The organism is Kocuria palustris (genome assembly GCF_016907795.1).
Taxonomy (GTDB): domain Bacteria; phylum Actinomycetota; class Actinomycetes; order Actinomycetales; family Micrococcaceae; genus Kocuria; species Kocuria palustris.
Genome location: NZ_JAFBCR010000001.1, coordinates 805,609 through 862,512, shown reverse-complemented (window position 1 = coordinate 862,512; position 56,904 = coordinate 805,609). Strand labels below are relative to the sequence as shown.

47 protein-coding genes and 2 pseudogenes (1 of these 49 only partly in view) are annotated in these 56,904 nt (G+C 71.1%); 22 read left to right on the top strand and 27 right to left on the bottom strand.

The window, feature by feature from the left end; genetic code table 11:
• The 7 genes from JOE55_RS03730 to JOE55_RS03700 all read left to right on the top strand — a co-directional run.
• On the top strand, nt 1-1,747 hold the 3' portion of the coding sequence (locus JOE55_RS03730; RefSeq protein ID WP_204782070.1) for a beta-ketoacyl synthase N-terminal-like domain-containing protein. It extends 575 nt beyond the left edge of the window; the window shows 1,747 of its 2,322 coding nt (coding positions 576-2,322); its start codon lies beyond the left edge, outside the window; the stop codon is at nt 1,745-1,747.
• A complete protein-coding gene (locus JOE55_RS03725) occupies nt 1,737-2,621 on the top strand; it encodes an alpha/beta fold hydrolase (RefSeq protein WP_204782069.1) in 885 nt (294 codons plus the stop codon). Before JOE55_RS03730 ends, JOE55_RS03725 begins: the two co-directional genes overlap by 11 nt.
• Nucleotides 2,618-3,778 carry an FAD-dependent monooxygenase gene (locus JOE55_RS03720; RefSeq protein WP_204782068.1) on the top strand — a complete coding sequence of 387 codons (1,161 nt, stop codon included), beginning with the start codon at nt 2,618-2,620 and terminating at the stop codon, nt 3,776-3,778. Before JOE55_RS03725 ends, JOE55_RS03720 begins: the two co-directional genes overlap by 4 nt.
• 184 nt (nt 3,779-3,962) lie before the next feature.
• A complete protein-coding gene (locus tag JOE55_RS03715) occupies nt 3,963-4,400 on the top strand; it encodes a hypothetical protein (protein WP_235044728.1) in 438 nt (145 codons plus the stop codon).
• Between the two features lie 5 nt (nt 4,401-4,405).
• Entirely contained in the window at nt 4,406-5,605 is a 1,200-nt protein-coding gene (locus JOE55_RS03710) for an FAD-dependent monooxygenase (RefSeq protein ID WP_204782067.1), read from the top strand.
• Between the two features lie 145 nt (nt 5,606-5,750).
• On the top strand, nt 5,751-6,299 hold the full coding sequence (locus JOE55_RS03705; RefSeq protein WP_024290059.1) for an ester cyclase: 549 nt from the start codon (nt 5,751-5,753) through the stop codon (nt 6,297-6,299).
• Nucleotides 6,296-6,742 (top strand): anthrone oxygenase family protein, encoded by a 447-nt coding sequence (locus JOE55_RS03700; RefSeq protein ID WP_024290060.1) that lies wholly within the window; start codon nt 6,296-6,298, stop codon nt 6,740-6,742. The genes JOE55_RS03705 and JOE55_RS03700 overlap by 4 nt, the downstream gene beginning before the upstream one ends.
• Nucleotides 6,743-6,852: 110 nt before the next feature.
• On the opposite strand, the gene JOE55_RS03695 is transcribed toward JOE55_RS03700, so the two are convergent.
• From JOE55_RS03695 to JOE55_RS03685, 3 genes are all read right to left on the bottom strand, one after another.
• The gene (locus JOE55_RS03695) at nt 6,853-8,721 is read right to left on the bottom strand and encodes a phospho-sugar mutase (RefSeq protein ID WP_204782066.1); all 1,869 of its coding nucleotides are present in this window, start codon (nt 8,719-8,721) and stop codon (nt 6,853-6,855) included.
• Nucleotides 8,718-9,554 (bottom strand): purine-nucleoside phosphorylase, encoded by an 837-nt coding sequence (locus JOE55_RS03690; protein ID WP_006214261.1) that lies wholly within the window; start codon nt 9,552-9,554, stop codon nt 8,718-8,720. The genes JOE55_RS03695 and JOE55_RS03690 overlap by 4 nt, the downstream gene beginning before the upstream one ends.
• A gap of 262 nt (nt 9,555-9,816) precedes the next feature.
• Nucleotides 9,817-12,885, bottom strand: a complete 3,069-nt coding sequence (locus JOE55_RS03685; protein ID WP_204782065.1) for an ATP-binding cassette domain-containing protein — start codon at nt 12,883-12,885, stop codon at nt 9,817-9,819.
• Between the two features lie 172 nt (nt 12,886-13,057).
• On the opposite strand from JOE55_RS03685, the gene JOE55_RS03680 reads away from it, so the two are divergent.
• Entirely contained in the window at nt 13,058-14,491 is a 1,434-nt protein-coding gene (locus tag JOE55_RS03680; RefSeq protein WP_235044729.1) for an NAD(P)H-quinone dehydrogenase, read from the top strand.
• Nucleotides 14,492-14,561: 70 nt separating this feature from the next.
• Here JOE55_RS03680 and JOE55_RS03675 read toward each other — a convergent pair whose 3' ends face one another.
• The 4 genes from JOE55_RS03675 to cmtR all read right to left on the bottom strand — a co-directional run bounded on the left by JOE55_RS03675 (nt 14,562) and on the right by cmtR (nt 17,557).
• Nucleotides 14,562-15,962, bottom strand: coding sequence for an MFS transporter (locus JOE55_RS03675; RefSeq protein WP_024290065.1), 1,401 nt, complete (start codon nt 15,960-15,962; stop codon nt 14,562-14,564).
• A gap of 325 nt (nt 15,963-16,287) precedes the next feature.
• Entirely contained in the window at nt 16,288-16,524 is a 237-nt protein-coding gene (locus JOE55_RS03670) for a hypothetical protein (protein WP_155930983.1), read from the bottom strand.
• An 83-nt stretch (nt 16,525-16,607) separates the two neighbouring features.
• Nucleotides 16,608-17,201: a cadmium resistance transporter gene (locus tag JOE55_RS03665; protein WP_204782063.1), complete on the bottom strand. Its 594-nt coding sequence runs from the start codon at nt 17,199-17,201 to the stop codon at nt 16,608-16,610.
• Nucleotides 17,198-17,557, bottom strand: a complete 360-nt coding sequence (cmtR, locus tag JOE55_RS03660) for a Cd(II)/Pb(II)-sensing metalloregulatory transcriptional regulator CmtR (RefSeq protein ID WP_006590980.1) — start codon at nt 17,555-17,557, stop codon at nt 17,198-17,200. The genes JOE55_RS03665 and cmtR overlap by 4 nt, the downstream gene beginning before the upstream one ends.
• 193 nt (nt 17,558-17,750) lie before the next feature.
• Between cmtR and JOE55_RS03655 the strand changes: the two are divergent.
• From JOE55_RS03655 to JOE55_RS03645, 3 genes and pseudogenes are all read left to right on the top strand, one after another.
• Nucleotides 17,751-18,339 (top strand): annotated as a pseudogene (locus JOE55_RS03655) (recombinase family protein).
• A pseudogene (locus JOE55_RS03650) lies at nt 18,224-19,525 on the top strand (transposase); the annotation flags it as partial. The pseudogenes JOE55_RS03655 and JOE55_RS03650, both read left to right, overlap by 116 nt.
• 45 nt (nt 19,526-19,570) lie before the next feature.
• Nucleotides 19,571-20,329 carry an AAA family ATPase gene (locus JOE55_RS03645; RefSeq protein ID WP_197017399.1) on the top strand — a complete coding sequence of 253 codons (759 nt, stop codon included), beginning with the start codon at nt 19,571-19,573 and terminating at the stop codon, nt 20,327-20,329.
• Nucleotides 20,330-20,362: 33 nt separating this feature from the next.
• On the opposite strand, the gene JOE55_RS03640 is transcribed toward JOE55_RS03645, so the two are convergent.
• From JOE55_RS03640 to JOE55_RS03620, 5 genes are all read right to left on the bottom strand, one after another.
• Nucleotides 20,363-20,551 (bottom strand): hypothetical protein, encoded by a 189-nt coding sequence (locus tag JOE55_RS03640; protein ID WP_053447721.1) that lies wholly within the window; start codon nt 20,549-20,551, stop codon nt 20,363-20,365.
• A 119-nt stretch (nt 20,552-20,670) separates the two neighbouring features.
• Nucleotides 20,671-20,982, bottom strand: coding sequence for a hypothetical protein (locus JOE55_RS03635; protein WP_204782062.1), 312 nt, complete (start codon nt 20,980-20,982; stop codon nt 20,671-20,673).
• A 178-nt stretch (nt 20,983-21,160) separates the two neighbouring features.
• On the bottom strand, nt 21,161-22,963 hold the full coding sequence (locus JOE55_RS03630) for an acetyl/propionyl/methylcrotonyl-CoA carboxylase subunit alpha (RefSeq protein WP_204782061.1): 1,803 nt from the start codon (nt 22,961-22,963) through the stop codon (nt 21,161-21,163).
• A gap of 381 nt (nt 22,964-23,344) precedes the next feature.
• A complete protein-coding gene (locus JOE55_RS03625) occupies nt 23,345-24,112 on the bottom strand; it encodes a response regulator (RefSeq protein ID WP_204782060.1) in 768 nt (255 codons plus the stop codon).
• Nucleotides 24,109-25,458 (bottom strand): sensor histidine kinase, encoded by a 1,350-nt coding sequence (locus JOE55_RS03620; RefSeq protein WP_204782059.1) that lies wholly within the window; start codon nt 25,456-25,458, stop codon nt 24,109-24,111. The genes JOE55_RS03625 and JOE55_RS03620 overlap by 4 nt, the downstream gene beginning before the upstream one ends.
• 146 nt (nt 25,459-25,604) lie before the next feature.
• Between JOE55_RS03620 and JOE55_RS03615 the strand changes: the two genes are divergently transcribed.
• Nucleotides 25,605-26,345: a GAP family protein gene (locus tag JOE55_RS03615; protein WP_204782058.1), complete on the top strand. Its 741-nt coding sequence runs from the start codon at nt 25,605-25,607 to the stop codon at nt 26,343-26,345.
• Nucleotides 26,346-26,357: 12 nt separating this feature from the next.
• Here JOE55_RS03615 and JOE55_RS03610 read toward each other — a convergent pair whose 3' ends face one another.
• The 3 genes from JOE55_RS03610 to JOE55_RS03600 all read right to left on the bottom strand — a co-directional run bounded on the left by JOE55_RS03610 (nt 26,358) and on the right by JOE55_RS03600 (nt 28,272).
• Nucleotides 26,358-26,687 carry a branched-chain amino acid transporter permease gene (locus JOE55_RS03610; protein WP_053447716.1) on the bottom strand — a complete coding sequence of 110 codons (330 nt, stop codon included), beginning with the start codon at nt 26,685-26,687 and terminating at the stop codon, nt 26,358-26,360.
• Nucleotides 26,680-27,501 (bottom strand): AzlC family ABC transporter permease, encoded by an 822-nt coding sequence (locus JOE55_RS03605; RefSeq protein WP_053447715.1) that lies wholly within the window; start codon nt 27,499-27,501, stop codon nt 26,680-26,682. The genes JOE55_RS03610 and JOE55_RS03605 overlap by 8 nt, the downstream gene beginning before the upstream one ends.
• Nucleotides 27,502-27,633: 132 nt before the next feature.
• Nucleotides 27,634-28,272, bottom strand: coding sequence for a Maf family protein (locus tag JOE55_RS03600; protein WP_024290075.1), 639 nt, complete (start codon nt 28,270-28,272; stop codon nt 27,634-27,636).
• A 303-nt stretch (nt 28,273-28,575) separates the two neighbouring features.
• Between JOE55_RS03600 and JOE55_RS03595 the strand changes: the two genes are divergently transcribed.
• Nucleotides 28,576-29,646: a lipoate-protein ligase LplAB gene (locus JOE55_RS03595; RefSeq protein ID WP_204782057.1), complete on the top strand. Its 1,071-nt coding sequence runs from the start codon at nt 28,576-28,578 to the stop codon at nt 29,644-29,646.
• 23 nt (nt 29,647-29,669) lie between these two features.
• On the opposite strand, the gene JOE55_RS03590 is transcribed toward JOE55_RS03595, so the two are convergent.
• From JOE55_RS03590 to JOE55_RS03550, 9 genes are all read right to left on the bottom strand, one after another.
• Nucleotides 29,670-30,095, bottom strand: a complete 426-nt coding sequence (locus JOE55_RS03590) for a ChaB family protein (RefSeq protein ID WP_204782056.1) — start codon at nt 30,093-30,095, stop codon at nt 29,670-29,672.
• Nucleotides 30,096-30,260: 165 nt separating this feature from the next.
• Nucleotides 30,261-31,295 carry an alcohol dehydrogenase AdhP gene (gene adhP / locus JOE55_RS03585; protein WP_204782055.1) on the bottom strand — a complete coding sequence of 345 codons (1,035 nt, stop codon included), beginning with the start codon at nt 31,293-31,295 and terminating at the stop codon, nt 30,261-30,263.
• A gap of 167 nt (nt 31,296-31,462) precedes the next feature.
• Nucleotides 31,463-31,882 carry a DUF779 domain-containing protein gene (locus JOE55_RS03580; RefSeq protein WP_053447711.1) on the bottom strand — a complete coding sequence of 140 codons (420 nt, stop codon included), beginning with the start codon at nt 31,880-31,882 and terminating at the stop codon, nt 31,463-31,465.
• Complete coding sequence (exaC, locus tag JOE55_RS03575) at nt 31,882-33,405, bottom strand: acetaldehyde dehydrogenase ExaC (protein ID WP_204782054.1); 1,524 nt, start codon at nt 33,403-33,405, stop codon at nt 31,882-31,884. Before exaC ends, JOE55_RS03580 begins: the two co-directional genes overlap by 1 nt.
• 463 nt (nt 33,406-33,868) lie before the next feature.
• Entirely contained in the window at nt 33,869-35,404 is a 1,536-nt protein-coding gene (locus JOE55_RS03570) for a dicarboxylate/amino acid:cation symporter (RefSeq protein ID WP_204782053.1), read from the bottom strand.
• A gap of 204 nt (nt 35,405-35,608) precedes the next feature.
• Nucleotides 35,609-37,366 carry a DUF885 domain-containing protein gene (locus JOE55_RS03565; RefSeq protein ID WP_204782052.1) on the bottom strand — a complete coding sequence of 586 codons (1,758 nt, stop codon included), beginning with the start codon at nt 37,364-37,366 and terminating at the stop codon, nt 35,609-35,611.
• Between the two features lie 38 nt (nt 37,367-37,404).
• Entirely contained in the window at nt 37,405-37,659 is a 255-nt protein-coding gene (locus JOE55_RS03560) for an acyl-CoA carboxylase subunit epsilon (RefSeq protein ID WP_053447707.1), read from the bottom strand.
• Nucleotides 37,656-39,239 (bottom strand): acyl-CoA carboxylase subunit beta, encoded by a 1,584-nt coding sequence (locus JOE55_RS03555; RefSeq protein WP_061711392.1) that lies wholly within the window; start codon nt 39,237-39,239, stop codon nt 37,656-37,658. The genes JOE55_RS03560 and JOE55_RS03555 overlap by 4 nt, the downstream gene beginning before the upstream one ends.
• A 187-nt stretch (nt 39,240-39,426) precedes the next feature.
• Nucleotides 39,427-39,711 carry a YciI family protein gene (locus JOE55_RS03550; protein ID WP_137802216.1) on the bottom strand — a complete coding sequence of 95 codons (285 nt, stop codon included), beginning with the start codon at nt 39,709-39,711 and terminating at the stop codon, nt 39,427-39,429.
• A 258-nt stretch (nt 39,712-39,969) separates the two neighbouring features.
• Between JOE55_RS03550 and JOE55_RS03545 the strand changes: the two genes are divergently transcribed.
• The 4 genes from JOE55_RS03545 (at nt 39,970) to JOE55_RS03530 (ending at nt 44,084) form a co-directional block, all read left to right on the top strand.
• Nucleotides 39,970-40,854: a biotin--[acetyl-CoA-carboxylase] ligase gene (locus tag JOE55_RS03545; protein WP_204782051.1), complete on the top strand. Its 885-nt coding sequence runs from the start codon at nt 39,970-39,972 to the stop codon at nt 40,852-40,854.
• Complete coding sequence (locus JOE55_RS03540; protein ID WP_006215018.1) at nt 40,851-41,462, top strand: hypothetical protein; 612 nt, start codon at nt 40,851-40,853, stop codon at nt 41,460-41,462. The genes JOE55_RS03545 and JOE55_RS03540 overlap by 4 nt, the downstream gene beginning before the upstream one ends.
• A 91-nt stretch (nt 41,463-41,553) precedes the next feature.
• Nucleotides 41,554-42,966 carry an adenylate/guanylate cyclase domain-containing protein gene (locus JOE55_RS03535; protein ID WP_053447704.1) on the top strand — a complete coding sequence of 471 codons (1,413 nt, stop codon included), beginning with the start codon at nt 41,554-41,556 and terminating at the stop codon, nt 42,964-42,966.
• Complete coding sequence (locus JOE55_RS03530; RefSeq protein ID WP_024290088.1) at nt 42,963-44,084, top strand: PP2C family protein-serine/threonine phosphatase; 1,122 nt, start codon at nt 42,963-42,965, stop codon at nt 44,082-44,084. The genes JOE55_RS03535 and JOE55_RS03530 overlap by 4 nt, the downstream gene beginning before the upstream one ends.
• A gap of 631 nt (nt 44,085-44,715) precedes the next feature.
• Here the strand turns inward: JOE55_RS03530 and JOE55_RS03525 are convergent.
• Both JOE55_RS03525 and JOE55_RS03520 read right to left on the bottom strand, forming a co-directional pair.
• Entirely contained in the window at nt 44,716-46,881 is a 2,166-nt protein-coding gene (locus JOE55_RS03525; protein WP_204782050.1) for an acyl-CoA dehydrogenase family protein, read from the bottom strand.
• 93 nt (nt 46,882-46,974) lie between these two features.
• The gene (locus JOE55_RS03520) at nt 46,975-47,697 is read right to left on the bottom strand and encodes a TetR/AcrR family transcriptional regulator (RefSeq protein WP_153005712.1); all 723 of its coding nucleotides are present in this window, start codon (nt 47,695-47,697) and stop codon (nt 46,975-46,977) included.
• 92 nt (nt 47,698-47,789) lie between these two features.
• Here JOE55_RS03520 and JOE55_RS03515 point away from each other — a divergent pair, with 92 nt between their 5' ends.
• The 5 genes from JOE55_RS03515 to JOE55_RS13285 all read left to right on the top strand — a co-directional run bounded on the left by JOE55_RS03515 (nt 47,790) and on the right by JOE55_RS13285 (nt 55,415).
• A complete protein-coding gene (locus JOE55_RS03515; RefSeq protein ID WP_204782049.1) occupies nt 47,790-49,172 on the top strand; it encodes an acetyl-CoA C-acetyltransferase in 1,383 nt (460 codons plus the stop codon).
• A 57-nt stretch (nt 49,173-49,229) separates the two neighbouring features.
• On the top strand, nt 49,230-50,699 hold the full coding sequence (locus JOE55_RS03510) for a 3-oxoacyl-ACP reductase (protein ID WP_204782048.1): 1,470 nt from the start codon (nt 49,230-49,232) through the stop codon (nt 50,697-50,699).
• Between the two features lie 2 nt (nt 50,700-50,701).
• Entirely contained in the window at nt 50,702-51,748 is a 1,047-nt protein-coding gene (locus JOE55_RS03505) for a MaoC family dehydratase (protein WP_204782047.1), read from the top strand.
• A gap of 175 nt (nt 51,749-51,923) precedes the next feature.
• On the top strand, nt 51,924-54,128 hold the full coding sequence (gene ligA, locus JOE55_RS03500) for an NAD-dependent DNA ligase LigA (protein WP_239546988.1): 2,205 nt from the start codon (nt 51,924-51,926) through the stop codon (nt 54,126-54,128).
• 516 nt (nt 54,129-54,644) lie between these two features.
• Nucleotides 54,645-55,415, top strand: coding sequence for a LysM peptidoglycan-binding domain-containing protein (locus JOE55_RS13285; protein ID WP_204782045.1), 771 nt, complete (start codon nt 54,645-54,647; stop codon nt 55,413-55,415).
• 502 nt (nt 55,416-55,917) lie between these two features.
• Here JOE55_RS13285 and JOE55_RS03490 read toward each other — a convergent pair.
• Nucleotides 55,918-56,691: a hypothetical protein gene (locus JOE55_RS03490; RefSeq protein WP_204782044.1), complete on the bottom strand. Its 774-nt coding sequence runs from the start codon at nt 56,689-56,691 to the stop codon at nt 55,918-55,920.
• Between the last annotated feature and the right edge of the window lie 213 nt (nt 56,692-56,904).

Genomic DNA, 56,904 nt, shown 5'->3' with positions numbered 1-56,904 from the left:
CACCGATGCCCTGTCCGATGTGCTGTTCGCCGGGTTCAACTCGCTCGAGTCGCTGTCGCCGGAGCCGGCCAAGCCGTACTCCGCCGACCGTCAAGGACTTTCGCTGGGCGAGGGCGCGGCCATGATGGTGCTCGTGCGCGAGGACCTGGCCGAGCAGCTGGGCCTGGAGGTCCTGGCGCAGTTCGCCGGGCTGGGCCTGTCCGCCGACGGCTACCACCCGACCGCCCCCGAGCCCGAGGGCCGCGGCGCGGCCCGGGCCATCCAGGAGGCGCTGCGCCAGGCCGGGGTCTCGGCCTCCGAGGTCGGCTACCTGAACTCCCACGGCACGGGCACCGCCAAGAACGACCCCGCCGAGACCGCCGCCATGCGACGGGCTCTGGGGGAGGACCTGGACCAGATCCGGGTGTCGTCGACGAAGTCCATGATCGGGCACCTGCTGGGTGCGGCCGGGGCCTCCGAGGCCATGGTCACGGTCAAGGCGCTGCAGACCCAGACCGCGCCGCCCACCGCCGGGCTCGTGACCCCCGACCCGGTCTGCGACCTGCGCCATGTGCCGATCGAGGCGCAGCCGATGGAGACGAACGCGGCGATCTGCAACAACTTCGCCTTCGGCGGGGCGAACGCCTCGCTCGTGCTCACCCGCGATCACGAGGACACGCGCCTGCCGGTCAGCGATCGCCGGATCGTCCTCACGGGTCTGGGTGCGGTGACCTCCGCCGGGGAGACGGTGTCGGCGCTCGAGGAGGCGGTGGCCGCTGGCGAACAGGCCTTCACCGAGGTCGAGGGCCAGCAGGTCGGGCTGTTCACGGCGACCGGCAAGGAGCAGCTGGCCCCCCGCGTGCGCCGGCGCATGGATCGCCTGGCGATCGGCTCGGTCGTGGCCGCGCAGTCCGCGCTCGAGCACGCCGACCACACCGCAGGCGAGCGCACCGGCATCATCCTGGGCACCGAGATCGGGCCCATGGACGTCATGGAGCGCTTCGCCCAGCCCCTGTTCGACGAGGACCCCTCCGCGGCCAATCCGGCGCTGTTCCCGAACACCGTCTACAACGCCGCCGCCGGCCAGGTGGCCATGAACCTGGGCTGCGTGGGCCCCACCACCACGCTGACCGCAGGACGCGCCGCCGGGGCGCTCACGCTGAGCATGGGCGCCCAGGAGATCCGGCGCGGTCGCGCCGACGCGATCCTGGGCACCTCCGCCGAGGCGCTGACCCCGTCGGTCGTGCGCGGGCTGCGGGACCTGGGCCTGTTCGACGGCGGCGACTGGCACGCCGCCGAGGGCGCTGCCAGCGTGCTGATCGAGGACCGGGACTCCGCCCTGGAGCGCGGTGCCCAGCCGCTGGCCGAGCTGCTCGGCACGGGCATGGCCTCCGACGGACTGGGCATCGGCTCGGTCTCGGCCGAGGGCGAGGGCCTGGAGCGCGCCGTGCGCGACGGCCTGCAGCGCGCCGGCGTCTCGGCGCAGGACGTGCACCACGTGTGGGTCGACCTCAAGGGCTCGGCAGGCTCCGATGCCGCCGCCGAGTCGGCCCTGGGCCGTGTTCTGCCGCAGGCGCAGCGCCACGCCAGCCGCCCGGTGCTGGGCGACTCCTTCGCCGTGGGCGGTCTGCTGGACGTGGTCCTGGCCGCCGGGGCGATCTCGCGCGGCGAGACCGAAGGCCCCGTCGTCGTGACGACCTCCAGCTCGAACGGCTTTCACCTGGCCCTGGTGCTGGGCGTGGCCGAGGCGGATCACGGTGCCTCCTAAGGCTCGCCCGCTGCCGCAGCTGTGGAGCGCGCACGAACCGGTCCTGGCCTACGGGAGCCTGGGCCGGGGCGTGCCGCGGATCGTGCACGTCCACGGTCTCGGCGCTCGCTGGCAGATCTTCAAGCCGGTCATGGCCGGTCTGCAGGAGCACACGCAGCTGGCCCCCGACCTGCGCGGACACGGGCTCTCCGGGAGAGCGGCAGGGGATTACTCGGTGGAGGCCATGGCGGGGGACCTGATCGACCTCCTCGAGGCGCACTGCCCCGAGCCGGTCGTGCTCAGCGGCCACTCGCTGGGCGGCTGGGTCGCGATGGCGGCCGCCTCCCGCAGACCCGAGCTGATCGACGGGCTCGTGGTGATCGACTCGCCGCTGCACTCGCGGCGACCGGATCCCTCGATCACGCGGTCCTACCTCGCGGACGCGCCCCTGGTCCTGCGAGCGGTGTCGCGCTCGCCGGAGCAGCTGGACCCGGCGGTGCTGGAGGCCTACCACGACGGAGAGTTCGCCGCCCCGTGCCCGGCCGAGGATCTGCTCGTGCGCTTCGACGGACCGGTGGCGCTGCTGCAGGCCGATGAGGCCCGCGGCGGGCTCATGTCCGCCGAGGACGTGCAGAGGGCACGACAGGCGCACCCGCGCCTGCACCACGTGGCCTTCGACGGCATCGGCCACGCCGTGCAGGTCGAGGACTCCACGGGACTGATCGAGCAGCTGCGCGGCTTCCTCAAGATCCTCGACGAGGGCCGCGGCTCGCACGCCGTCGGCACCGTTCCGGCGAGGGAGCCGGAGGCCGTCGGCAGCAGGGTTCAGGACGCGGGCTCCGGGGCTGCGGCCTCGGGTGCCGCACGGGACGAGGACAGGATCGAGCAGCCATGAGAAGAGCAGAGATCGTGATCGTCGGCGGCGGCATCGCCGGACTGACGGCGGCCAACGCGCTGCAGCAGGCGGGCTTCGGCGTGCGCGTGCTCGAAGCGCGCGAGACCGCCTCGACGGCCGAGCTGGGCGCCGGCATCCACCTATGGCCCAACGTGATCGACTGCCTGGACCGGCTGGGGCTGGCCGAGCCGGTGATCGAGCGCGGCACCGTGGTGCGCCGCCACCGCTATCTCACCTGGCGCGAGCGCCAGATCGGGACCCTGGACGTGGAGAAGCTGGCCGCCGGCGCGGGCTGCCCGGCCGTGGGCGTGACGCGCACGCACCTCTACCAGACCCTGCTGCAGGCCCTGGAGCCGGGCACCGTGCGCTTCGGCATCTCGGTGACCGGCTTCGACCGCACGGATTCCGGTGTCATCGTGCGCACTGGCGACGACCAGAGCCTGCGCGCTGATGCCGTGATCGGCGCCGACGGCATCGGTTCCGTGATCCGCCGCCAGCTGCACGGCCCCGCCGAGCCGCGCTACTGCGGGCTGACCGCCTGGCACGGCACGACCGACTACCAGCACCCCGAGCTGGTCCCCGGCGACATGGCCATCTACTGGGGCCCCACCGGGCGGATCCTGCACTACCACGTCAGCGACGGCGAGCTGTACTGGCTGGCGCTGCTGCAGGCGCCGCCGCGGTATCCGGACGTGCCGGGGGAACGTCAGGCCGAGGCGATCCGCCGCTTCCGGGGCTGGCCCGCGCACGTCCAGTCGATGGTCCGCTCGACCCCGGAGGAGCGCATCCTGCGCAACCACATCCTGGACCGCGACCCGCTCCAGCACTGGGGCCGCGGCCGCGCCACGATCATCGGCGACGCCGCACACCCCATGACGCCGGACATGGCCCAGGGGGCCGGTCAGGGCATCGAGGACGGGCTCAGCGTGGCCCTGGCCTTCCAGCGCGAGGCCTCCGTGGCCGAGGCGCTGCGCAGCTTCGAGGAGCGGCGCAGGGACCGGGCCAACGGCTTCGTGAAGTCCTCCCGCCAGGTCTCCTCCGTCTCCACCTTCACGGCCAAGCCCATGATCGCCGTCCGCAACGAGATCGTCCTGCGCGCCATCTACCGCACGCATCCCTGGGGCACCGCGCAGAAGGAGATCATCCCCGTGCTGTGACCCGCCCGCCCACCCGTGACATCTGTCGGGGGTGCGGGCGGGCAGGACAGCGCACGGGGAATCGACGGAATCCCCATAGACCCAGCTGACCAGGGCTGATGTGATGAGACCGGATGCCTGTGCCTCCGCCTCGCACGTCGTCGCCGATACCGGCTCGACGAGCCGACCGACAGTCAACGACCCCATGAAGGAGACCACCATGAAGCCGCTGCGCCGAGGAGCCCGCGCCGCTGAAGGGCTGCTGCTGCTGGCCACGATCGGAATCGAGGCCGGGGGCAACTACGTCCTGGCCCTGACCCGGGGCGAGGCCGAGGGCACCGAGTTCCAGCGCACCTTCGCGCGCTCGGGCCACGGCCACGCCGGATCCCTGGCCACGCTGGGAGCCGTCACCGTCATCCTGGCCGAGCAGACCGAGCTGAAGGGCCCCGCGCTTCAGGTGGCGCGCTGGGCCGTGCCGGCCTCGGCCGTGCTCATGCCGGCCGGATTCTTCCTCTCCTCGAACGGTGAGAACCGCGAGGAGCCCAATGAGCTCTACGTCCTCGTCCAGGCGGGCGCCGTCACCCTGGCGGCCGGGCTCGTGACCCTGGGCGGAGCGCTCGTCGCATCAGCCGTCAAGAGGTGAGGACAGTGCTGGAACGTCGTCGACTGGCCATCATCGGAGCAGGCCCAGCGGGTCTGGCCACCGCGCGCACCCTGCAGGGCAGGGGCTGGGACGTGCACGTCTTCGACGCCCGCCCCACCCTGGAGTCCAGGGACGGCGGCTGCTATGTGCTGTGGTACGCCGGGGTCATGGCCCTGCAGCGCATGGGGCTCATGGACCGGGCGCGGGAGGTGAGCTCGCCGATCACCGGCTTCGAGATGTCCGGAGCCCGCGGCGAGCAGTTCACCACGATCGACACGGTGGCCGAGGGCCGGCAGTTCGACGACTCCGTGCCGATCGCGATCAAGCGCGCCGATCTGGTCAATGTGATCGCCGACAGCTCGCCCGAGATGACTTTCCATCGCGGCACGAACGTGCGCGAGGTCCTCGACGCCGCAGGCGGGCCGCGGGTCGTGCTGACCGAAGGCACCGAGGACCGCTTCGACGCCGTGGTGGGCGCCGACGGCATCAACTCCGCGGTGCGGGCGACCCTGCACCACGCGGATCCGCCGCGCCATCCCGGCTACGCCCACTTCTGGGGCATGGCCCAGGCCCCGGTGACCGGTGCGATGCCCGGGACGTTCCGCATCATGCACGGCTCGGCGGTGCGCTTCGCGCACTTCTGGCTCGACGACGAGACCATCGTGTGGTGGTGCGTTCGCCCCTCCGGGCCCTCCCCGGAGGGCGACAGCCTGGGCTCGCAGCTGTCCATGGCCACGCTGCTGGCCGAGTGGGATCCCGTGGCCGCCGAGCTGGTCTCGCGCACCGAGGTCATCACCCGCCGTGACACGATGGATCAGTCGCCGCTGCGGCGCTGGAGCAGCGCCCGCATCACCCTGGCCGGCGACGCCGCCCACGCCATGACCTTCGACCTCGGCCAGGGAGCGGGCACCGCGCTCAGCGACGGCGTGGTCCTGGGTTCCCTGCTGGCTCAGGACCGCGGCATCACCGAGGCGCTGCGCGCCTACGAGTCCGCCCGCCGGCCCACGGCCAACATGATCGCCCGGGCCTCGCGCGGAGTCGGCGCCTCGGCGCACCGCCCCGGTATCGGCTCGGCACTGAACGCGCAGTTCCTCAAGCGCTTCGGCCCGGCCGTCACGCCCCGGATCTTCGCCGCCGATGCCAAGGCCCAGCTCAAGGCGCTGGGCCCCGTCCAGCCGCTGAGCGCGGCGCACCAGGAGCACTGATGGGCCGCCACCGAGCAGCAGGACCGGCCGTCGGGGTCCGTCGTCGAGACGACGGACCCCGACGGGCCGCCCGACCCGACCTCGATGAGGCAGCCAAGCCCATCCACCCCACCGAGACCACCCCGACCCCGAGGAGCGCGAGACCATGACCGACGCCCAGCCCGCCCCGACCCCCGCCGAGCCGTCGCGGCCCGGACTCGACATCGAGCGCAACCGCATGCTGATGGTCGATTACCTCGAGAACGCCTGGAACCGCCAGGACTGGGACTATGCCAAGCGCGCCGTCCACCCCGATGTCGTCTTCCACGACCAGATCCGCGAGGGGCTGCCGCCCGGGCACGAGGGCATGTTCCAGGCCATGCACCGCGTGTTCGAGGCCGTCCCGGACTTCCACGTGGAGATCACCGAGATGATCTGCGAGCGCGACCTCGTCACGGTCGTCTTCCACGGCTCCGGCACCCACACCGGCACCTTCATGGGCTACCCGGCCACGGGCCGCCCGGTCGTGTTCGACTCGATCAGCATCGTGCGCTGGTCCGATGAGGGCCAGATCATCGAGGGCTGGCAGGAGGCCGATCAGATGGGCATGGCCCAGTCGATCGGCATGATGCCCTCGGGCTCCATGCCCAAGCCGATGGCCTACGCCATGTCCTTCGGCACGCGGTTGTCCGACCGCCTGAAGAAGCGCCGATGACGGCCTGGCTGGCCTTCCTCTGGCTGTTCGTCCCGGGCTTCACCGCCTGCGCCGAGTTCGGCTCCTACGCGTTCGTGCACCCGGTGCTGCGCCAGCTCGACCGGCAGAACCACGTGATCGCCGAGAAGGGGCTCGTGAAGACCTTCGGGCGGATCATGCCCGTGCTCATGACGGCCTCGCTCGTGCTGCTGATCTCCGGGGCCGTCGACCTGGGCGGAGCCACCCTGCCCGTGTTGGCGGCTGTGCTCTGGGGCATCGCGCTGGTCACCACGATCATCGTGAACGTGCCGATCAACTTCCGGACGCACTTCTGGCAGGACGACGAGTCCACGGCAGGAGCCTGGTCCGGCATGCGACGGCTCTGGGAGGTCTTCCAGGGCGTGCGCTCGTGGCTGTTCCTGATCAGCTTCGCGCTGGTCTGCGCGCATGTGGCCGTGAGCTGATCCGGCATTGCCCGACCCCAACCCGCGCCTGCGTGCCTCGATGCGGCTTCGCAGCTTGCAAGGGCATCCGGGCACGCAGGCGCGGGAGGGTGACGTGCTGGGTCGAGCCGTCAGGCGGTGAAGAGGGCCCGCAGCTGCTCCGTGAGCGCTTCCAGACGATCCTGTGCGCGGCGTCGGGCGGCGGGAAGCTCGTCTCGGTGCTCGAGCTGCATGACCGTCTCGAGATAGCACTTGAGCTTGGGCTCCGTGCCCGAGGGCCGCACGATGACTCGGGTTCCGTCCTCGCTCAGCAGGCGCATGCCCTCGGTGGGCAGCAGGTCCGAGTCCGGCTCCGGGTGCGCCAGGTCCTCGACGGAAGCCACAGCGGAGCCCGCGAGCTCGAGGGGCGGGTCCTCGCGCAGCCTCGTCATCATCCGCGGGATCAGCTCCAGATCGGACACTCGGATCGACAGCTGCGACGTGGCGTGCAGGCCGTGGCGCAGGGCAAGGTCGTCGAGCTCGTCGACCAGCGTGCGCCCCTGGGCGGCAGCCGCCCGGGCCAGCTCGGCGATCGCGACGGCGGCGGTGATCCCGTCCTTGTCGCGCACGATCTCCGGAGCGGTGCAGTAGCCCAGCGCTTCCTCGTAGCCGTAGACCAGCCCCGGCACGCGGGCGATCCACTTGAAGCCGGTCAGCGTCTCGCGGTGGGCCACCCCGGCGGCCTCGGCCATGCGCCCGAGCAGGCGCGAGGAGACGATCGAGTTCGCCAGGACCGGCTCGGACGGCTGTGCCTGCGCTGTCTCGGAGGGCGGCGCGGGGGCAGCCGGATCTGCGGCCTGCGCAGGGCCCGCGACAGAGGCGGAGCCGGCGGTCCCGGCCAGGCGACGCAGGGCGGTCACCCCGAGAAGGGCACCGACCTCGTCTCCGCTCAGTGCCCTCCAGCCTCCCTCGGCACGGGGGTCCTCCGTGTCGGGGACGGCTGCAGCGCAGCGATCGGCGTCGGGGTCGTTGGCCAGCACCAGATCGGCGTCGAGCCTGCGGGCCAGAGCCAGCGCCAGCGACAGCGCCCCGGGCTCCTCGGGGTTCGGGAACGGCGCGGTGGGGAACCCGGGATCTGGCTCGAACTGCTCCGCCACGGGATGGACGTCATCGAAGCCGGCACGCTCCAGCGCGGCGAGGGCGGTGGGGCCGCCGACGCCGTGCATGGCGGTGAGCACGATCCGCGGGGAGTTGCTGCGCTCAGCCTCCGGATCGGCGACGGCCTCGAGGTATTGCCGGTCGATGTCCTCGGACAGGATCTGCCAGCCGGATTCGGCCAGCTCCAGCTCGCGCAGATCGCCCACGGCCTCGATCCGCTCGGCGATCTGGGCGTCGTGCGGCGGGACGATCTGGCAGCCGCGGGCGGTCGGCTCGACGCAGCGCCCGCCCAGGTAGACCTTGTAGCCGTTGTCCGTGGCCGGATTGTGGGAGGCGGTGACCATGATCCCGGTCTCCGCGCCGCGATCGCGCACCGCCCAGGCGAGCAGGGGAGTGGGCAGCGGGCGCGGCATGAGCTCGACGCTCAGCCCGGCGGCGGTGAGCACCGCGGCGGTGTCGCGGGCGAAGTCCGCCGAGCGGTGGCGGGCGTCGAAGCCGATCACGGCCTTCGGCGCCGGCTCGGCTCCAGCCACGGCCAGCACGTGGGCGGCCACACCGGCCGCCGCGCGCTGGACGACGGCGCGGTTCATCCCCATGGGTCCGGCGCCGATCGCGGCCCGCAGACCGGCCGTGCCGAACTGCAGGGTCCCGCTGAAGCGCTCGGCGAGCGTGGCCACGGCCTCCCGCGCCTGATCCTCCGGGGCCGACGGGTCCTGGGCCTGCTCAAGCAGCCCGCGCAGCTCGTCGCGATCATGCTGGTCCGGATCCTGCTCGATCCACTCGCGCACGGCCAGCAGGAGCTTGGCGCCCTCGGTGGCGGCCTGGACCTCGGCGGTGCCGTCGGGATTGTGCTCGGCGCTCATCGGATCTCACCCGCGATGCGCGCGAGCAGCTCGGCGATGCGCGGTCCGGCGGCCTGTCCTGCCTCCACGACCTCCTGGTGCGACAGCGGCGTCTGCTGGATGCCGGCGGCCAGATTGGTGACCAGGGACAGCCCCAGGACCTCCAGGCCGGCGTGGCGGGCGGCAATGGCCTCCAGCGCGGTGGACATGCCCACCAGGTCCGCTCCGAGCACCCCGGCCATCCGCACTTCGGCGGGGGTCTCGTAGTGCGGGCCGGGGAACTGCGCGTAGACGCCCTCCGGCAGCGAGGGATCCACGGTGCGGGCCAGATCGCGCAGGCGCGAGGAGTACAGATCGGTCAGGTCCTGGAAGGTGGCGCCCTCCAGCGGAGAGCGCCCGGTGAGATTCAGGTGATCCGAGATCAGCACCGGGGTCCCGGGAGCCCAGTCCGGGTTGAGGCCTCCGCAGCCGTTGGTGAGCACCATGGTGGAGGCTCCGGCAGCGGCTGCGGTGCGCACGCCGTGGACGACGGCGCGCACGCCGCGGCCCTCGTAGTAGTGGGTGCGGGCCCCGATGACCAGCGCGTGGCGGCCGTCGGCAAGGCGGATCGAGCGCAGCGTCCCCACGTGGCCCTCCAGCGCGGGCTTGGAGAAGCCGGGGATCTCCGGGGCGGGGATCTCCGCGACAGTCTCGCCGAGCAGATCGGCGGCTCCGCCCCAGCCGGAGCCCAGGGTCAGCGCGATCTCGTGGGTCTCGACCCCGGTGCGCTCGCGCAGGGCCTGGGCGGCGCGCTGGGCGAGCTCGAACGGGTCGGTCTGGGCGAAGGGATCGGCGGATGCGGGCTGCTGCGTCACGGTGCGGGCCTCCAGAGGCGGGATCGGTGCTCGTCCTGGCGTCGACCGGCCTGCGGCGCACCGCGTCCCGGTGCGTGCGCGGACCGGGCTGTCGACGCCCTCGTCGTCACTCATCCTGCCAGCGGCCTCGGACGCCGCAAAGCAGATCCGTACCCGTCGCGACGACAGCTCGCAGCGACAGCGCGATGACCTCGCGGGGTCCTTCCGAGAAGCGCAGCGCCCGCCCCGCCGCGAGGCGGGACGGGCGCGACGGCCAGTCGTGTCAGCGCTTGCGCTGCTTGGTCCTGCGGATCAGGAAGACGGACAGCAGCAGGAAGGCGATCCCGAAGCCGGCGGTGATGCCCGTGGAGCCCCACCAGTTCAGCGTGCTGCGCTTCCACAGCGGGTCGAGCACGGCGCTGGAGTCATCGACCTCGGGGATCTGCGGAGCGGGCGGCTCGGGGGTCCCGGCATCGCGCGCCTTCTGGGCGGCCTCGTCGTGCTCCTCCTGCAGATCGGCGTTGGCCTCCTCCTGCGGCAGGGTCACCGCGGCCACGCGCACGATCTCGTTCAGATCGCCCGTCTGACCCATGGCCGCGTACGCCCATCGGGTGGGCACGGCGCGCGAGATGCCGTCCGTGGCACCGTCCATTGCGAAGAGCCCGCCGCAGAAGATCAGCTGCACGACCACCAGCAGCGAGGCCACGTTCATGGCCACATCCGAGCGCGAGACCATGGCCGAGACCAGGAAGCCCAGCAGCCACGAGGTCATGGTCAGCAGGAACGTCACGATCCACAGCTCGAGCCACATGGGCCCCCAGGCACCCATGGGCTCATTCGGGATCAGCGCGAGCACGGCCAGCACCAGGATCAGCGACTGCACCAGTGACGTGGAGATCGTGACGAGCGTCTTGGCGCCCACGTAGGGCCACACGCCCAGGCCCGTGCGGGCCTCGCGCAGGAAGATCCGCTTCTCGTCCAGGAACGTGCGACAGGCGGGGAACAGGCCCAGGGCGACCGCCGCCAGCAGGATGACGATCAGCAGGATCTGCGGCTGGTTGACCTCGGAGTCCGTGGACTCCGGCATGGTCAGGCCGTGATCGCCGGGCACCACCAGCACGAGGAGGGCCAGCAGCGCAGGCGCCAGCACCGTGGTGATCAGCACCGACATGGCGTCCGTGCGCATGAGCTGGATCTGGCGCCGCAGCAGCACCGAGAGCTGGAACAGGCCGCGTCGCGACGACGCATGCGGGGCGGCCGTGGGCGTCTGGGCGCGGACGCGCTCGCGGGGGGCGTCGTCGTCGTTCTCGTGCCGGAACGCGGCCGCAGCGCTTGCGGGGTCGTCCTTGAGGCCCTTGTAGACCTCGCGCACCTGCGGGCCGAGGCCCTGGGAGCGCTCGAAGTACGGCATCATCCCGGCGGGCTCGCCGAAGTAGGCCACCGAGCCGCCCGGGGCCAGGACCAGGACTCGGTCGGCCAGGTCCAGGTTCGCGGTCGAGTGGGTGATCACCACGACGGTCGAGCCGTCCGCGCCGCCGACCTCGCCGTGGGCCATGCGCCGCAGCAGGTCCATGACCTCGAAGTCCATGTCCGGGTCCAGTCCGGAGGTCGGCTCGTCCAGGAACAGGTAGCGCGGGCCCGTGAGCAGCTCCATGGCGGTCGAGACGCGCTTGCGCTGGCCGCCGGAGAGCTGCGAGACGGGGGTGCGCGCGTGCTCGGTGAGGCCCAGGGCATCGAGCACTGAGGCGATGCGCGCCTTGCGGGCCTTGCGATCGACGTCCTCGGGCAGGCGCAGCGCGGCTGTGGACTCGAGGACCTGCTGGGCGGTCAGCTCGCGGTGCAGCACGTCCTCCTGCGGGACCATGCCGATCTGCGAGGACAGCGCCGAGCCGAACTGGGCCATGTCCAGACCGTGGTATTCGATACGGCCCTGATCCGGGTTGACGTCGCCGAGCATGCAGTTCAGGAACGTGGACTTGCCGGCGCCCGACGGGCCGATCACGGCGATCAGCGACCGGTCCGGGATCTCCAGGGTGATGTCGTCGACCAGCGTCTTGCGCTGGCGCGGGTTCTTGCGGTCGGGGACCGTGTAGGTCAGGTCCTGCACCATGATCGAGGTGTTGCCCTCGGTGCGCACGACCTCCGCCAGGCCGACCTCGGTCTGGCGGAAGGGGACGCCGCCGATCACGGCCTGCGCGCCCGGCAGCAGCTCGACGGTCCCGGAGATCCGCTGGCCGTTGACCCACGTGCCGTTCGTGGAGCCGAGGTCGGTGAGCATCGAGCCGCGCTCGGTGCGCTTGACCTGGGCGTGGCGGCGCGAGACCAGCAGGCCGTCGATCAGCACGTCCGCCGACGGATCGCGTCCGACGGTCAGAGTCCCTCCGATCTCACGGGCCCGGAACGCCGGCGACAGGCGCATGCCGGAGCGCAGCTGGGCGTCCTCCTCCGGGGCGCGCAGGATCTCTGCGGCCTCGGGGCGGTTGACCCACGAGCGCTGCTCGATCTGCACGGCCGGATCCGCGCCCGAGGCGTCCTCGGCATCAGGGCCCTGCTCCCTCTGCGGGGCCAGCTCCCGGTTCATCGACACCGCGAAGACCGTGGGCTCGGCCGAGGCCGCGGGGATCTCGGCGGAGTGGATGTCATCCAGCGACGGGCCGGACTGATCCCGGGCCGGGCGCTTCTGCTCAGTGCTGCGCTCGCGGTTCCGTCGGTCCTGGGCGGCCTGTTCGACGGGCAGGGCGAACACGGTCGGCTCGACCGAGGCCAGCTGGATGTCCTCGGAGTGCAGATCGACGGGACGCGCCTGGGCCGGATCGGCCGCCGGCGGCTGGGGTGCGGGCGCCTGGTGCGACGGGGCACGGTTCGCGGGGCCCTGCTGGTCCTGAGCTCGCTGCGCAGAGCCGTGCTGCCCGGTGGCCTGCTGCATGGAGCCCTGCTGACCCGGAGCCTGAGCGGCGCTCGCGGACCGCGCGCCGGGGGCCGTCGTCGACGAGGGGCCCGCGGCACCCGCGCCCGACGGACCCGGCCCGGCCGCCGGTGCGCTCGGGCGCTGCGGCGTCATGGAGATCACGAAGCCGCGCCCGGTGTCCGGGGCCAGGGTGATCTGGGCGGGGGACTCGAGCAGAGCGGCCATGTGGGCGTGGAGGCGGAAGCCGTTGAACGCGGTGCCGGTCTCCGAGCCGCGGTCCTCGATCGTCCAGGAGGCCCCGGACCACCGCAGGATCAGGTGGATGTCCTGAACGCCTGGGTGATCGATGCGGACATCGGCGAACTGGGAGGAGCCCACGGTCCACGGGCGCCGGGGGTCGAGCTGTCGGTTCTGACCTGCGAGGTCCAGGGACAGGGGGTGCATGAGGCCTTCCAGGTCGCGTCATCGACGGGCGCGCCGCACCCGTCTTCACGACCGCGAATATATCGGCACGCGCGCAGGTGCGGGAACTGTGACACCGCTCGGGCCTGTCGCCGGCGGTGAGGGCGCTCACGCGCGAACCCGGCGTCGCCGTCGTCTTTGGCACAATGACCTCGTGATCTCATCCCAGGACTCTCAGCGCAAGCCCACCAGACGACTCGTGATCATCGGCGGAGGCCCGGGAGGCTACGAGGCCGCTCTCCATGCGCGGACCCTGGGTGCGGACGTCACGATCATCGAGGACAAGGGCATGGGCGGCTCCGCCGTGCTCACCGATGTGGTCCCCTCCAAGACCCTCATCGCCTCGGCGGACACCATGAACCGCTTCACCGAGGCGCAGGACCTGGGCGTCCACGTGGCCGGGGCGACCAGCGACGACGACAGCCTCAACGGGCTCGAGGTCGACCTGGAGGTCGTCAACACCCGGCTGCTGCGCCTGGCCGTGACCCAGTCCCGCGACATCCGCCGCGGGCTGGAGCGCGACGGCGTGCACATCGTCGAGGGCCGCGGCTCGATGCTCGATGACCGCACCGTGCACGTGGTCGCCGCCGACGGCATGGAGTACGACCTCGAGGCCGACGCCGTGCTGATCGCCGTGGGCGCCCACCCGCGCGAGCTCGGCTCCGCCCGCCCGGACGGGGAGCGGATCTTCAACTGGACGCAGCTCTACTCGATGACGGACCTGCCCGAGCACCTGGTCGTGGTCGGCTCGGGCGTGACCGGCGCCGAGTTCGCCTCCGCCTACAACGGGCTGGGCGCCAAGGTCACCCTGGTCTCCTCGCGCGATCAGGTGCTGCCCGGCGAGGACGCCGACGCCGCCGAGGTCCTCGAGAACGTCTTCGAGCGCCGCGGGCTCAACGTCATGTCCCGCTCGCGCGCCGCCTCTGTGGAGCGCGTCGACGACGGCGTGGTGGTCACCCTGAACGACGGCCGCAAGATCTCCGCCTCGCACTGCCTCATGGCCGTGGGCGGGGTCCCCAACACGGAGGGGCTCGGGCTGGAGAACACCGGCGTGCACGTCTCGGAGTCCGGGCACATCGAGGTCGACGGCGTCTCGCGGACCACCGTGCCGTCGATCTACGCCGCCGGCGACTGCACCGGCAAGCTGCCGCTGGCCTCCGTGGCGGCCATGCAGGGGCGGATCGCGGTCTCGCACTTCCTGGGCGATGCCGTGCGCCCGCTGCGGCTGTCCACCGTGGCCTCCAACATCTTCACCTCCCCGGAGATCGCCTCCGTGGGCATCACCGAGGGCGATGTCCGCTCCGGGCGCTACGCGGCAGACGTCCACAAGATCCCGCTGCCGAACAACCCGCGGGCCAAGATGATGGCCGTGGACGACGGCTTCGTGAAGGTCATCGCCCGCAAGGGCCCCGGCACGGTGCTCGGCGGCGTGGTCGTGGGTCCGCGCGCCTCGGAGCTGATCTTCGCGCTGTCCGTGGCCGTGTCCAAGGGGCTGACGGTCGATGACCTGGCGGAGACCTTCACCGTGTACCCGTCGCTGTCCGGCACGATCTCGGAGGCCGCCCGTCGCCTGCACCAGCGCCTGTGAGCCCTTCGGCGAGCACGACGGGGGCCCTGGAGCTGACAGCTCCAGGGCCCCCGTCGTGCCGGCGGCGGATTCAGCGGGTCCCGACGGAGCGCATGTCCACGTCCTTGGTCTCCGGGGAGCACCACAGGGCGATGAACGTGATGACCGCGGCGAGCGAGAGGTACATGCCCACCGCCGAGACGCCGAAGCGGGAGGTCAGCCACACCGCCACGAACGGGGTCAGCGCAGCGCCCAGGATCGAGGCCACGTTGTAGGCGATGCCCGAGCCCGTGTAGCGCACGTTCGTGGGGAACAGCTCCGGCAGCACCGCCGACATGGAGCCGAAGGTGAGACCCATCAGCGCCATGCCCAGCGCCAGGAAGCACAGCAGGCGGATGATGTTGATCTCCGTGCCGGTGCCGAGGTTCTCCGGGGCGATGAACCAGCCGAAGATCAGCCCGAAGCCCACGATGGCGGCCGTGATCACCAGCAGCGAGGAGCGGCGCCCGAAGCGGTCCGCCAGCCAGCCGGAGACCGGGACCATGCCGGCGAAGAGCAGGACCGCGATCAGCTGGATCACCAGGAACGAGCGGTAGGGGATGCCGAGCATGCCGGCGTCGGGGGAGCCGATGCCGTAGGAGAGGATCCACGCGGTCATCAGGTAGAAGAGCACGTAGGTGGCCAGCATGATGAAGGTGCCCTGGATCATCTGCAGCCAGGAGGTGCGGAAGACCTCGCCCAGCGGGGACTTCACATCCTGCTTGGCGTCCAGCGCCTGCTGGAAGACCGGGGTCTCCGCGATCGCGAAGCGCACGTACAGGCCGATGGCCACCATGACGATCGAGGCCAGGAACGGGATGCGCCAGCCCCAGGCCAGGAAGCCGTGGTCCAGGCCGTCGACCGCGCCGGAGGTGAAGCCCATGGCCATGGTCAGCAGCAGCATGAAGCCGTTGGCCAGGATGAATCCGAACGGCGCACCGAGCTGGGGCCACATGGCCGCGCGGCCGCGCTTGCCCTCCTCGGCGTACTCCGTGGCCAGCAGGGCAGCGCCCGACCACTCGCCGCCCAGGCCCAGGCCCTGGCAGAAGCGCAGGATCGTCAGCAGCAGCGGCGCCCAGATGCCGATCGCGTAGAACGTGGGCAGCAGGCCGATCAGGAACGTGGCGATGCCCATGGTCAGCAGCGCGCCGATCAGCGTGGCCTTGCGCCCCACGCGGTCGCCGAAGTGGCCGAAGAGCACCGAGCCGATGGGTCGCGCCACGAACGCGGCGCCGAAGGTCGCCATGGAGGCCAGCAGCTTGGCGGTGTCGTTCTCGCCCGTGAAGAACAGGACGGGGAAGACCGCCACGGCGGCGGTGGCGTAGATGTAGAAGTCGTAGAACTCGATGGTCGTGCCGATCAGCGAGGCCAGGACGACCTTGCTGCGGTTGACCGGGGGCGTGCTGTCGACGGCTGCGGCGGAAGGCGCGGCAGGCTCGGCGGAGGAGGACATGGCGGTGCTTTCCACGAGGTGATGGGAACGCCCGACAGGCTACTGAGCCGTGACCGTATCGTGATATTCGGTCTCACTATGTGGTCGTCTGCTGACCGCCACGCCCCCGCACGCCTGCACGCGGGCCGAGCCAACGCTTCTCCGCACCGCGCGCGCCGAAATCCCGTTTCCGTGCAGCAGTCTGGTCCAGATCCCGCTTCCGTGCGCGGATTCGGCGATCTGCCGCATTTGCGCGGGATCTCGGCGGCGCGGATGCACGGAAACGGGATCTCGACCCCCGATGCAGGCGCAGGGCACAGGCTCGCGGGCTTGCGAGGAGGGCTGATCAGGCGAGGTGCGTGCGCAGCCAGTACAGCAAGGCGGCCGTGCGCTGCGGATCCTTGAGGTCGGCGGCGACCACCGTGCGGACGTCCCAGCCGGCATCGGCTAGGAGGTGCAGCCGGTGCTGCTCATCGCCGTAGGTCTTCCGGTCCTCGTCATGGACGCGGGCGTTGTTGTGGCTTCGTTCGCTTGGTGGCGGGGTTTTTGCAGCGCTCCGTGGCGGTCTTGTTGCCGCGATCACGCAGGACTGGCTGCAGGTAGGTGTCGCGGTCTGAACCGAGAGGGGTGCGCCCGGTCGGGGCCGTTCGGATCGCTGCCGCTACGTCAGAGTCCGAAGGCTCCGCCGCTGACGAGGATCACGATGCCGAGGCCGATGAGAACGATGGGGAAGAGGATGTGCTCCCAGCGTTCGAGCACTTCGGCGATCGGGGGGCGGGTGGCGACGAACTTTGCCAGGGCCACCAGGACCGCGACGAGCGCGAGGAAGACGATGCAGTAGGCGACTACTGCGAGAGGTTCCACGCTGAGGAAGACAGGGGTGTAGACGCCGATGTTGTCGCCGCCGTTGGCAAGGGTGACGCCTGCGACTGTCCACACGCCGACCTTCTTGCCGGCAACCTTGGCCTCGTCGTCATCGTCTCTGCGCCAGGTCTGCCATGCGGCCCAGAGGCCGAGGCCCAGAGGGATGAGACCGAAGTACGGGATGGCTGCCGAGGGCAGGAATGCTCCGGCACCGATGGTCACCAGGACCGCGGCACCGAGGATGCCGGCGAATCCGAGGTACTGGCCGGCCAGAATGCGGGCGGTAGTGCCGCGCTGGCCTGCCCCTCGCGCGAAGAAGAGGGAGAGCACGATGATGTCGTCGATGTTGGTCGCTGCGAACAGGCCCATCGCCTGCAAGACCGAGGTGAGGATCATGCGCCCTCCCCAGCTGCGTCGCATCCGGGAAGCGAGCAGGCGGGATCGATGCACGGGGCGTCTTCGTCCACTGCCAGGGTGGCATCGACCAGTGCCGTCAGCGCCTGCGCCAGGTGCGAATCGGCGATCTCATATCGTGTCCGACGACCCTCGGGCTCGGAGACGACGATCCCGCAATCGCGCAGGCATGCCAGGTGGTTGGACACGTTCGGGCGTGTCAGGTCCAGATCTCGGGCCAGTTCCGCCGGGTAAGCGGGATGGTCGAGCAGGGTCAAGATGATCCGGGATCGAGTGGGGTCGGCCAGTGCACGACCCAGGCGGTTCATCACGTCGAGACGCGAAGCAATAGTCAGCATGGACTGAACTATACAGCGCGCACTGAACACTCGGTCACAGGCGTCAGCCCAGATCGCATGCCCGTAAGGGGAACCCTCACCGGACACCACCGCTACTTATCGAGAGGAAAGACGGCACGCCTGGCGGGCTGTCCCGTAAGACCCGTCCGGTGAACTGTCCGGTGAAGGGAGGCTATATGACACACTGGGGAGCATGTCCCCCTTGAAGGTCGGCTATGCCCGAGTCTCCACCGACGAGCAGGACTTGACCGCGCAGCGTAACGGACTCGCGGAGTTCGGCGTCGATCCCAAGCGCATCTACGGCGATCACGGGCCGCAACGCCGACCGTGAGGGCCTGCGGCAGGCGCTGGCTGCCTGTCGGGACGGCGATACGTTCGTGGTCACCAAGCTCGATCGGCTGGCGCGTTCAGTCCGTGATGCCCACCAGATCGCCGACGACCTCGCGGCGCGGGAAGTGAAGCTGAGCATCGCCGGATCGGTGTACGACCCGACCGACCCGATGGGGAAACTGTTGTTCAACGTGCTGGCGATGGTCGCCGAGTTCGAAGCCGACCTCATCCGTGCCCGCACCCGCGAGGGGATGAAGGTCGCCAAGGCCAAGGGCCGGCTGCGCGGGAAGTCACCGAAACTCACCACCCGGCAAGAAGCTCACCTCGTCCAGCTACATGCTGCCGACGAGCACACCGTGGGCGAGCTGGCCGAGCTGTTCAGCGTGGGCCGCTCCACGGTCTACCGCGCCCTTCAGCGCGCCGAGCGCGGGCGCGAGAACGCCTTGCAGTAGGTGCGTCGTGGACGCTCGAGCGCGGTGGCGAATCCTCAGGCTCCACGTCGAGGACCAGGTGCCCCTCGCGCGCTTAGCTCGCGAGACCGATGTAGGGCTGCGGACCCTGGAGCGCTGGCACGCCCGCTACCGCGCCGACGGCTACGCCGGACTGGAGACGGCCTCACGGGCGGACGCCGGCTCCCGCCGCCTTCCGCCCGACCTCGTCGACCTGATCGAGGGCCTGGCACTGGGCAAGCCGCGGCCGGCCATCGCCACGATCCATCGCAAAGTCACGGGCATCTGCGCCGCCCGGAGGTGGCCGGTCCCCTCCTACTCGGTGGTGTGGGACATCGTGCGGACCCTGGATCCCGGCATGGTCACCCTCGCCCTGGAGGGCGCAGCGTCCTACCGCGACAAGCACGAGCTGGTGCTACGCCGGCAAGCAGAGCTGCCCAACGCGATGTGGCAATCCGATCACACCATGCTCGACATCCTGGTGGTGGGCACCGACGGCAAGCCCGCACGGCCATGGCTGACAACGATCATCGACGACTGCTCCCGGGCGGTCTGCGGCTACACAGTCTTCCTGGGCGCACCGTCGGCGATGAACACCGCCCTGGCGCTGCGCCAAGCGATCTGGCACAAGACCGACCCGGCCTGGCCGATGTGCGGCCTGCCCGACGTGCTCTACGTCGACCACGGCAGCGACTTCACCAGTGACCAGCTCGCCCACACCGCCGTCGACCTCCACATCCGACTGATCCACTCCACCGTCGCCCGACCCCAGGGACGGGGCAAGATCGAGCGGTTCTCCGGCACCATCAACACCGAGCTACTCGCCACCCTGCCCGGACACATCACCGAAGGGCACCCCTGGCCGACACCGAAACTGTCCCTGGCCGCCCTCGATAGCGCCCTGGAGGCGTTCGTGGCCACCTACAACGACCGCACGCACAGCGAGCTCGGAACCTCCCCGCGCAGCGCGTGGATCGCCGATGGCTGGCTGCCCCGAATGCCCGAGAGCCTGGAAGACCTCGACAGACTGCTGTTGACCGTCGCCAAGACCCGCGTCGTGCGCCGCGATGGCATCCGCTTCCAGGGCCTGCGCTACGTCTCGCCAACTCTGGCCGGCTACGTCGGACGCTCGGTCGTGATCCGCTACGACCCCCGCGACATCACCGAGATCCGCGTCTTCGATCACGACGAATTCGTCTGCAAGGCCGTCAACCAAGAGCACCACGACCAGGCCGTGCGCCGCGGGCACACCATCGGTTTGTGCTTCGGATCAGCCGGCGTAGGAAAGACACTCTCCGCGCGCCGCTACGCACACTACGAGAAGGCTCATGACCTGCTGACCTACTGGGGGCCGCGCTCCGACAACGACGCCAAGATCTACGCCGCCTTGAACCGGAGCCGCACCGTGCTCTACACCCCCAGCGTGCTGACCACCCCGCGGACCCTGAAGGACGAGCTGACCCAAGCCATCACCCGCACCAACATGTGCATCGAGCAGCACCTCGTACCTCCCGGCACGCCCACTGCCGAGGCCTGGGGATGGCGACACGGCAGGAACTACGTGGAGCTGATCATCGTCGACGAGGCCGAACGACTGCGTCCCGCCGCTCTGGAACTGCTGCGCGATCGCTATGACCGCGACGACATCGCCCTGATCCTGATCGGCATGCCCGGCCTGGAGAAGCAGTTCAGCCACTACCCCCAGTTCTACAGCCGAGTCGGCTTCGCCCACCAGTACCGGCCCCTGGGACAAGACGAACTGCTGTTCGTCCTCGAGCGACACTGGCGATCCCTCGGCAAGACCCTCGACCCCGACGACTTCACCGACGCCCAAGCCATCGCAGCCATCGCACGGATCACCCGCGGCAACTTCCGGCTCCTCGAACGCCTCTTCCCCCAGATCCAGCGGGTCCTGAAGATCAACGAACTCGACACCATCACCAACGACGTCATCGAAGCCGCACAGAGCAACCTGGTCATCGGTGTCACCTGACCCCGCCACGAAGCGACCGAAGAACCCCGCCATTCAGCAGACGAAGTCACAGGCGTTGTACTCGAGCGCCGTGCGCTGCTCGCGCCAGGCCAGGTCCAGCACGAACCGCGGCCCATCCCGCACGATGACCGGCAGGTTCATGGATGGCTCAGCGAATCCAGTGCGCACGACGAGCAGCCTCAGCAGCACCGAACGCAGCCCGAGGCTCTTGTGGAGGAGCATCGCCCCGCTGTGCTCGTGCTGCCGTTGCTCCACGCAGGACAGCTGCGGCCGGGATTCCAGCGCTCGGAAACGGGACTCCTCGCCCAGTGATCCGTGCGTCCAGGGCGCGGGTGAGGGGCTCAGTGGCCGCCCCACAGCTGCGCAGCACTCAGGTGGGAGACGAGAAGGCTGTCCGCGTAGTGCAGCTGCCGCAGCGCGGCTCGCTCCCAGACCCTCAGGATGGGCTGTGGTTCACCTTCGCCCACGGAGACGAGCTGGTCCGCGGCCGTCGTCGTCCGTGAACGCGCAGCGGGTGGCAGCCTGGCCCAGAGGCTGCGGGTGACTCGTTCGAAGCTCGGGTCGCCGGCGAGGCTGCGGGGGCTGCGGCTCCAGGCGGCGGCGGTGCGCAGCACGGGGCGAGAGAAGCGAGCGCGGGCGCGATGATCATGCATGCGCGGCAGGCTAGGGGCGGAACCGGGGCCGGGGCGCCCATCCACAGGGACGACTCAGCGCTGCACCTGCTCGGTCCTGATGCCGTCGACTCGGTCCCGAATCGGGGCCAGGGGCCGGATCGGCGCAGGGAAGCGTCGATCCGGCCCCTTCACGAGGCGGCCCAGGCGGGCCGGCGGCTCAGCGGATGGTGGCCAGGGTCGTGCCGGCGGAGACGGTGTCGCCGGGGGAGACGTCGAGCCCGGAGACCGTGCCGTCCTTGTGCGCCTTGAGCGGCTGCTCCATCTTCATGGCCTCGATGACCACGACCGTGTCGCCCTCGGACACCTTGGCGCCGTTCTTCACCGCGAGCTTGACCACGGTGCCCTGCATGGGCGAGGTCAGGTCGTCGCCGGAGGCCTTGGCGGCACCGCGGCCGCGCTCGCGCCGGTTCTTGGCCGCCGGTGCTGCGGCGGGCTTGCCGGAGCCCAGCACGGTGGCCGGCAGGACGACCTCCAGGCGCTTGCCGGAGACCTCCACGACGACCGTCTGGCGCTCCTCGGCCTCGCTGCCCGAGCCCGGGGCACCGGCGAACGGCTCGAGATCGTTGACGAACTCGGTCTCGATCCAGCGGGTGTGCACGGCGAACGGCTGCCCGTCGGCCGGGGCGAACGCCGGGTCCGAGACGATCGCGCGGTCGAACGGCACGACGGTGGCCATGCCCTCGATCTCCAGCTCGGCCAGCGCGCGGCGGGACCGGGCCAGCGCCTGGTCGCGGTCGGCGCCGGTGACGATGAGCTTGGCGATCATGGAGTCGAAGCTGCCGGAGACCGTCTCGCCCTCGACCACGCCGGAGTCCACGCGCACGCCGGGCCCGGACGGGAAGCGCAGCGTGGACAGCGTGCCCGGAGCCGGCATGAAGCCGCGTCCCGGGTCCTCGCCGTTGAGGCGGAACTCGATGGAGTGGCCGCGCACGACGGGGTCGTCGTAGCCCAGGGCCTCGCCGCGGGCGATCCGGAACTGCTCGCGGACCAGGTCGATCCCGGTGACCTCCTCGGAGACCGGGTGCTCGACCTGCAGGCGGGTGTTGACCTCCAGGAAGGAGATGACGCCGTCCTGGCCGACCAGGAACTCGCAGGTGCCCGCGCCCTGGTAGCCGGCCTCGCGCAGGATCGCCTTGGACGAGGAGTAGAGACGCTCGTTCTGCTCCTCCGTGAGGAAGGGCGCCGGCGCCTCCTCCACGAGCTTCTGGTTGCGCCGCTGCAGCGAGCAGTCGCGGGTGGAGACCACGACCACGTTGCCGTGGGTATCGGCCAGGCACTGGGTCTCGACGTGGCGCGGGGCGTCCAGGAAGCGCTCGACGAAGCACTCGCCGCGACCGAACGCGGCGACGGCCTCGCGCACCGCGGACTCGTAGAGCTCCGGGATCTCCTCGCGGGTGCGGGCGACCTTGATGCCGCGGCCGCCGCCGCCGAAGGCCGCCTTGATCGCCACGGGCAGCCCGTGCTCGTCGGCGAAGGCCACGACCTCCTCGGCGCTGTCGACCGGGTCGGTCGTGCCGGGCACGCGCGGGGCGTCGACGGCCTCGGCGATGCGGCGGGCGGCGACCTTGTCGCCCAGGGACGAGATCGCGTGCGGGGGCGGACCGATCCAGGTCAGCCCGGCATTGATCACGGCCGCGGCGAAGTCCGCGTTCTCGGACAGGAAGCCGTAGCCGGGGTGGACGGCATCGGCGCCGGAGCGCGCGGCGGCGTCGAGGATCTTGTCGATCACCAGGTAGGAGTCCGCGGCGGTGGTGCCGCCCAGGCCATAGGCCTCATCGGCCATGCGCACGTGCAGGGCGTCGCGATCGGGATCGGCGTACACGGCGACCGAGGTCAGCCCCTCGTCCTGGGCGGCACGGATCACGCGCACGGCGATCTCGCCGCGATTGGCGATCAGCACCTTGGTGACGGGTCTGCGCGCGGCGGAGGTGCCGGTCTCGGGGGCCTTCTGTGCGGTCACTGTGGTTGCTCTCCTGTAAAAGACGCGGCTCGCGCGCAGGTACGGCGTTCCCCTGGGCAGGGGGCGGATCAGACGCTCATTCGATCACATCTGCCCGCGGATCGAGATGTAGGGGATCGACAAAGCTGGCGGTGCCGAGGCTGGCTCCTTCAGCCCGTGCGGCATGCGCACATGAGATGGCCTCGAGTGTAGCCAGGGGCGGCTTCCGAGGCAGGACGTCTCCTGTGCGTGCGGGCTCTGACGTGGGCGGTCCGGTGGGAGTGCGGCACGCCGACGACGGGCCGACGGCACCGAGATCGCGCTCTGCACGGCTCGGGCGGGTCATCAGACTGCGTCAGCGGGGCTGTGCCGTTCGCACAACAAGGGACGGTCGCGGGGGCGTCATCCTTCGCCGTGACGGCCCCACCACAGCGCGGCCTGCACCCGCGAGGCGGCCCCCAGCTTGGCGAGCACGTGCGAGACGTGGGTCTTGACGGTCGACTCCGCCACGACGAGCCGCGCGGCGATCTGCTGATTGCTCAGCCCCTGGGCCAGCAGACGCAGGACCTCCCGCTCGCGTCCGGTCAGCGGTTCGGTGAAGCCCGATGCGCCCGACGCCGGCGCGGCAGCCCGCTGCTCAGACGCTGCCGTCCGAACCGACGACGCCTGCGCCGAGATCGGTGCGCTCGTGGCCTGCGTGTGCCCGGGAGGCCCCGCAGGCTGCGGATCTTCCGCCTGCCCTGATCCGTCCGGCTGGGCGATGGCCCTGTCGATCACGGTGCGCATCACCTCCGGCGACAGCGCCGCATCGCCTGCCGCCACGCGCTGCACTGCGGCGACGATCTCGGACGGCTCGGCCGTCTTGACCAGGAAGCCGGCGGCCCCTGCACGCAGGGCGGCCAGCACGTAGTCGTCCAGGGCGAACGACGTCAGCATGACGATCGCAGCGCCCGTGCCGCGCAGGGCCTCGATCACGGTGAGCCCGCTCGCCCCGGGCATGCGGACGTCGAGCAGCACGACATCCGGGCGGGCGCGCGCAGCGAGCTCGAGCGCATCCTGCGCCGTGCTCGCCTCGCCCACCACGCGGATCGGCGGCTGCGCGGTCTCCAGGATCAGGCGGACACCGGCGCGGATGGCGGCGTGGTCATCGGCCAGGACGACGGTGGTCACCGGGCGGGCTCCTCTGCACGTCGGTGAGGCTCCGTCGGTCCGGCCGCCATCTCCGACGATCCCGATGCGAGCGTGTGCGCGTCCCAGCACGCGCGCACGTGCCAGGTCCGCTCGTCGACCGGACCGGCTTCCAGCTTCCCGTCGGTCTCCCGAGCGCGTCGGAGCATCGAGGGCAGGCCGATCCCGGAGCCGTCGTCGGCCACGGCATGGTCGGCCAGGGGCGAGCGGATCTCCAGCACGACGCGGCCGTCGTCGTCCGTCAGCAGGAGCGACGCAGGGCCCGGTCCGGCGTGCTTGAGCACGTTCGTGACCGCCTCCTGGCCGATGCGCAGCGCCTGCCCGCTGAGCCCGGCGGCGTCGAGTCGTGCCGCTGCTGCGGGATGGACGACGATCGTGGCCTCCGGTCGCAGGGCGCGCAGCCGAGCGCTGAGCCCATCCCAGGAAGCGCTGTCGTCATCGGCGGGCTCATCCGTGCGCAGGACGTCGATGAGCCGCCGCATGTCGGCCATGGCCTCCACTGCGCTGGTGCGCACGACCTCGAGGGAGCGCTCCAGCGCCGCGGGGTCCTGGCGCAGGGCCGAGCTCGATCGCAGCGCGCCGGTCTGCAGGGCGACGGCCGATAGGTGCCCGGTCACCCCGTCGTGCAGCTCCTGGGCCAGGTGCGTGCGCTGCTCCTGGAGGCGCAGCGCGGCGCGCGCTTGCTCGAGCTCCAGCTGACGAGCGGCCGTCTCCCGCTCCGCCTCCGCCGCCCGCTCGGCCTGGGCTCGGGCCTCCTGATGACCGCGGACCTCTCCGGCCCACAGCAGCGGCAGGATCAGCACGACGCCGGCCATCACGGCCAGCTGCGTCCACAGCTCACGGTGCTCGGGCAGGGCCAGTGCGGCCAGAAGAGCTGCGGCCGTCGCGCCCAGGCACAGGATGCTCGTGAGTCGATGGAGGCGACGTGAGCCGTAGCGGACAGAGGTGAAGATCGCTTCGAAGAGCAGCAGGGCGGAGACAGGGCCGGCGTCGAGGCCGACCGACGCGGCTGCAGCCGGGGCGGTGACCAGCAGGACGACCCATGCTCTGGTCGTGCGCAGGACCAGAGCGGCGGCCGCCGTGAGCTGGAGTGCGAGCCCCGTCCAGCCGGGCACGGGCATGCCGAGCACGCGGGTGGCGGGTTCGAAAGGCAGCAGAAGCTGCGCCAGGACGGCGAGCAGTGCATACGCGCAGGCGACCGCGACGTCGCGTCGACGCACAGCCAGGCCCGCAGGCCGGGACGTGCTCTTTGCGGCTGTCTGATGCTCGGGCGGCGGCTCAGCTCCTGGCTCGAGCCACTCCGCGGTGCGGGGCTCGGCGGTGGTCATGGCGCTCACGCTATACGAGCGCCGCGCGCCGCAGGGATGTCGTGGTGAGATCTCCCCCGAAAGTCCAGGCGCCCCGCGTGGAAGATGCCCCCGATGGCCGATGCCCGCACACGGCCGTGCTCGCGAGGCTGGTTGTCATGGATGCGATGCGAGAGCTCCCGACGATCAGCAGCGGCGACCAGATGGTGCTCACCGGGCTGGCCCTGCTGGATGCCACCAGCATGGGGACCCTGGCCCTGCCAGCGGTCCTGCTGCTGATGAGCGGCAGATCGCGAGGCGTCAGCGCGCGGGGGATCGCGCTGCGAGTGCTGGCCTATCTGGCGGTCATCGCCGTCTTCTACTGGATGCTGGGACTCGTCCTGCTGGCGGGGCTCCAGGCGGCGCTGGCTCCGCTCGGACAGCTGCTCGAGCAGCGCCCCGGGGCGGTGGTCCTGGTGGTGCTCGGCGCAGGACTGGCGTGGCTGAGCTGGTGGCTGGATCCGGAGCAGGTGCGCAAGCGCGGGGGCGACCCCCAGGCCTCCATGAGGCGGTGGATCGACCGGGCCGATCGCGTGGCCGGAAGCTGGCGCGGAGTGGGCCTGCTGGCCATGGCGGCCGGGCTGGTCGAGGCCGCCACCATGATCCCGTATCTCGCGGCGATGGCTGGGATCGGGCGCTACGACCTGGGGCCGGTGGCCTCGGGGATCGTGCTGGGGCTGTACTGCGCGGTCATGGTGCTGCCGGCGGCACTGCTCGCGCTGGGACGACTGGCCCTGGGGGAGCGGGTGAGCCGTGGGCTGTCGTCGGTGCGGGAGCTGGCGGTGCGCACCGCACCGGATGCCGCGGCCTGGGGGCTGGGGATCGTCGGCGTGATCCTGCTGGTGCGCGGTGTGGGGCAGCTGTGGTGAGCCGGGCTGGCCTCAGGCCTGCCACAGTGACGCCAGCACCACGTGGGTGACCGTGCCGACCAGCAGGGACAGGATCATGTTCCCGCGCCATAGGTGCAGTCCGATGGTCACCGCCAGCGCGATCGCCGCCGGGACGGAGACGCTCGGCGAGACCAGGTCCAGGTCCTCGAGGGTGTAGATCACCAGGATGATCATCACGCCCACGCCCAGCCGGTCGCCGATGTAGGGCAGCAGCCGGGACTCCTGCAGCGGGGCCAGCACGGCGAACGGCAGCGCCCGCAGGGCCCAGGTGATGCCCGCGGCCACGCCCACGGCGGCCAGGATGTAGCTCGGCTCAGACATCTCGCGGCTCCTGCCCGGCAGTCGTGCCGTCGTCGGGATCGACCACGTCCAGCTCGCCCGTGCGCGGCAGCTCCCGCCCGCGAGCACGGCTGATGAGGTAGCCGATGATCAGCACGAGGACGTAGGCGCCCATGGCAGGGGCCAGCATGTTCGCTCCGAACAGCGCGGCGCTGACCAGCCCGATGCCCACCGCGATCACAGGCTGGGGGAGGGACCGGCGGGCCTTGTAGGCGTCGATCGCCAGGACGACGAACAGCGCCGTCATCGCGAAGTCCAGCCCCTTGATCCACGGCGGGATCAGCGAGCCCAGCAGAGCGCCGGCGGTCGAGCTCGCGACCCAGAACAGCTGGAAGGTCCCCTCCAGCGTCAGGATGCGCGTGCCGGACCAGCGCTGCGCCTCGCGACCGGAGGTGAGGGCGAAGGCCTCATCGGTCAGGGCGAAGGTGCCGTAGGTCTTCCCGGGGATGCTGCGGATGCGGTGCAGGGGGAATGTCAGCGCGTAGAACGCGTGGCGGAAGTTGACGATCAGCGCGGTCAGCGCGATCTGGACCAGCGGGGCTCCTGCGGCCAGCAGCCCGGCGAGCAGGAACTCTATCGAGCCGGCGAACACGATTCCAGACAGCAGCGGCGCGACCCACCAGGGCAGGCCGTACTGGATGACCAGCACGCCGAAGGCCAGCCCCACGGGGATCACCGCCGCCCCGGCAGGCAGACCCGTCAGCCAGCCGAGGCGCAGCTGCTCGCGGATGCCGTCGGTCCGGGCACCGGCATGCGCGTCGGGCGGCTGTTCCGAAGCGCCGCGGGAGGAGGTCATCAGGAGAGTCTAGCCGTGGGCAGACCACGACGAACGGCTCCAGGGAGCCGGTCCGATGCAGGTGCTGGAGCGCTCGCGGCCGTGCCCTCGACGCAGCGGTGCGCCTGGTGCGATCGTCGGCCGTGCCGCGGCTCAGGCCTCGCGCCCCCACAGCCGCCGCACCGGGACGCCGGCTCGTCCAGCCAGCTGCCGCAGGGTGTTGATCGACAGCCCGATCACCGCGTGCAGATCCCCGTCGACGCGCTCGATGAAGGCCGCGCCGTACCCGTCCAGGGTGAAGGATCCGGCCACCCACAGGGGCTCCTCGGTGTCCACGTAGGCGGCGATCTCGTCGTCGGTCATCGCCGCGAAGGTCACATCCGCCCCGGCCAGGGCGCCTTCGCTGAGCCCGGTGCCGCCGTCGTCGGGGCTGCGGGTGTCGATCAGCCAGTGACCGGTGTGCAGGTGCCCTGTGCGTCCCCGCATCTGCCCGATGCGCTCGCGGGCGACCGCTGCGGTGTACGGCTTGCCCAGGGGCTGGCCGTCGAGCTCGAAGACCGAGTCGCAGCCGATGACCAGCCGCCCGGCCGCCTGGGGGAGAGCGGCGACGGCCTCGCACTTGGCGCGCGCCAGAGCCAGCGCGATCTCCGACGGCTCGGTGAGTCCGGCCTCGGACACGACGGCGTCCTCGTCCACCTCGGAGCCGAGCTGGTCGAAGGCGATGCCGGAATCGCGCAGCAGCTTGGCGCGCGACGGCGAGGTGGAGGCCAGCAGCAGGATCGGGTCGGTCATGGTCCCCACTGTAGGAGGCTCTGGGAAGGTGCTTTCCCGTGCGTCGGCGTGAGCGGTCGCGGTCGACCCGCATCGCCGATGCCGAACTCACGCTTCCCTGCACGATTCCCGCCGAACTCACGCTTCCCTGCGCCGATTGGCCCGAATGGCGCGGGTGGGCGTCGACTCGGCACGGATCCTGCAGGGAGGCGTCAGTTCGGCGGGTGGCGAAGATCCCTGGCGAGGAAGACCTCCCTGGGCCAGGCTGGCAGCACACGTCGAGGGCCCGGAGACTCGAGCGGGCTCGGAGAGGCAGGTTCAGTCATGCACGGTGAGTACAAGGTCCGCGGCGGGAAGCTCGTCGTGGTCGATCTGGAGGTCGACGGCGACGGAGACGACGCGGTCTTCCGCGACGCCGTGGTCTCGGGCGACTTCTTCCTGGAGCCCGACGACGCCCTCGAGGACCTCACCGATGCGCTGAACGGGCTGACCGCGTCGTCGTCGGTGGCCGAGATCGCCGCGGCGATCCAGGCGGCGCTGGACCGGCGCGACGGCGGCGTCGAGCTGATCGGCTTCACGACCGAGGCCGTGGGGATCGCCGCCCGGCGCGCGGTGGGCGCGGCGGTGTCCTGGGACGATCTCGACATCGAGGTCATCGGCATGAAGACCCTGCCGCCGGCCGAGCACGTGGCGCTGGATCAAGTCCTGTCGGAGGAGGTCGCCGCCGGCCGTCGCGGTCCGGTGCTGCGCTTCTGGGACTGGAACGACGCCCTGGTGGTCATCGGCTCGTATCAGTCGGTGCGCAACGAGATCGATTCCGAGGCGGCTCGTGAGCTGGAGGTGGGCGTCACTCGGCGCATCACCGGAGGCGGCGCCATGTTCATGGAGCCCGGCAACTGCGTCACCTACTCGCTGATCGTGCCCGCCAGCCTGGTCGAGGGCCTGAGCAACGAGCGTGCCTACGCCTTCCTGGACGAGTGGGTGCTCGGGGCGCTGCAGGAGATCGGCGTGGAGGCGCACTACGTCCCGCTCAACGACATCGCCACCCCGCAGGGCAAGATCGGCGGGGCGGCCCAGCGCCGGTTCGCTGACGGCACCCTGCTGCACCACGTGACCATGAGCTACGACATCGACGCCGACAAGATGCTGCAGGTCCTGCGCATCGGACGCGAGAAGCTCTCCGACAAGGGGATCAAGTCCGCCAAGAAGCGCGTGGACCCCATGCGCAGCCAGACCGGCATGGCGCGGGCGGACATCATCGAGTCCTTCCGCTCCTACTTCCTGTCGCACTACCGCTCGCACGAGGGCGACTACACCGACCAGGAGCTCGCCCGTGCGAAGGAGCTCGTGGACGAGAAGTTCGGCACCGACGAGTGGACGCTGCGGGTCCCGTGATGCCCTGACCCGGCGACCGGGATTCAGTCTTCGCGGGCCTGGGCGGTCTTGCGGTCGTTCGCCTTCTGGATGGCCTCGACGAGCTCGTCCTTGGTCATCTCCGACCGGCCCTCGATCTCCAGTCGCTGGGCGACCTCGTAGAGGTGGTCCTTGGTCGCGTTGGCGTCGACGCCGCCTGCGGACTCACCGCCGGTGCGCCCGCCGTTCTCGGAGCGCTCGTCCGACGGGCCGTTCTCGTCCTTGGGCTCCCAGTGGTCGCCGACCTTCTCATGGGTGCGCTTCACCGCCGCCCAGGCCGTCTGGTGCGCGCGGGCTTCGGAGCCGTACTCCTCGCGCGCGTTCTCGAGCGCTGCGGCGTAGGTGTCCTGCGCCTTCTGATCGGAGCGCTCGAGCGTGGAGGGGATCTCCTCGCGCTCGGCGGGCTTGTCGGCATTGCTGGTCGGGCTCATGGCTGCCTCCTTGAGGGTCGTTCATCAGCAAGCATAGGAACTCGGACGCGACAGCACGACGGTTCCGGGCGACGTCGCCCAGGCACGACGACGCCCCCGTGCCGGCCCGGGGAGGATCGAGGCGCGGAGGCGTCGTCGGGGAGTCTGCGGTGAACGGATGCCGACTCAGTACTCGAGCACCACGCGGCCCTCGATCTTCCCGTGGTCCATCTCGTCCAGGACCTCGTTGATCTCGTTCAGCGGGCGCTTGCTGAACGTCGGGTGGATCAGACCGCGGGAGTAGAACTCCAGGGCCTCCTCCATGTCCCTGCGGGTGCCGACGATCGAGCCGCGGATGGTCAGCCCCTTGAGCACGATGTCGAAGATCGGGGCCGGGAAGTCGCCTGGCGGCAGGCCGTTGAACACGATGGTCCCGCCGCGGCGGACCATGCCGATGGCCTGGCCGAAGGCATCCGGGTGCACCGCCGTCACCAGGACTCCGTGAGCTCCTCCGACGGCCTCCTGGATGGCCTCGGCGGGGTCCGGGCCCATGGCGTTGATGGTGATCTCGGCGCCGTGGCGCTCGGCGAGGGCGAGCTTGTCATCGGCGACGTCGACCGCGATCACGCGCATGCCCATGGCCACCGCGTACTGCACGGCGATATGGCCCAGGCCGCCGACTCCGGAGATCACGACCCACTGGCCGGGGCGCACCCCCGTCACCTTGAGCCCTTTGTAGACCGTGACACCGGCGCACAGCACCGGGGCGATCTCGAAGGGATCGGCTCCCTCCGGGATCAGCGGGCAGTAGCGGGCGTCCACGAGCATGTACTGCCCGAAGGAGCCGTTCATGCTGTAGCCGCCGTTGACCTGGTTCTCGCACAGCGTCTCCCAGCCCTCCTGGCAGTGCTGGCATTCCCCGCACGCGCTCCACAGCCAGGCATTGCCCACGAGGTCGCCGACGGACACGCGGGTGACGCCCTCGCCGACGGCGACGACCTCGCCCACGCCCTCGTGGCCCGGGACGAAGGGCGGCTCGGGCTTGACGGGCCAGTCGCCGTGCGCGGCGTGCAGGTCCGTGTGGCAGACGCCGGAGGCGATCAGCCGTACGAGGGCCTGGTCGCGCCCCGGCTCGGGCAGGGGCATGTCCTCGATCTCGAGGTCCTCGCCGAAGGCGGTCACGACCGCAGCGGACATCTTCTCGGTGGTGGAATCCGTCATGATCCTTCAGATCCTCTCGGTGCTGGCCCCAGGCCGCTCGTCGGTCTCGGAGCCCTCTCATGTGCGACGACGGCGCCTTCGCGCCTTTCGCAGGTCTCGATGCCCGCGGTCGTCTTCTCGGTATCGGTCTTGGTGTCGGTGACGGGGGCCCTGGGGCTGCGCAGCCCTCAGACCGCGCAGAGGTCGCTGCGCGTGAGGAAGCGCCGACCCAGCGGCGCCTCGAGCGAGAACCCGGAGCCGCGCCCGGGCACCGCGTCGATGAGCAGCCGAGTGTGCTTCCACGCCCCGAACTGCTCGCGCGAGATCCACAGCTCCAGCTCGCCGAGCTCCTCCCCGGAGGCGTCGTCGAGCGTTGCGGTGCCCAGCAGGACGTCCGCGTCTCCCGTGCGGAACTCGCCGACCGGGAAGCACATGGGCGCGGAGCCGTCGCAGCACCCGCCGGACTGATGGAGCATCAGCGGCCCGTGGACGCCCCACAGCTCCCGCAGCAGCTCGACTGCGGCCTGGGTGTAGCCCACGCGCGCGACGTCGTCCTCCGGTCCGGGTCGTGCCTGCAGGGCGACGTCCGTCTCGTCCTGCGCGCCCATCAGAAGAAGCCCTGCGCCTTCTCGGAGTACGAGACCAGCATGTTCTTGGTCTGCTGATAGTGATCCAGCATCATCAGGTGGTTCTCCCGCCCGATGCCCGAGGACTTGTACCCGCCGAAGGCCGAGTGCGCCGGGTAGTTGTGGTACTGGTTCACCCACACGCGACCGGCCTGGATGGCGCGACCGGCGCGATAGCAGGTATTGGCGCTGCGGGCCCAGACGCCGGCGCCCAGCCCGTAGAGGGTGTCGTTGGCGATGCGGATGGCGTCGTCGTAGTCCTGGAACGACGTCAGCGACAGCACCGGCCCGAAGATCTCCTCCTGGAAGATCCGCATGTCATTGGTGCCGGCGAAGATCGTGGGCTTGACGTAGTAGCCATCGGCCAGATCGCCGGGCAGCTCCAGGCGCTCTCCGCCGGTGAGCACCTCCGCACCCTCCTTCTTGCCGATGTCCAGGTAGGAGACGATCTTCTCGAGCTGATCGGTCGAGGCCTGCGCTCCCACCATGGTATCGGTGTCCAGCGGATCGCCCTGCACCATCTTCTCGACGCGCTCCACGCCGGCGGCCACGAACTCGTCGTAGATGGACTTCTGCACGAGCGCGCGCGACGGGCAGGTGCAGACCTCGCCCTGGTTGAGCCCGAAGAACGCGAAGCCCTCCAGCGCCTTGTCGTAGAAGCCGTCCTTCTCCTGGGCGATGTCCTCGAAGAAGATGTTCGGCGACTTGCCGCCGAGCTCCAGCGTCACCGGGATGATGTTCTCGGAGGCGTACTGCATGATCAGCCGGCCGGTGGTGGTCTCGCCGGTGAACGCGATCTTGCGGATGCGCGGGTTCGACGCCAGCGGCTTGCCGCACTCCACGCCGAAGCCGTTGACGATGTTGATGACGCCGTCCGGCACGAGGTCCTGGATCAGCTCCATCACGACCAGCAGCGAGACCGGGGTCTGCTCGGCGGGCTTGAGGACCACGCAGTTGCCAGCGGCCAGGGCCGGAGCCAGCTTCCACACGCCCATGAGGATGGGGAAGTTCCAGGGGATGATCTGGCCCACGACGCCCAGCGGCTCATGGAAGTGGTAGGCGACCGTGTCCTCGTCGAGCTGGGACAGCGAGCCCTCCTGCGCGCGGATCGCGCCGGCGAAGTAGCGGAAGTGGTCGATGGCCAGCGGGATGTCGGCGTTGAGGCACTCGCGCACCGGCTTGCCGTTGTCCCAGGTCTCCGCCACGGCGATCTTCTCGAGGTTCTCCTCCATGCGGTCCGCGATGCGGTTGAGCATCAGAGCGCGCTGGGTCGGGGTGGAGGCGTTCCAGGACGGGGCGGCGGCCCAGGCGGCGTCGAGCGCGGCCTCGATGTCCTCAGCGGTGCCGCGGCCGACCTCCGCGAAGGCCTTGCCGGTCACCGGGGTGATGTCCTCGAAGTACTGGCCCTTGACCGGCGGGGTCCACTTCCCGCCGATGAAGTGCTCGTAGCGGGACTTGAACTCGACCTTGGCATCGGGCTGTCCGGGGTGGGCGTAGACCGTCATGGGAGGCTCCTTCGACTCTCGCGGTGGGCTGCGCGACGACGAGGCATCGCCGATGTGATCTGCAGCACATTTACACACTGTAGATCCCGAGCCGACGGGTCGCCATGGCATGACGCAGGTTCGGAGTCAGTTGCCTGGCTGTGACGGGAGCGGGCCTGGTCACGAGGCGGAGCCGGCGTCAGATCTGCGGTGCACGGCGCTCGGCGGACTGACCTGCCCAGCTGCCTGCGCCGAGATCGCGCCGAAATGCACCGACCTCTCCGAGATCCCGCTTCCGTGCGCAGATTCCGCGATTCAGCGCATGGAAGCGAGATCTCGGCGCCACGCGTGCACGGAAGCGGGATCTCGACGCGCGTGGACATGCGACGACGGCGGGCACCTCCTGCAGAAGGAGATGCCCGCCGTCGTCGTCCGGCCGGGGGTTCCCGGAAGCGGTGAGCCCCGGCGAGTCCCGGAAGGGGAGTCAGGCCCGCGAGGCCCGACCGGAGGCGTGTGCCGCGGCCGAATCGGGGGCGGTGGCCCGGTGTGCGGAGGCGTCCTCGTCGGGGACGCGGGCCTCGGCGTCGCCGGGCTGGTCCGAGGCTGCGACGGCCTGCTGCGAGGAGGTCGTCTCCTCGACGAACGGGTCGCCGCCGCTGCGGGGGGCGTCGTAGAGCCCGCGGTCCAGGATGCCCTCGCGCTTGGCGACGATCGCGGCCACGACCGTCTGACCTGCCACGTTCGTGGCAGTGCGGCCCATGTCGATGATCGGCTCGATCGCCAGCAGCAGACCCACGCCGGCCAGTGGAAGGCCCAGGGTGGACAGCGTCAGGGTCAGCATGACCGTCGCGCCCGTGGTCCCGGCGGTGGCCGCCGAGCCCAGCACGGAGACCAGCGCGATCAGCACGAAGTGGATGGGCTCCAGGGGGACGTCGTAGAACTGCGCCACGAAGATCGCCGCCAGTGCGGGGTAGACCGCCGCGCAGCCGTCCATCTTGGTGGTGGCGCCCAGCGGGATCGCGAACGACGCGTAGCTGGAGGGCACTCCCAGGTTGCGCTCGCTCACGCGCTGCGTCAGCGGCATGGTGCCCAGCGATGAGCGCGAGACGAAGCCCATCTGGATCGCGGGCCAGGCGCCGGAGAGCCACTGCCGGATGCTCAGCCCGTTCAGGCGCATGAGCAGCGGGTAGACGCCGAACAGCACGAGGGCCAGGCCCACGTAGAGGGTCACGACGAACACGGCCAGCGAGCCCATGGAGGTCCAGCCGTACTCGAAGACGGCGCGTCCGATCAGGCCCAGCGTGCCGATCGGAGCCAGGCGGATGATCCACCACAGCACCTTCTGCACGATCGCCAGCAGCGACCGGATGACGTCCAGGAAGGGCTTGGCCGGCTCGCCGACCTTCAGCGCGGCGATGCCCACGACCATGGAGATCACCAGGATCTGCAGGATGTTGAAGCTGGCGGCGGCGTCGATCGCTCCGGAGTCGGTGAGCTCGGCGTCCACGCCCAGGCCCAGGAAGTTCACCGGCACGATCGACTGCAGGAAGCCCAGCCAGGAGCCCTCGGTGCCGGAGTAGGGCTCGGTGGGAGCCTCGATCGACTGGTTCGACCCGGGCTGGACGACGACGCCCAGGACCATGCCGATCACCACGGAGATCAGCGCGGTGATGCAGAACCACAGCAGGGTCTTCCACGCCAGGCGGGCGGCGTTGGTGACCTGATCCAGGTTGGCGATCGAAGCGATCACGGCCGTGACCACCAGCGGCACCACGGCCGCCTTGAGGATCGTGACATAGGTGCTGCCGATGATGTCGAGCACCGACATCAGGGCGTTAGGCGAGGTCTCGGGATCGCCGCCGATGGCTCGGGCGATCAGGCCCAGGATCAGACCCAGAACCAGGGCCGCGATGACCTGGAAGGAGAAGTTGGACAGGAGGGCGGGGAGACGACGACGGGATCCGTCGTGCTCGGGCGCGCTGGCGGTGCGGGACTCTGCCGCGGAGGACGAGGTGGACATGCATGAAAGGCTAGGACGCTCGATGCAAGTCGCGCGAGGGAATATGACAGTCTGTTACCCGAAATCCCGGTGATGTTCCCCACCGACTCCCAGGGGAACACCAGCTCCGCGCGGTGCGTTGACCTCGCGCCTCATCTGCCGTGCCTGCGTGCGCGACGTCGCGCTATCCGTGCACGGAGGCACGTCGGCGCGACGGGGTACGGCCTACAGGCTCAGCGCGTAGTCCAGGGTGTCCAGACCCACGGAGCCGATGCCCAGGGCGCGGGAGTGGAAGCGGGCGAGATCGAAGTCCGCACCGGCCTGGGCGGCCGCATGGTGGCGCGAGCGCTCCCAGGCCTCCATCCCCAGCGAGTACGACGGCGCCTGACCCGGCCAGCCCATGTAGCGCATCCACTCGAAGCGCAGGCTGTCCGGGTCCATCACGATGTTGCGGCGCAGGAACGCCCAGCCGTCTTCCGGCGTCCAGGCCCGGCCCGGCTCGGCTCCGCCCAGGATGTCGCCGAGGCGCCCCGGGATCCTGAACCCGCAGTGGAAGCCGATGTCGAAGACGACGCGGGCCGCGCGCATCCGCTGCGCATTGAGCATGCCCATGCGGTCGCCGTCGTCCTCGAAGAACCCCAGCTCGGACATCAGGCGCTCCGCGTACAGCGCCCAGCCCTCGCCGTGCCCGGAGACCCACAGTCCGAGCCGGCGCCACAGGTTGAGCTCCTGCGCGTGGGCGACCACGTGCGAGAACTGCAGATGATGCCCGGGGACGCCCTCGTGGTAGACGGTCGTGCGCTCGCCCCAGGTGCGGAACACCTCCTTGCCCTCCGGCACCGACCACCACATCCGCCCGGGACGGCGGAAGTCGGCCGAGGGCGGCGTGTAGTAGATGCCGCCGTCGGAGGTGGGTGCGATCCGGCACTCGAGACGGCGCATCTCGTCGCTGATCTCGAAGTGGCTTCCGGACAGGGCGTCCATGGCGTGGGTGCTCACGCCCTGCATCCAGGTCAGCAGCTGGTGGCGGCCGTGCAGCTGGCGGTGGGGATCCTCGTCCAGGGCGTCCATGGCCGCCTGGATCCGGTCGTCGCCGGCGTGGTCCGGGAGGATCCGCTCGGCGGTCGCGCTCATCTCGGCCACGATGCGCTGCAGCAGGTCGATGCCCCACTCGTAGGTCTGGGCCAGATCGGGGCTCAGTCCCGTGAACTGCCGCAGGCGCAGCCGGTACTCCTCGGGTCCGACTGCCATCTCCTCGGGCGCCTCGCGGCTCAGCTCGCGCAGCTCGTCGGCGAAGCGCACGTAGGCCTGACGGGCCCGATCGACGCCCGAGTAGACGCTGCGTCGAAGCTCGGGCGGCAGCTGGGTCACCCGGGAGGAGCGGGACAGGTTCATGAAGGACCCGTTCGCGGAGGCATAGCCGTCGGCCAGCGAAGCGGCGTTGGCCAGCTGTGCCGCGGCGGTGACCGGCCCGTGGGCCTGCTGATGGCGTGCTGCGACGATCGCGGAGTCCACGGCCTCGGGCACGCAGCGCAGCTGATGCTCGATGACCTCCCAGTCCTGCTCCGTGTACTTGGGCAGGTTGTCGAAGGCCTCGCGGATCTTCTGCACGGGGGAGGAGATGTTGTTGATGCGCGATCCGTCCAGCCCGGCCTCGTGCAGGCGGGTCTCCAGGCTCAGATGCGAGTCCAAGGCGTGGGCGGTCACGCGGTCGATGTCGTCGACGGGCTCGGTGCGCGCCAGTGCGGCGGCCGCCGCGCGGGTGACGTCGAACTCCGCCGACAGGCCCTCGGGGCTCACATCGCGGTAGCCCCAGCCGTGGTCGGGGGCGCCCAGCTCGATGGCCCACGCGGGATTCAGCCGCAGCTTGGAGCGGAAGTACTCCTCGGCCACGGCGTCCAGCGGCGTGGGGCGGCGACGCGGCTGCTGCGCTGCCTCCTGCTCGTGGTGCGAGGACGCGGAGTCGGAGGATGCGGAAGCCATGGGCCGAGTCTAGGCCGCGGTGCGCAACGGCCCCGACGTCACCGGAACGGCAGGGTGCGCCGCCAGGCCCCGCGGCCGGGGCGCAGCCGCAGGCCGAGGCGGGCCCGGCGGTTCTGGGCGCGTCGTCCAGCGGTGCCGCCGGCGGCCGTCTCCGTCTCCGCGGTGGCGGAGAGCACCACGGCGGTGACCGCCGCGACCTCCTCCGGGGTGGGGTTCCCGCCCACGAACTTCAGCATGGGAGCCTGCTGCTCGTCCTGCCCGGTGCCCAGGGCGTCCGTCTGCTCGGCGCTCACAGCGGGATGTTCCCGTGCTTCTTCGCGGGCGTGGAGGCGCGCTTGTCGCGCAGGCCGCGCAGGCCGCGCACGATGTTCTCGCGAGTCTCGGACGGGGCGATCACCGCGTCCACGTAGCCGAGCTGCGTGGCCTGGTACGGGTTGAGCAGGTGCTCCTCGTACTGGGTGATCAGCTCCTGGCGCTTGGCCTCGACGTCCTCGCCGGCCTCTGCGGCGGCCTTGAGGTCGCGGCGGTAGAGGATCTCCACGGCTCCGGAAGCGCCCATGACCCCGATCTGGGCCGTGGGCCACGCCAGGTTGATGTCCGCACCGAGCTTCTTGGAGCCCATCACGATGTACGCGCCGCCGTAGGCCTTGCGCGTGATCACGGTGATCAGCGGGACCGTGGCCTCGGCGTAGGCGTAGAGAAGCTTGGCCCCGCGGCGGATGATGCCGTTGAACTCCTGGTCCGTGCCGGGCAGGAAGCCGGGGACGTCCACGAGCGTGAGGATCGGGATGTTGAAGGCATCGCAGTGGCGCACGAACCGCGCGGCCTTCTCCGAGGCGGCGATGTCCAGGGTGCCGGCGAACTGCATAGGCTGATTCGCCACGATGCCGATCGTGTGGCCCTCCACGCGGGCGTAGCCGATCATCACCGACGGCGCGTAGAGCTCCTGCATCTCCAGGAAGTGCCCGTCGTCGACGACGGCGGCGATGACGTCGCGCATGTCGTACGGCTGGTTCGCGGAGTCTGGGATCAGCTCGTCGAGTGCGAGGTCGTCCTCGGTCGGATCGGGGCCCTGGTCGTGCTCGAGCAGCGGCGCCTCGGCGAGGTTGTTCGAGGGCAGGAACTCGAGCAGCTCCCGGAGGAAGTCCAGGGCGTCGGACTCGTCCTCGGCCAGATAGGTGGCGGTGCCGGTGACCTCGTTGTGCTGGCGGGCCCCGCCCAGGGTCTCCATGTCCACCTCCTCGCCGGTGACCGTCTTGATGACGTCCGGGCCGGTGATGAACATGTGGGAGGTCTGGTCGACCATGATGATGTAGTCGGTCAGGGCGGGGGAGTAGGCCGCACCGCCGGCGCACGGACCCATGATCAGCGAGATCTGGGGGATGACCCCCGAGGCCCGCACGTTCATGTTGAAGATGTCGGCGAACATGGCCAGCGACGCCACGCCCTCCTGGATGCGGGCGCCGCCGCCGTCGTTGATGCCGATCAGCGGGCAGCCGTTCTTCAGCGCGAACTTCTGCGCCTTGACGATCTTCTCGCCGTTGGCCTCCGACAGGGACCCGCCCAGCACCGTGAAGTCCTGCGAGTAGACGACCACCTGTCGGCCGTCGACGGTGCCGTAGCCGGTCACCACGCCGTCGCCGGCGAACTTCTTGGACTCCATGCCGAACGCGGTGCTCCGGTGCTCCCGCAGGGCGTCGAACTCCACGAACGAGCCCGGATCCAGCAGCTGGTCCACGCGCTCGCGCGCAGTGCCCTTGCCGCGGGAGCGCTGTCGCTCGAGGGCGGCCTCTCCGGCCGGGGCGTACGAGCGCTCTCGGCGCTCGCGGAAGTCGGCGATCTTGCCCGCCGTCGTGGACAGGTCGTGGGTCATGGCACCTCAGAGCTCATACGGGGCGCTCGGGCGCCGTGCCGGCCGATGGGCCAGTGCGGCGGGAGCATGCGGGCGGTGGGATGCAGGCCAGTCTAGGGAGAGCCTGCGAGCAGACCCGTTGTGGGGGATCTACAACATCAGGGGCTCCGGCAGGGCCGTGCGGGATCTTCCCGTCGGCCGGGTCGGATCAGTCGAGCTGGCCGATCGAGATCTTCCACGGCCGGGCGGTGCGCTCGGTGATCACGCCGACCTCCAGGAGGGGATCGGGCGCCAGCAGCTCGAGCGCGGCCTCCGGGGTCTCGGCGCGCATGAGCAGCAGGGCACCGGCGGGAAGGTCGTCGTCGTAGGGGCCGGCGAGCACCAGGGAGCCGTCGGCGAGCAGCTCGCGCAGGAAGTCGCGGTGGCGCGGGCGGTGCTCGGTCAGGGCCTGCGGGTCCCCGCCGTAGACGTAGGTGACGGCGATGATCGCCATGGCGCTCTCCTGTCATGGTCGACGGCGAGCAGTCAGTGGATTCCCCGGAAGTCACCTGCAGGCGCTCCGGGAGCCCGACTACTACTGTGTATGGAACGAACATAGCGGGCCGCTCGGACGCCACGAGCAACCCGCTGCGGATGTCGGCCCAAGGGTGGTCGGCACCGGGCGGTTCGTGGACCGAGGCACTGACAGCACGGGCCTCGCCCGGCGGTGGAAGAAGCGGCGGACGAGGCAAGGACCGAGACAGGAGCGACGATGACCCCCACGGACCCCCGGGCCCAGGCCGCCCCTCTGCTCGACGACGCCCAGACCGACCGGCTGGCGGAGGTCCTGCGCTCGCCGTTCGAGGTCCTGCCGCAGATCCCCTCGACCAACGACGAGCTGGTGGAGCGGGCCCAGCGTGCAGCCCGTCGCGGACAGCCGCTGCCCGATCTGAGCCTGCTGGCCGCCGAGCACCAGTCCGCGGGCCGCGGGCGCCTGGACAGGAAGTGGGTCACCGGACCCGGCGACGCCCTGACCTTCTCCCTCCTGCTGCGTCCCGCGCACGGCTCCGGTCCCACGGCTGCGCCGCTGCCGACGCAGAGCTTCCCCTGGCTGACCGTGCTGCTGGCCGCGGCGATCGCCCAGACCCTGCGCGCTCAGGGCATCGAGGCCTCCCTGAAGTGGCCCAACGACGTCCTCGTGGAGACCGGGAGCGGCTTCCGGAAGATCTGCGGCGTGCTGGCCTCGCTCGTGGTCCACGACGGCTCCGCCCCGGCCCTCGTGCTGGGCGCCGGGCTCAACGTGGCCGTCGCCCCGGAGGGCGCTGCCAGCGTGCGCGGCGAGGGATCGGAGGCCTCGCGCGGCGACCTGCTCGTGGAGATCGCCGAGCGCTTCACCGCCCTCTACCGCCTCTTCGCCGAATCCCCCGAATCGCTGACCGGGCCCGGAGAGCTGCGCGCAGCCGTCGAGCAGCTGCTGTCCACGCTCGGGCGGCGCGTGCGCGCCGAGCTGCCCGGCGGGCAGGCCCCGATCGAGGGAGTGGCCGTGGGCCTGGATGAGAGGGGCGCGCTGCTGATCGACCACGACGGCGGACGCACCGCCGTCTCGGCCGCCGACGTGGTGCATCTGCGCCCGATCGAGGAAGGAGACCGAGCATGAGCTCACGGCTCGAGCTCGGCCCCGGCGAGCAGGTGGTGGTCTCCACGCGGGCCCACGCCAGCAAACTGTGGCGCCCCCTTGCGGTGCTCGTGATCGCCGTGTTCCTGCACTCGCTGCTCCAGCGTGCGCTCGAGGTCCGCTGGCGCCCCATGGACCAGCCGTGGACGACCGTCCACACCGCCCTGGGCTGGGTCGTGACTCTGCTGCTGCTCCTGGTGATCCTGCTGGCCGTGCTGCGCCCGGTGATCCGCTGGGCCAGGACCCGCTTCGTGCTCACGGACCAGCGGCTGATGCTGCTGGGCCCGTCGGCGCCGTCCGGGGGAGTGCGCATCCCGCTGGCCTGGCTCGTGTCCGTGCACGGCAGCCGCGCCCGCGGCCCCATGGGCGGTGCCGGGATCGGCACGCTGAGTGCGGACTTCGGGCAGGCGGGGATCCTGCGGCTGGGCCACTCGCCGAGCGTCCAGGAGTTCGCCGGCCTGATCGAGGAGAAATCCGCCCGCTTCCGTCGTCAGCAGGGCCCCGGAACCCCCGGACCCGCCTACGGGTGGAGCCCCCAGGCCCCGGGCGGGTATCCTCCGGCGGGGCCGAGCACAGGGGCCGCCTGGTGATCGGCCCGCGCACAGCGGCCCGGCGCGCGACCCCGTCGACGTGCACGACCGCGGCCTCAGAGGCCGGGCGCAGAAGCGGAAGGAGCGCAGCATGACGGATCGCGATCCTTCACGACCAGGCGCGCAGTCCTGGTTCTCGCGCCTGCGCGGGGCCGGCTCCTCGCAGCGACCCGCCGATCCGGCCGCCCGGCCCGCGCAACCGTCCGCAGCCCGGACCGGCTCCGAGGACGGCTCATCGCGGCCGACGACCACGCGCGAGCTGCCCGTCGTGGGCCCCGCCACCGGGAGTCGCCTCGGGCAGCCGCCGGCCGAGGGGTCGAGCGGTCCCTCGGGCGATCCTGCCGCGCATCGGGTGGACGGGGAGCTCGACGAGACCTTCGAGGACCCCGAGGTCGGCCCGCAGACGGCGGCGATCAACCTCAACATGCACAACCCGGTGCAGGCCGATGCCTACGGCTCCCCGGAGTCCCGCGAGGCCTTCCACGGCCTGGAGCACGGTCTGCTGGGCGGTGAGCGCACCATGGACCGCAAGCGCGCCGCCCACGCCGGAGGGCTGTCCATCCTCAGCGCCCGCAAGATCTGGCGAGCCATGGGCTTCCCCAACATGAGTGCCGACGAGATCTACTTCACGCAGCGCGACAGCGAGGCTCTGCGCCGGATCTCGGGGATCGTCGAATCGGATCGGCTCTCCGAGGAGGCGGCGCTGTCGCTGATCCGGGCCATGGCGCAGATGACCGACCGCATGGTCGTGTGGCAGGTCGAGGCCATCGTCGAGGACCTCGTGATGAACCGCGGATACTCGGATGCAGAGGCTCGGCAGGAGCTGCTCGAGCTGCTGCCGCGGATCCAGGAGGACCTCGAGTACCTGCTGCTCTACACCTGGCGCCGCCAGCTCAACGGCGCCGTCCAGCGCCTGGGCATGCGCCAGGAGAGGTCCATGGATGCGCCCCAGCCGGATGAGGTGGGCGACGAGTCCGCCTCGCTGCCACTGGCCCGCGGGATCGGCTTCGCGGACATGGTCTCCTTCACGACCCTGTCCCGGAAGATGAACGAGCGCACTCTCGCGGCTCTCGTGCAGCGCTTCGAGCAGCGCTGCGCGGAGATCATCTCCGCAGGCGGGGGCCGCCTCATCAAGACCATCGGCGACGAGGTCATGTACATGTCGGAGTCCCCGGAGGAGGGCGCGCTGATCGCGCTGGCGCTGCGACGTGCCATCCTGGAGGACCCCGAGCTGCCCAAGACAAGGGTCGGATTCGTCTGGGGGCGGGTCCTCCCGCGCCTGGGCGATCTCTACGGGCCCACCGTGAACCTGGCCTCGCGACTCGTCGCGCTGGCCGAGCCCGGGGGCGTCCTCGTCGACGCCTCCACGGCCTCCGTCCTGGAGGACGACGACAGATTCATCCTTGACCCGCAGCCGCCGCAGAGGGTGCGGGGCTTCGGCGACGTCCGCCCCGTGCGGATCACCGCTGGGACCGGCCCCCAACTGGAAGTTGACTACGAATGAGTGCTCCGCTCGTCATCAGAGCAGGCGCCGCGACCGACCGCGGTCGTCACCGGGAGACCAACGAGGACTCGCTCGTGGTCACCCGGACCATGTGCGCGGTCGCCGACGGCATGGGCGGCCACGAGGCCGGCGAGGTCGCCTCCGCCATGGCCGTGCGCACCCTGGGCGGCTCCGCGCTGTTCAGCTCCCGCAGGCCCGCCGAGGTCGAGGTGCCCGCCGAGCCCGAGCCGCCGGAGGACGTGGCGCGGTTCCGCGAGCGGATCGAGCGCGAGATGAAGCTCGATCCGGAGATCCCGGCCGAGGCCCTCGTGCTGGTGCGCAAGCTGCGTGCGGTGCTCCACCAGGCCGACAGCTCCATCCAGGACGAGCTCGGCGGGCGTGCGGGGACCACCGTCACCGGTGCCTGGCTGGTCGAGATGGGAGGCGATCCCTTCTGGGTGGTCTTCAACATCGGCGACTCGCGCACCTACCGCCTGCTGCGCCCCCAGGGGGAGGCCCCCGCGCCAGATCACGCTGCGGTCGCCAAGCGGGCCACGGATCAGTTCTCCGCCTACAAGGAGGCGGGAGTGGAGGTCACGGACGTCATCCCGATCTCCGACGAGCGCGTGGAGCCGCCGCAGCAGGTCGGCCTGGAGGAGGGCTCCTCCACCGAGCGCCTCACCCCCGTGCCGGGCGCGCCGGAGGCCCCGCAGCCTGAGCTGCAGCAGATCACGGTGGATCACTCGGAGGTCCAGTACCTGGTCTCGATCGGGCAGATCACCCCGGCCCAGGCCATGGTCCATCCGCGCCGCAACGTGATCACGCGCGCGCTGGGCACCGGCCAGGTCTGGGAGCCGGACGTGTGGGTCCTGCCGGCGCGAGCGGGCGATCGCCTGGTGCTGTGCTCCGACGGGCTCACCGGCGAGGTCTCCGTGGCGCACATCGCCCGCGTGGTGCACTCGGTGCCCCACCCCAAGGAGGCCGCCGACGTCCTGGTCAACGCCACGCTGCGCACCGGGGCTCGCGACAACGTCACGGTGATCGTCGCCGACGCCGTGAGCTCGCGCCCGGCCGACGAGGACACCACCACGTTCGTGCCGATCGAGCTGCGCCACGAGCTCGACGGAGGCGCCGCCTGACCGCACCCGGCCATCGTGCCGGCGCTTCCCCAGCGGGCCGGATGCGAACGCTCGAGTGATCCAGACCGGGACGCTCATCGGCACCGCGCCGACGACGTCCCCGCACCGCATCGGCCCCCACGTCCACCAACTCCGCGGTGAGGCCTCGCGTCCGCTGCGGTGTCCAGACGCACACCCCGACGCCTCTCGATGGGCCATGGGACACCATGGCGCCACTCGATGCGATGGAGACACCAGGGGGCCACTTGAGGAGATGGGGACGTCAGGGGGCCACTCCAATGGGGGAGGGCACCAGCGGACGGCTGGACGTGGCGAGTGGAGCGCCTCGGGCGGCTCGATCACGGTGTCGAGGAGATCTGGGCACATCGAGTGGCCGAGTCCTCACACCACCTTCATCCAGTGGCCGCTTCGTCACCGTCTCAGCGCGGAAGCTGTGGATCTTCGGCCACTCGATGGCGCAGCGGTCCGGATTCGGCCACTGGATGTCACCGACATCCTGACAGCGGGCCCCCAGCAGCTGGAGCGGCGCGGCAGGAAGGTGCGGGCGTGACGCGAGGCCCCGGGACATCGGTCCCGGGGCCTCGCCTCATCGGTGCGGCCGCGCTGGCGGGCGCGAGCCCAGCCGGTGCGCTCACATGGTCTCGAGCGGCCTGTCCAGCGTGGGATCGGCCTGCGCGGGCGCGGTCTGATCAGAGCTGGGGTGCTCGGCGTCCGAGGAGTCCCGGGACGAGCCCTCGGCCGCGGCGGCCACGCCGGCCGCCTCCTCGGCGGCGCGGTGATCGGCAGCCTCCTGCTGGCGCTGGGCCTCGGCGCCCGAGGCGATCTTGGCGCGCAGCAGCTCCTGCGGGAAGTCGAAGGCCGCCACCACATCCATGATGTGCGGACGCAGGCGCCCGACCAGGCGCTGCAGGTAGGCGTCGACCATGCGACCGCGCATCAGCGACAGCCGGCCGTGGGCCAGGTACCAGTCCAGGTTCTCGTCGATGATGCTCAGCCCGAACAGGTCGCGCAGCCAGATCATGACCTGACGGGTGCCGTCGTCGTCGATCTCATCCAGGGCCCGGGTGAAGGCCTCCCACTGCAGCAGGTGTCCGTGGGCTCGGGCGGCCTCGATGAGGCGGTTCTGGTTGCGGTCGAAGGCGTCGGCGGCTGCCTGCGGGTCGGAGCGGTCCGCGCCGCGCATGTTCTCGGCGGCCTCCTCGACCATGGTGCGCACGCGATCGGAGAGCAGGCCGTGCTGCGTCTCCGGATCGCGCAGGAAGTTGACCGAGCGGCGGGGGTCGCCGGTGTCGCGCAGGACCTGGGAGAGCCCGCGCAGCCCGGAGCGGCTGAGCGTGGTCTCGGCGGCGCGGCTGGCGGCCCAGCGCGCCTTGCCCGCGGCCGGCAGCGACGAGATGCCCTTGGCGAAGTCGCCGAGAAGGCGCTTGGCCACCAGCTGCATGAGAACGGTGTTGTCGCCCTCGAAGGTCGCGTAGACATCCAGGTCGGCGCGCAGCCCGGTGAGGCGGTTCTCGGACAGGAAGCCAGCGCCGCCGCAGGCCTCGCGGCACTCCTGCAGGGAGTCCAGGGCCAGACGGGTGGAGGTCGCCTTGAGCGCGGCGGCCATGGTCTCCAGGTCCTGGCGGGACTCGTCGGTGTCGTTGCGCCCGGAGAAGACGCCGTCGAAGGCCTCGAGCAGCTCGTCGTGGGCGAAGCCCGCGGCCAGGACCTTGGCGACCAGCGGGAACAGGCGGCGCTGGTGCTGGTGGTAGTCCAGCAGCACCGACTCCTCCTTGCCCTTGACCGGGGCGAACTGACGGCGCTGGGAGGCGTAGGTCAGGGCGATGTCCAACCCGGCGCGCGCGGCGATGATCGACGCACCGTCGAGGGAGACGCGGCCCTGGACCAGCGTGCCGAGCATCGTGAAGAAGCGGCGGCCCGGGGACTCGATGGGGGAGGTGTAAGTGCCGTCCTCGGACACATGGCCGTAGCGGTCGAGCAGGTTCTCGCGCGGCACGCGCACGTGGTCGAAGTGCAGGCGGCCGTTGTCGATGCCGTTGAGACCGCCCTTGTGGCCGTCGTCCTCGCCGCCGACGCCGGGCAGGAACTCGCCCTCGTCATCGCGCAGCGGCACGAACAGGGCGTGGACCCCGTGGTTCACGCCGTCGACGATCAGCTGGGCGAACACGACGGCCGCGCGGCCGTGCAGAGCGGCGTTGCCCAGGTAGTCCTTCCAGGCCCCGCGGTGGGGCGTGTGGATCTCGAACTCCTGCGTGCTGGCGTCGAAGGTGGCGGTGGTGGCGATCGAGGCCACATCCGAGCCGTGGCCGGTTTCCGTCATGGCGAAGGCGCCCGGGATCTTCAGGGACCAGATGTCCTTGAGCCAGCGCTGATGGTGCTGCTCGGTGCCCAGGTTCACGACGGCGGAGCCGAACAGGCCCCACTGCACGCCCGCCTTGATCTGCAGCGACGGATCCGCGAGGACGAACTCCTCGAAGCCCGAGAGGTAGGAGGCGGGATCTCCTGAACCGCCCAGGGAGGCAGGCAGCCCGGCGCGCACGGCATCCGACTCGGCCAGGATCGACAGGTTGTCGAAGGTCTTCTCCCGGTGCTCGGACCAGTGGGTGCCCGGGGCGATGTGCAGGCGCGGGTCCGCGGCCAGGCGGCGGGCCTGGCGGCGCTGCTCGGCCCAGCGCCCGGCCAGGATGTCGCGCAGGGCGTCGTGGTGGACGACAGCGCTCTCTGCGGCAGGGTCCAGGTGAGGGCTGGCTGCCTGCTCGGCGGCTGCGGTGGTGCTCTTCTCGGCGACGGTGGTCATGGTGTCCTCCTGCGGTGGGTCGGCCGGTGGATCGGCTCGGCCGTTGTGCGGCCTGTCGGGAGTGCTGGGACGGGTCTGCTCGGGTGCGAGTGCTCAGGGTGAGGCGCGCGCCTGGGTCTGGGAGCCCGCGGCCTCGGAGCCGGGCGGGGTGGTTCCGGCGATGACCCAGCCGGTGACGATCTCTACGAACTCGTCGAGCTGAGGGCGCTCGTCACTGCTGCGGTCATCGTGTTCGGAGAGGCTCCAGGACTCGCCGGCACCGCGCGCCATCCCGACCACGCCGGCGGCCCAGTAGCGGGCCATCGCCGGTTCGAGCCATCGCTCGGTGGGGGCGTGGCGGCGGTGGGCCTCCACCAGCAGATCGGCGACGGCGGCGGCGAAGCGGCCCACGGGGTCCTCGCTCGAGCCGTCCGTGCCCTGGGTCACGAAGCGGTAGACGTCCGGGGCGTTCTCTAGCTGCCAGAGGTACTGCTCCACGATCGTGCGGATCGAGGCGCGGAACGACGGGGCCTCCGCGGCCGCGCTGCGCATGCGCTGGGCCATGCGCTCGACCACATAGGTGGCCAGCTCGCGGCGCAGGCCCTCCTTGTCCTTGAAATAGCGGTAGAAGACCGACTTGGAGGTGCTGCAGGCCGCGGCGATCTCCGCCATGGAGGCGCCGGGGCCCAGCTCGGCGACGGCGCGGCGGGACAGCCGCAGCAGCTCGAGGCGGCGCTGCTCCCGGTGGCGGTTCCATCGGCGGGCGCGGCCATCGGCCTGCTGCGGGTCCTCGGCGGTCCCGAGGCGGTTGCGGTGCTGCACTGCTGAGCGGTTCACGATACCGAGAGTATCAGGTACTCTCGGTATCTAGTGACCCAGATCGCAGAAAGATGCGCGATCGACCGATCCTCGATCCACAGGAGATCCCCATGACCGCCTCTGCAGCCTCCGAGTCCGTTCCCACCCCCGCAGATCTCGCCCGCGGCGCCGAGACGGGGGAGACCGCCCCCCGCCTGCGCTCGGCGTGGGTCGTGGCCGGCGACCGCATCCCGTTCACCAAGTCCGGCGGCGCCTACGCCCAGGCCTCGGTCCAGGACATGTTCACCGCCGTGCTGGACGGCCTGGTCGCACGCACCGGGCTGGCCGGACAGCGCCTGGGAGCCGTCGCCGGAGGTGCTGTGCTCAAGCAGCCCAAGGCCTTCAACATGGTCCGCGAGTCCGTGCTGGGCTCCGCACTGGATCCGCGCACCCCGGGCATCGACGTCCAGATGGCCTGTGCCACCGGCATGGAGACCACTTCGCTGATCGCCAACAAGATCCGCTGCGGCCAGATCGACGTCGGGATCGCCGGAGGTGCCGACTCGGCCTCGGACGCCCCCATCGTCGTGGGCGAGGGCCTGCGCCGCGTGCTGCTCGAGCTGAACTACGCCAAGACCACCGGCGCCAAGCTCAAGGCCCTGTCCAAGCTGCGCCCCGGCGATCTCGCCCCCGTGGCCCCCGGCGTGGCCGAGCCGCGCACGGGACTGTCCATGGGCGAGTCGCAGGCGATCACCGGCAAGAAGTGGGGCGTGACCCGCCAGGCCCAGGACGAGCTGGCCGCCGCCAGCCACCAGAACCTCGCCGCTGCCTGGGACCGCGGCTTCTTCGACGACCTCGTGACTCCGTTCCGCGGCGTCCGCAGGGACACCACACTGCGTCCGGACACCACCGCCGAGAAGCTCGCCGGGCTCTCCCCGGTCTTCGGCAAGTCCCTGGGCGAGGCCACCATGACGGCAGGCAACTCGACTCCCATGACCGACGGCGCCTCGGCGGTCCTGCTGGCTTCCGAGGACTGGGCGCGCGAGCACAAGATGCCGCGCCTGGCCGAGATCGTGGACGTCGAGTCGGCGGCCGTGGACTTCGTGGACGGTGACGAGGGCCTGCTCATGGCCCCCGCCTACGCCATGCCGCGCCTCCTGGCCCGCCAGAGACTTCGCCTGCAGGACGTCGACCTGGTCGAGATCCACGAGGCCTTCGCCTCCACGGTCGTGGCCACCCTGACCGCCTGGGAGGACGAGCAGTTCTGCCGCGAGCGCCTGGGCCTGGACGAGCCGGTCGGCCCCGTGGACCGCTCGCGCCTGAACGTCAACGGCTCCTCGTTGGCGGCCGGACACCCCTTCGCCGCCACCGGCACCCGCATCGTGGCCTCGCTGGCCAAGGAGCTCAAGGCCCGCGCCGTCGAGCTGGGCCGTCCCACCACCGGTGTGATCTCCGTGTGCGCCGCCGGCGGCCAGGGCGTCGTGGCCCTGCTGCGCGCCCAGCCGCAGGACTGACCCGTCGGCAGCACACACCTCCGAGACCTCGCACGCACTCCTTCGAAAGGCCCTCGCATGCCCAAGACCCCGCGCTGGACGCGAACCCTGACCGACCTGCGCTCGTCGCAGGACGCCTACCTGGACGTCGTCGCCACCGGCCCCGGCCGCTCCGTGGCCGGCGCTCTGGGGCTGCCCGCCCCGGTGTCGCTGACCCGCCACGAAGCCGGGAGGCCGGAGAAGCCGCGCACCGTGCTGGTGATCGCGGACGAGTCGTCGTCGGCTGATGCCGATGCCCTCGCCCAGGCGCTGAGCGCTCGCGGGCACGACGTCCGCCGGGATGCCCAGGCCGTCGCCGAGGGATCCGAGCGGATCCAGGCCGCGCTGCTGGTGCTGAGCCAGGCGCACGGGCCGTCGGATCTCACGGCGCCGTCGCTGTCGCTGGGCTCCGTGCTGCGCCGGCTCGACCGCGGCGCCCGCGTGGTGGCTGTCTCCCGTGCGGCGGAGGGCGTGGCAGCAGGCTCGGCCGTCGCCGTGTCGGCCTCGGCCGTCGAGGCCGGGACCGAGTCCGTGCGCCGCAACGCGGCCCGGCAGGGCGCGGTCGGCCTGGTCCGCTCGCTGGCCCAGGAGATGCGCGGAGGGGCCACCGCCAACGGCATCGTGGTGGCGGACGGCGTCGCCGTCGATGCCCCCTCCGTGCTCGGCGGCCTCGACTTCCTGCTCTCCGGACGCAGCGCGTTCGTCTCGGGGCAGTTCCTGCCCGTCACCTCGGAGGCCGGACCCGCCTCGCTGGCTCAGGCCGCGCTGGGGGAGACGCCGCTCGAGGGCCGGGTCATCGTGGTCACCGGCGCCGCCCGCGGGATCGGCGAGCAGATCGCCCGTCTGCTGCACGCGCAGGGCGCCCAGGTCGTGCCGATCGACGTCCCGGCCGCCGGTGACGCCCTGGCCAAGCTGGCCAATGCGATCGGGGCCGCCTCGCTGCCGCTGGACGTGACCGCCGATGACGCCGGCCAGCGCATCCTGGAGCACTGCCGGACCCGGTTCGGGCGGATCGACGGCATCGTGCACAACGCCGGGATCACCCGAGACAAGATGCTGGCCAACATGGATGAGGGCCGCTTCGCCTCGGTCCAGGCCGTCAACGTCGAGGCCCCGCTGCGGATCACGCAGCAGCTGCTGGCCGACCCGCTGGCCCAGGGGCTGCGGGTCGTGGGGCTCGCCTCCACCTCGGGCATCGCGGGCAATCGCGGGCAGACCAACTACGCGGTCTCCAAGGCCGGCGTGGTCGGGATGGTCGCCGCGCTGGCCCCGGAGCTGGCCGCCGGCGGCGGCACCGCCAATGCGGTGGCTCCAGGCTTCATCGAGACGGAGATGACCGCCAAGATCCCCATGGCCCGGCGCCAGGTCGCCCGCCGCCTGAACTCCCTGCAGCAGGGAGGCCTGCCGGTGGACGTCGCCGAGGCCATCGCGTTCCTGCTCTCGGATGCGGCAGCCGGGATCTCCGGGCAGACCCTGCGCGTGTGCGGGCAGAACCTGGTGGGAGCGTGAGCATGCACGACCAGCAGACGCACCTCGACGGCGCCGATCGCGACGTCGTCCTCCTGCCCGAGCTGCCCGCGCTCGGCCCGCTCTACGCCCGGGCGGCCGGAGGATCGGCACTCGGCGCGGGCACCCGCACGGTCCGCGGCCTGTGGGCCAAGGCGGCCGGCGCGATCCCTGGGCAGGGCTCGGGCAGCGCCTCCGCCGGCGGCACTCGGCTCGTGCTGCCGGCGGTGGACCTGCTCGTGGCCGACGTCCTCATCGACGACCAGGCACACCGCGGCTTCTGCGAGGTGGTCGGGGCCCCGATCCGCACGCGGCCCGACGGCGGCGTGGAGGCCTTCAGCGGCTATCTGCACGCGCTGTCGTTCCCCGCAGCCATGGCGCTGCTGACCCGCGAGGACTTCCCGCTGCCGCTGCTTGGGCTGGTGCACCTGTCCAACTCGGTCGTGCACGAGCTGCCGCTGCTGGTGGGCGAGCACGTGGGCATCACGGTGCGCGCTCAGAACCTGCGGCCGCATCGCTCCGGGGCGCAGTTCGACGTCGTGGCGGAGCTGCGCACCGAGGACACCCAGGAGATGGCCTGGACGGGGACCTCCACGTACCTGGCCCGGGGCGTGCGCCTGCCGGAGGAGGAGAAGGCCGAGCAGGCATCGCGTCCGGAGTTCGAGGCGCCGCTGCCCACCGCCCGCTGGCAGCTCGGCGCCGACACCGGTCGGCGCTACGCGGCCGTCTCCGGGGACGTCAACCCCATCCACCTCAGCGGGGCCTCGGCCAAGGCGCTCGGGATGAAGGGCGCCATCGCCCACGGCATGTACACGGCCTCACGCGCCCTGGCCATGGTCGATGCCCCCGCGCCGCTGCGGTGGGACGTCGAGTTCGGCGCCCCGCTGCTGCTGCCCGGCGCGCCGTCCGTGTCGGTTCAGCGCGACGGACGCGGCACCGAGCTGCGCACCGCCGAGGTCGTGGTGTGGGATGCCCGTCGCGGCCGTCCGCACGCCGCGCTCAGCGTGCGCAGGCTCGACGAGCACTCGCGGCGCCGGCACGTCGCCTACTGAGCTCTCCCGGGAGCGCTCTCGGATCGCCGGGGCGGGCAGGATCTGCGGGTCCTGCCCGCCCCGGCGTCGTCGACGCCGTGTCGTCGGAGCAGTGCGCCACAATGACGGGGTGAGCCAGCAGAACAGGACCGCGGCGCAGGCCGCGAAGGCAGCCGAGCAGGACCAGCCCGTCGAGATGTCCGCAGGGGAGATCCCCGCGGACGCCCTGCGGGAGGAGTACGCCGAGCTCGTGGAGCGCGTGCGCCAGGCGCGGGTGGAGTACTACCAGCAGGACGCCCCCACCGTCTCGGACGCCCAGTACGACCAGGACTACCGCCGCCTCGAGGAGCTCGAGTCGCTGCACCCCGAGCTGCAGTCCAACGACTCGCCCACGCAGGAGGTCGGCGGCGAGCCCTCGACGGCCTTCGCCCCGGTGCGCCATCTCGAGCGGATGTACTCGCTCGAGGACGTGTTCTCCATCGACGAGCTGCGCGCCTGGCTGGAGCGTGCCGAGACCCAGGTCCAGACCCTGCACGGGGCCGCCGAGCTGCGCTGGCTCACCGAGGTCAAGATCGACGGCCTGGCCATCAACCTGCTCTACCAGGACGGCCGCCTGGTCCGGGCGGCCACCCGCGGCGACGGCACCACCGGCGAGGACGTGACCCACAACGTCGCCACCATCGCCACCATCCCGCAGCAGCTGCGCGGTGAGGACCTCCCGCAGCAGATCGAGATCCGCGGCGAGATCTTCATCTCCACCCAGGACTTCCAGACGGTCAACGCCCAGCGGGTGGAGGAGGGCAAGGCGCCGTTCGCCAACCCCCGCAATGCCGCCGCCGGCTCCCTCCGGCAGAAGGACCCGGCGGAGACCGCCAAGCGCCCGCTGTCCATGTACGTGCACGGCATCGGAGCCGCCGAGGGGCTGGAGATCAGCGCCCAGTCGGAGGCCTACGACCTGATGGCCACATGGGGCCTGCCTGTAAGCCCGTACTCCCGGGTGCTGAGCAGCATCGACCAGGTCGTGGAGTACATCGATGAGTACGGGGACAAGCGCCACTCCCTGGACCACGGCATCGACGGCATCGTGGTCAAGGTCGACGACCGCGCCACGCAGCGCCAGCTCGGGCACACCTCCCGCACGCCGCGGTGGTCGGTGGCCTACAAGTATCCGCCCGAGGAGGTCCACACCAAGCTGCTGGACATCCGCGTGGGCGTGGGCCGCACCGGGCGCGTGACCCCGTACGGCGTGATGGAGCCGGCCCTCGTCGCCGGCTCCATGGTGGAGATGGCCACGCTGCACAACCAGGACGTCGTGCGGGCCAAGGGCGTGCTGATCGGGGACACCGTCGTTCTGCGCAAGGCCGGAGACGTCATCCCGGAGATCGTCGGGCCCGTCGTCGCCCTGCGCGACGGCACCGAGCGCGAGTTCGTGATGCCCACCCACTGCCCGTCGTGCGGCACCGAGCTGCGCCCGGCGAAGGAGGGCGACGTCGACATCCGCTGCCCCAACGCGCGCTCGTGCCCGGATCAGCTCAAGGAGCGGGTCTTCCACGCGGCCAGTCGCGGCGCCTTCGACATCGAGGCGCTGGGGGAGGAGGCCGCCGTAGCGCTGACGCGTCCCGCCGAGCCCGCCGATCCGCCGCTGACCTCAGAGGCCCAGCTCTTCGATCTCTCCGCCGGGATGCTGAAGGACGTGAAGATCGAGCGGCAGAAGCGCGGCGCGGGGGCCAAGCCGGGAGACACCGAGCTCGTGCCGTACTTCTGGACCAAGGGCAGCGCCAAGCACCCGTCCAAGCCCAGCGCCAACACGGTCAAGCTCTTCGACGAGCTCGCCAAGGCCACCTCCCAGCCGCTGTGGCGCGTGCTCGTGGCGCTGTCCATCCGGCACGTGGGCCCCACGGCGGCGCGCTCGCTGGCCACGGCCTTCGGCTCCATGGACCGGATCCGCGAGGCCTCGGAGGAGGATCTGGCCGCCACGGACGGCGTGGGCCCGGTGATCGCACGAGAGGTCATCGACTGGTTCCAGGTGGACTGGCATCGCGAGATCGTCGAGTCCTGGGCCGCTGCGGGCGTGCGCATGGAGGACGAGGTCGACGACTCCGTTCCCAAGGTCCTCGAGGGCCTGACCATCGTGGTGACCGGCACGCTCGAGGACTACTCCCGCGACTCCGCCAAGGAGGCGATCCTCACCCGCGGCGGCAAGGCCTCGGGGTCCGTGTCCAAGAAGACCGACTTCCTGGTGGCCGGCGCCTCGGCAGGATCCAAGCTGGAGAAGGCCGAGTCGCTGGGGGTCACGGTGCTGGACGAGGCCGACTTCACGCGGCTGCTCGCGGAGGGCCCGGAGGCCTTCCAGGGCCCCTCAGAGGAGGCTGAGGATGCTCAGGTCCATGCGGAGGACTGATTGGTCAACGAATGTGAGCAGCATCTCGCCTGCCTCCTGAAGCCCCGCTGACCTGCGCCGCCGTGGGTCGGACGGGCCTTCGGGCGGGGCTGCGGGCTCCGCTCGAGCTGTCCCCTCAACAGCGGGTCGTGACCTGACCGTGACCTTGCTGTTATGGTGCTGTGACCTCGCGAGGCGCAGCGGAGATCCGGGCGGATCGCGGAGGGAGGGAGCGGCTCTCGCGGTCGTCCCGCTGAAGGGACCTGGATCCTCGGGGGTCAACCTTTCAGATTGGCACAGATCACAGCTCAAAAGGGTTGCCAAGCCGAATCGTTACGGTAATGTGATCTTCGAACTTCCGGAGCGAGCCTGCGGGCATCGATCCAGCTCTTCGACTCCTCGTCGAGGGCCACACGAAATCCAGGTTGCAGTCAGCCGTCATCGCTGTCGACAGCTGCATCCCAGACCCAGACCATTGGAACGGAAAGACAGCGACGCTATGACGCCGGGGACGGCACGAGCGGAGACGGCGCCGTCATGGAGCCTGTCGTGAAGAAGAACATCAAGAACACCATCGTCGCCGGCACCGCCGCTGTCTTCGGCGGCGCGGCCCTCCTCGGTGCGGCTGCCCCCGCACAGGCCGCCGACAAGTGGGACCAGCTCGTCGAGTGCGAGGCCAGCGGCGACTGGAGCGCCAACACGGGCAACGGCTTCTCCGGCGGCCTGCAGTTCACCCCGTCCACCTGGGCCGCCTTCGGCGGCTCCGGCAGCGCTGCGAACGCTTCCGCAAGCGAGCAGAAGGCTGTGGCTGAGCGCGTGCTGGCCGAGCAGGGCTGGGGCGCCTGGCCTTCCTGCTCCCAGAAGCTGGGCCTGTCGGGAGCTTCGGGCTACTCGGGTGCCGCTGCCTCCACCCCGGCCCCGGCTGCTGAGACCCAGGTCTCCACCCAGTCCGTCGAGACCCCGGCTCCGGCTCCGGCCGCTGAGGAGGCCCCCGTGGAGCAGGCTCCCGCCGCTGAGGCGCCCGCCGCCCAGGCCCCCGCCGCTGAGGCTCCGGCCGCCGAGCAGGCCCCGGTCGCTGAGGCTCCGGCCGCCGAGCAGGCCCCGGTCGTCGAGTACACCGCTCCGGCCGCTCCGGTCGCCGAGCAGCCCGCCGTTGCCGGCGCCTACACCGTCGCCTCGGGCGACACCCTGGGCTCCATCGCGGCTGCCCACGGCACCGACTGGGAGACCCTGTTCGCCGCCAACCCGGACACCGTGGCTGACCCGAACCTGATCTTCGTGGGCCAGACCCTGAACATCCCCGCCTGATCCACTCGATCAGCCTCCGCACCGACGGAGAGCCGACGATCATCTGATTGTCAGCAGGGACCGAGAAGCCCCGCAGCGTTCACGCTGCGGGGCTTCTCGCATGTCCTCAGGAAGCTTCGGGACCCCGGGAGCTCGCCGAGCGCCGAGTGGTGCGCCTCTTCCACTGGCTGGAGTCGGCACGCATCCCGCTCAGCGCATCGATCGGCCCCAGATTGTGATGTGGGCGCCTGTGGCACATCGAGTGGTCTCGGGCTGTGCTCACGGGGCCCCGCGCAGATCGAGTGGTGCCGCAGTGCGGCTCTGGGGCCTCAAGCGCACATCACGGGGCCAGTCGATGGGGACCGGCACACGCTCAGGCAACTCGATGGTCGTGACCGCGACGGTGGCTGACGGGAGCACACACGGAGACCGCTCGAGGACGGAGCCGTCGGCGTGCCGATCGAGGAGATCACGCGCGCGGGCCTCTCGATGCGGGCGACCTGCCGGAGGAGGCTGGCGGTGCTCAGTCCTGCGGGTCGCCCGATGCCGAGGGGGTGGTGCCCTCAGCAGGCTCGGTCTGCGAAGCGCTCTCGGAGGACTCGGGCTGAGCAACGTCCGCGGAAGCCTCGGGCTGCGAGGCGGCACGGGAGGACTCGGAGCGAGACGCACCCTCGGAAGGGCGGGGCCGACGCAGGAGGGAAGCCTCGCGCTGCTCCACGGTCGGGTCCTCGAGCTCGGTGGACTTGGCGCCGCCGCGGCCGCCGATCCTGTAGCCCTGGACCAGAGTGAGGCTGACGCCGTCGCGGTGCTCGATCTCGATCACCAGCGCAGGAGCCCCGGAGCGATCCGGGAGTGTGGCCGGCAGGGCGAGTGCTGCGCCCAGCAGCTCCGGGGCCTTCTCGAGAGCCATGGCGCGCAGGGCGGCCTCGGGATCGTCGGAGTGGTGCAGCTCGGTGAGCTCGGCGGCATCCTCGGGCTCGAGCTCGTCGACGGTGGCGCCCTCCTCGGCGGGCTCGATGCTGTCCAGCTCGAACTCCCCGTCGCGGCGCGCGGTGATGAGGAAGGCGGGGAACGCGCCGAAGTCCTCCAGCTGCTGCAGGGCCACGGTCTGCACGTGGGTGGCTATCTGATCGACGGTGTCGGCGGTCGCCTCGGAGACGCCCTGGCGCCAGGCGTTCGCCGCGTCCTGCGAGGGCGTGCGCGCTCCGGGGGAGGGGCGCGTCCCCGCTCGGGCTGCTGCCTTGGCGCGGCGCGCTGCCCCGCGGTCCTTCTTCGGCTTGCCGTCCTTCTTGGCCATGCGGGCCTCCTTCCGCCCTTCAGGGGCAGGTGGTGCGGTGCCCCGGCGATGGGGGCGTCTGTCGTCTGCCTCTAGGGTAGGCGTCGTCGGCATCCCGACGGTGCTACTCGGTGGTCGGGGCCGGGCGCGGCCGCTCCGGTCGGAGCCGGGGCTGTCCGGGTCGGCGGATAGGATGGGCCCCGCTGGCCCCGTCGTCGAGCCTCTGCCGGTCCG

What these genes read in the sequence shown, in the direction of transcription:
- JOE55_RS03720 (WP_204782068.1), top strand. Translation starts at nt 2,618, where the DNA reads ATGAGAAGAGCAGAGATCGTGATCGTCGGCGGCGGCATCGCCGGACTG.
- JOE55_RS03715 (WP_235044728.1), top strand. Translation starts at nt 3,963, where the DNA reads ATGAAGGAGACCACCATGAAGCCGCTGCGCCGAGGAGCCCGCGCCGCT.
- JOE55_RS03705 (WP_024290059.1), top strand. Translation starts at nt 5,751, where the DNA reads ATGACCGACGCCCAGCCCGCCCCGACCCCCGCCGAGCCGTCGCGGCCC.
- JOE55_RS03700 (WP_024290060.1), top strand. Translation starts at nt 6,296, where the DNA reads ATGACGGCCTGGCTGGCCTTCCTCTGGCTGTTCGTCCCGGGCTTCACC.
- JOE55_RS03695 (WP_204782066.1), bottom strand. Translation starts at nt 8,721, where the DNA reads ATGAGCGCCGAGCACAATCCCGACGGCACCGCCGAGGTCCAGGCCGCC.
- JOE55_RS03685 (WP_204782065.1), bottom strand. Translation starts at nt 12,885, where the DNA reads ATGCACCCCCTGTCCCTGGACCTCGCAGGTCAGAACCGACAGCTCGAC.
- JOE55_RS03675 (WP_024290065.1), bottom strand. Translation starts at nt 15,962, where the DNA reads ATGTCCTCCTCCGCCGAGCCTGCCGCGCCTTCCGCCGCAGCCGTCGAC.
- JOE55_RS03665 (WP_204782063.1), bottom strand. Translation starts at nt 17,201, where the DNA reads ATGATCCTCACCTCGGTCTTGCAGGCGATGGGCCTGTTCGCAGCGACC.
- cmtR (WP_006590980.1), bottom strand. Translation starts at nt 17,557, where the DNA reads ATGCTGACTATTGCTTCGCGTCTCGACGTGATGAACCGCCTGGGTCGT.
- JOE55_RS03640 (WP_053447721.1), bottom strand. Translation starts at nt 20,551, where the DNA reads ATGCTCCTCCACAAGAGCCTCGGGCTGCGTTCGGTGCTGCTGAGGCTG.
- JOE55_RS03635 (WP_204782062.1), bottom strand. Translation starts at nt 20,982, where the DNA reads ATGCATGATCATCGCGCCCGCGCTCGCTTCTCTCGCCCCGTGCTGCGC.
- JOE55_RS03620 (WP_204782059.1), bottom strand. Translation starts at nt 25,458, where the DNA reads ATGACCACCGCCGAGCCCCGCACCGCGGAGTGGCTCGAGCCAGGAGCT.
- JOE55_RS03615 (WP_204782058.1), top strand. Translation starts at nt 25,605, where the DNA reads ATGCGAGAGCTCCCGACGATCAGCAGCGGCGACCAGATGGTGCTCACC.
- JOE55_RS03610 (WP_053447716.1), bottom strand. Translation starts at nt 26,687, where the DNA reads ATGTCTGAGCCGAGCTACATCCTGGCCGCCGTGGGCGTGGCCGCGGGC.
- JOE55_RS03605 (WP_053447715.1), bottom strand. Translation starts at nt 27,501, where the DNA reads ATGACCTCCTCCCGCGGCGCTTCGGAACAGCCGCCCGACGCGCATGCC.
- JOE55_RS03600 (WP_024290075.1), bottom strand. Translation starts at nt 28,272, where the DNA reads ATGACCGACCCGATCCTGCTGCTGGCCTCCACCTCGCCGTCGCGCGCC.
- JOE55_RS03595 (WP_204782057.1), top strand. Translation starts at nt 28,576, where the DNA reads ATGCACGGTGAGTACAAGGTCCGCGGCGGGAAGCTCGTCGTGGTCGAT.
- JOE55_RS03590 (WP_204782056.1), bottom strand. Translation starts at nt 30,095, where the DNA reads ATGAGCCCGACCAGCAATGCCGACAAGCCCGCCGAGCGCGAGGAGATC.
- adhP (WP_204782055.1), bottom strand. Translation starts at nt 31,295, where the DNA reads ATGACGGATTCCACCACCGAGAAGATGTCCGCTGCGGTCGTGACCGCC.
- JOE55_RS03580 (WP_053447711.1), bottom strand. Translation starts at nt 31,882, where the DNA reads ATGGGCGCGCAGGACGAGACGGACGTCGCCCTGCAGGCACGACCCGGA.
- exaC (WP_204782054.1), bottom strand. Translation starts at nt 33,405, where the DNA reads ATGACGGTCTACGCCCACCCCGGACAGCCCGATGCCAAGGTCGAGTTC.
- JOE55_RS03570 (WP_204782053.1), bottom strand. Translation starts at nt 35,404, where the DNA reads ATGTCCACCTCGTCCTCCGCGGCAGAGTCCCGCACCGCCAGCGCGCCC.
- JOE55_RS03565 (WP_204782052.1), bottom strand. Translation starts at nt 37,366, where the DNA reads ATGGCTTCCGCATCCTCCGACTCCGCGTCCTCGCACCACGAGCAGGAG.
- JOE55_RS03555 (WP_061711392.1), bottom strand. Translation starts at nt 39,239, where the DNA reads ATGACCCACGACCTGTCCACGACGGCGGGCAAGATCGCCGACTTCCGC.
- JOE55_RS03550 (WP_137802216.1), bottom strand. Translation starts at nt 39,711, where the DNA reads ATGGCGATCATCGCCGTCACCTACGTCTACGGCGGGGACCCGCAGGCC.
- JOE55_RS03545 (WP_204782051.1), top strand. Translation starts at nt 39,970, where the DNA reads ATGACCCCCACGGACCCCCGGGCCCAGGCCGCCCCTCTGCTCGACGAC.
- JOE55_RS03540 (WP_006215018.1), top strand. Translation starts at nt 40,851, where the DNA reads ATGAGCTCACGGCTCGAGCTCGGCCCCGGCGAGCAGGTGGTGGTCTCC.
- JOE55_RS03535 (WP_053447704.1), top strand. Translation starts at nt 41,554, where the DNA reads ATGACGGATCGCGATCCTTCACGACCAGGCGCGCAGTCCTGGTTCTCG.
- JOE55_RS03530 (WP_024290088.1), top strand. Translation starts at nt 42,963, where the DNA reads ATGAGTGCTCCGCTCGTCATCAGAGCAGGCGCCGCGACCGACCGCGGT.
- JOE55_RS03525 (WP_204782050.1), bottom strand. Translation starts at nt 46,881, where the DNA reads ATGACCACCGTCGCCGAGAAGAGCACCACCGCAGCCGCCGAGCAGGCA.
- JOE55_RS03515 (WP_204782049.1), top strand. Translation starts at nt 47,790, where the DNA reads ATGACCGCCTCTGCAGCCTCCGAGTCCGTTCCCACCCCCGCAGATCTC.
- JOE55_RS03510 (WP_204782048.1), top strand. Translation starts at nt 49,230, where the DNA reads ATGCCCAAGACCCCGCGCTGGACGCGAACCCTGACCGACCTGCGCTCG.
- JOE55_RS03505 (WP_204782047.1), top strand. Translation starts at nt 50,702, where the DNA reads ATGCACGACCAGCAGACGCACCTCGACGGCGCCGATCGCGACGTCGTC.
- ligA (WP_239546988.1), top strand. Translation starts at nt 51,924, where the DNA reads ATGTCCGCAGGGGAGATCCCCGCGGACGCCCTGCGGGAGGAGTACGCC.
- JOE55_RS13285 (WP_204782045.1), top strand. Translation starts at nt 54,645, where the DNA reads ATGGAGCCTGTCGTGAAGAAGAACATCAAGAACACCATCGTCGCCGGC.
- JOE55_RS03490 (WP_204782044.1), bottom strand. Translation starts at nt 56,691, where the DNA reads ATGGCCAAGAAGGACGGCAAGCCGAAGAAGGACCGCGGGGCAGCGCGC.